At 71.7% G+C, this 57,023-nt stretch carries 55 protein-coding genes (1 of these 55 running past the window's edge); 18 read left to right on the forward strand and 37 right to left on the reverse strand.

Annotated features, from left to right (window positions below; all coding sequences use genetic code 11):
- Positions 1-1,020: hypothetical protein (locus EFE23_RS13725; RefSeq protein WP_204335132.1), on the forward strand; the 1,020-nt coding region annotated here is incomplete at its 5' end.
- An 11-nt stretch (positions 1,021-1,031) separates the two neighbouring features.
- Positions 1,032-1,505 (forward strand): flavoprotein, encoded by a 474-nt coding sequence (locus tag EFE23_RS13730; protein ID WP_233600974.1) that lies wholly within the window; start codon positions 1,032-1,034, stop codon positions 1,503-1,505.
- A 193-nt stretch (positions 1,506-1,698) separates the two neighbouring features.
- Here the strand turns inward: EFE23_RS13730 and EFE23_RS13735 are convergent, their stop codons facing one another.
- Positions 1,699-4,173: a protein kinase domain-containing protein gene (locus EFE23_RS13735; RefSeq protein WP_158675859.1), complete on the reverse strand. Its 2,475-nt coding sequence runs from the start codon at positions 4,171-4,173 to the stop codon at positions 1,699-1,701.
- 520 nt (positions 4,174-4,693) lie between these two features.
- Between EFE23_RS13735 and EFE23_RS13740 the strand changes: the two genes are divergently transcribed.
- Both EFE23_RS13740 and EFE23_RS13745 read left to right on the forward strand, forming a co-directional pair.
- Entirely contained in the window at positions 4,694-7,771 is a 3,078-nt protein-coding gene (locus EFE23_RS13740; protein ID WP_123241310.1) for a DEAD/DEAH box helicase, read from the forward strand.
- Positions 7,772-7,779: 8 nt separating this feature from the next.
- Positions 7,780-8,256, forward strand: coding sequence for a GIY-YIG nuclease family protein (locus EFE23_RS13745; RefSeq protein WP_148058451.1), 477 nt, complete (start codon positions 7,780-7,782; stop codon positions 8,254-8,256).
- A gap of 75 nt (positions 8,257-8,331) precedes the next feature.
- Here the strand turns inward: EFE23_RS13745 and EFE23_RS29290 are convergent, their stop codons facing one another.
- The 3 genes from EFE23_RS29290 to EFE23_RS13760 form a co-directional block, all read right to left on the reverse strand.
- Positions 8,332-10,773 carry a M14 family zinc carboxypeptidase gene (locus tag EFE23_RS29290; protein WP_123241312.1) on the reverse strand — a complete coding sequence of 814 codons (2,442 nt, stop codon included), beginning with the start codon at positions 10,771-10,773 and terminating at the stop codon, positions 8,332-8,334.
- A gap of 137 nt (positions 10,774-10,910) precedes the next feature.
- Entirely contained in the window at positions 10,911-13,064 is a 2,154-nt protein-coding gene (locus tag EFE23_RS13755; RefSeq protein ID WP_123241313.1) for an MMPL family transporter, read from the reverse strand.
- A 102-nt stretch (positions 13,065-13,166) separates the two neighbouring features.
- A complete protein-coding gene (locus EFE23_RS13760) occupies positions 13,167-14,129 on the reverse strand; it encodes a hypothetical protein (protein ID WP_123241314.1) in 963 nt (320 codons plus the stop codon).
- A 205-nt stretch (positions 14,130-14,334) separates the two neighbouring features.
- Between EFE23_RS13760 and EFE23_RS13765 the strand changes: the two genes are divergently transcribed.
- Positions 14,335-14,688 carry a nitroreductase/quinone reductase family protein gene (locus EFE23_RS13765; protein ID WP_123241315.1) on the forward strand — a complete coding sequence of 118 codons (354 nt, stop codon included), beginning with the start codon at positions 14,335-14,337 and terminating at the stop codon, positions 14,686-14,688.
- Positions 14,689-14,724: 36 nt separating this feature from the next.
- On the opposite strand, the gene EFE23_RS13770 is transcribed toward EFE23_RS13765, so the two are convergent.
- The 8 genes from EFE23_RS13770 to EFE23_RS13805 form a co-directional block, all read right to left on the reverse strand.
- On the reverse strand, positions 14,725-16,977 hold the full coding sequence (locus EFE23_RS13770; RefSeq protein ID WP_123241316.1) for an FtsX-like permease family protein: 2,253 nt from the start codon (positions 16,975-16,977) through the stop codon (positions 14,725-14,727).
- On the reverse strand, positions 16,974-17,645 hold the full coding sequence (locus EFE23_RS13775) for an ABC transporter ATP-binding protein (RefSeq protein ID WP_123241317.1): 672 nt from the start codon (positions 17,643-17,645) through the stop codon (positions 16,974-16,976). The genes EFE23_RS13770 and EFE23_RS13775 overlap by 4 nt, the downstream gene beginning before the upstream one ends.
- Positions 17,642-18,166, reverse strand: coding sequence for a PadR family transcriptional regulator (locus EFE23_RS13780; protein WP_123241318.1), 525 nt, complete (start codon positions 18,164-18,166; stop codon positions 17,642-17,644). Before EFE23_RS13780 ends, EFE23_RS13775 begins: the two co-directional genes overlap by 4 nt.
- 51 nt (positions 18,167-18,217) lie before the next feature.
- A complete protein-coding gene (locus EFE23_RS13785) occupies positions 18,218-19,045 on the reverse strand; it encodes a PPOX class F420-dependent oxidoreductase (protein ID WP_199737067.1) in 828 nt (275 codons plus the stop codon).
- A gap of 43 nt (positions 19,046-19,088) precedes the next feature.
- The gene (locus tag EFE23_RS13790; protein ID WP_123241320.1) at positions 19,089-19,832 is read right to left on the reverse strand and encodes an MBL fold metallo-hydrolase; all 744 of its coding nucleotides are present in this window, start codon (positions 19,830-19,832) and stop codon (positions 19,089-19,091) included.
- An 88-nt stretch (positions 19,833-19,920) separates the two neighbouring features.
- Complete coding sequence (locus tag EFE23_RS13795) at positions 19,921-20,292, reverse strand: YciI family protein (protein ID WP_123241321.1); 372 nt, start codon at positions 20,290-20,292, stop codon at positions 19,921-19,923.
- A gap of 1 nt (position 20,293) precedes the next feature.
- Positions 20,294-20,956 carry a DUF998 domain-containing protein gene (locus EFE23_RS13800; RefSeq protein WP_123241322.1) on the reverse strand — a complete coding sequence of 221 codons (663 nt, stop codon included), beginning with the start codon at positions 20,954-20,956 and terminating at the stop codon, positions 20,294-20,296.
- Between the two features lie 79 nt (positions 20,957-21,035).
- Complete coding sequence (locus tag EFE23_RS13805; protein ID WP_123241323.1) at positions 21,036-22,283, reverse strand: RNA polymerase sigma factor; 1,248 nt, start codon at positions 22,281-22,283, stop codon at positions 21,036-21,038.
- Positions 22,284-22,382: 99 nt separating this feature from the next.
- Between EFE23_RS13805 and EFE23_RS13810 the strand changes: the two genes are divergently transcribed.
- Positions 22,383-23,150, forward strand: a complete 768-nt coding sequence (locus tag EFE23_RS13810; protein ID WP_123241324.1) for an alpha/beta fold hydrolase — start codon at positions 22,383-22,385, stop codon at positions 23,148-23,150.
- Positions 23,151-23,267: 117 nt separating this feature from the next.
- Positions 23,268-24,002 carry a YqjF family protein gene (locus tag EFE23_RS13815; protein WP_123241325.1) on the forward strand — a complete coding sequence of 245 codons (735 nt, stop codon included), beginning with the start codon at positions 23,268-23,270 and terminating at the stop codon, positions 24,000-24,002.
- Positions 24,003-24,008: 6 nt separating this feature from the next.
- Here the strand turns inward: EFE23_RS13815 and EFE23_RS28170 are convergent, their stop codons facing one another.
- The 3 genes from EFE23_RS28170 to EFE23_RS13825 form a co-directional block, all read right to left on the reverse strand.
- Positions 24,009-24,176: a hypothetical protein gene (locus tag EFE23_RS28170; RefSeq protein ID WP_158675860.1), complete on the reverse strand. Its 168-nt coding sequence runs from the start codon at positions 24,174-24,176 to the stop codon at positions 24,009-24,011.
- 116 nt (positions 24,177-24,292) lie between these two features.
- The gene (yidD, locus tag EFE23_RS13820; protein ID WP_233600975.1) at positions 24,293-24,667 is read right to left on the reverse strand and encodes a membrane protein insertion efficiency factor YidD; all 375 of its coding nucleotides are present in this window, start codon (positions 24,665-24,667) and stop codon (positions 24,293-24,295) included.
- Between the two features lie 189 nt (positions 24,668-24,856).
- Positions 24,857-25,873 (reverse strand): winged helix-turn-helix domain-containing protein, encoded by a 1,017-nt coding sequence (locus EFE23_RS13825; protein WP_123241327.1) that lies wholly within the window; start codon positions 25,871-25,873, stop codon positions 24,857-24,859.
- Between the two features lie 172 nt (positions 25,874-26,045).
- Between EFE23_RS13825 and EFE23_RS13830 the strand changes: the two genes are divergently transcribed.
- The gene (locus EFE23_RS13830; RefSeq protein WP_123241328.1) at positions 26,046-26,906 is read left to right on the forward strand and encodes an AraC family transcriptional regulator; all 861 of its coding nucleotides are present in this window, start codon (positions 26,046-26,048) and stop codon (positions 26,904-26,906) included.
- A gap of 3 nt (positions 26,907-26,909) precedes the next feature.
- On the opposite strand, the gene EFE23_RS13835 is transcribed toward EFE23_RS13830, so the two are convergent.
- From EFE23_RS13835 to EFE23_RS13855, 5 genes are all read right to left on the reverse strand, one after another.
- Positions 26,910-28,079, reverse strand: a complete 1,170-nt coding sequence (locus tag EFE23_RS13835; RefSeq protein WP_123241329.1) for a phosphotransferase family protein — start codon at positions 28,077-28,079, stop codon at positions 26,910-26,912.
- A gap of 97 nt (positions 28,080-28,176) precedes the next feature.
- On the reverse strand, positions 28,177-28,368 hold the full coding sequence (locus EFE23_RS13840) for a hypothetical protein (protein WP_123241330.1): 192 nt from the start codon (positions 28,366-28,368) through the stop codon (positions 28,177-28,179).
- A gap of 189 nt (positions 28,369-28,557) precedes the next feature.
- Complete coding sequence (locus EFE23_RS13845; RefSeq protein WP_123241331.1) at positions 28,558-28,830, reverse strand: hypothetical protein; 273 nt, start codon at positions 28,828-28,830, stop codon at positions 28,558-28,560.
- Complete coding sequence (locus EFE23_RS13850) at positions 28,821-29,990, reverse strand: hypothetical protein (protein WP_123241332.1); 1,170 nt, start codon at positions 29,988-29,990, stop codon at positions 28,821-28,823. Before EFE23_RS13850 ends, EFE23_RS13845 begins: the two co-directional genes overlap by 10 nt.
- A gap of 179 nt (positions 29,991-30,169) precedes the next feature.
- Positions 30,170-30,808 carry a flavin reductase family protein gene (locus EFE23_RS13855; RefSeq protein ID WP_123241333.1) on the reverse strand — a complete coding sequence of 213 codons (639 nt, stop codon included), beginning with the start codon at positions 30,806-30,808 and terminating at the stop codon, positions 30,170-30,172.
- A 103-nt stretch (positions 30,809-30,911) separates the two neighbouring features.
- On the opposite strand from EFE23_RS13855, the gene EFE23_RS13860 reads away from it, so the two are divergent.
- From EFE23_RS13860 to EFE23_RS13875, 4 genes are all read left to right on the forward strand, one after another.
- Positions 30,912-31,730, forward strand: a complete 819-nt coding sequence (locus EFE23_RS13860; RefSeq protein WP_199737068.1) for a class I SAM-dependent methyltransferase — start codon at positions 30,912-30,914, stop codon at positions 31,728-31,730.
- Entirely contained in the window at positions 31,727-32,902 is a 1,176-nt protein-coding gene (locus EFE23_RS13865) for a hypothetical protein (protein ID WP_123241335.1), read from the forward strand. The genes EFE23_RS13860 and EFE23_RS13865 overlap by 4 nt, the downstream gene beginning before the upstream one ends.
- A gap of 125 nt (positions 32,903-33,027) precedes the next feature.
- Positions 33,028-34,569, forward strand: a complete 1,542-nt coding sequence (locus tag EFE23_RS13870; protein WP_123241336.1) for a gluconokinase — start codon at positions 33,028-33,030, stop codon at positions 34,567-34,569.
- A 25-nt stretch (positions 34,570-34,594) separates the two neighbouring features.
- Positions 34,595-36,106: a GntT/GntP/DsdX family permease gene (locus tag EFE23_RS13875; protein ID WP_123241337.1), complete on the forward strand. Its 1,512-nt coding sequence runs from the start codon at positions 34,595-34,597 to the stop codon at positions 36,104-36,106.
- Positions 36,107-36,317: 211 nt separating this feature from the next.
- On the opposite strand, the gene EFE23_RS13880 is transcribed toward EFE23_RS13875, so the two are convergent.
- From EFE23_RS13880 to EFE23_RS13905, 6 genes are all read right to left on the reverse strand, one after another.
- A complete protein-coding gene (locus EFE23_RS13880; RefSeq protein ID WP_123241338.1) occupies positions 36,318-36,614 on the reverse strand; it encodes a hypothetical protein in 297 nt (98 codons plus the stop codon).
- Between the two features lie 19 nt (positions 36,615-36,633).
- The gene (locus tag EFE23_RS13885) at positions 36,634-36,918 is read right to left on the reverse strand and encodes a putative quinol monooxygenase (protein WP_123241339.1); all 285 of its coding nucleotides are present in this window, start codon (positions 36,916-36,918) and stop codon (positions 36,634-36,636) included.
- A 50-nt stretch (positions 36,919-36,968) separates the two neighbouring features.
- Positions 36,969-37,727, reverse strand: a complete 759-nt coding sequence (locus EFE23_RS13890; protein WP_123241340.1) for a MerR family transcriptional regulator — start codon at positions 37,725-37,727, stop codon at positions 36,969-36,971.
- A 156-nt stretch (positions 37,728-37,883) separates the two neighbouring features.
- Positions 37,884-38,522: a hypothetical protein gene (locus tag EFE23_RS13895; RefSeq protein ID WP_123241341.1), complete on the reverse strand. Its 639-nt coding sequence runs from the start codon at positions 38,520-38,522 to the stop codon at positions 37,884-37,886.
- A 128-nt stretch (positions 38,523-38,650) separates the two neighbouring features.
- On the reverse strand, positions 38,651-40,939 hold the full coding sequence (locus EFE23_RS13900; RefSeq protein WP_199737069.1) for a putative bifunctional diguanylate cyclase/phosphodiesterase: 2,289 nt from the start codon (positions 40,937-40,939) through the stop codon (positions 38,651-38,653).
- Between the two features lie 117 nt (positions 40,940-41,056).
- On the reverse strand, positions 41,057-41,572 hold the full coding sequence (locus EFE23_RS13905; RefSeq protein WP_123241342.1) for a helix-turn-helix domain-containing protein: 516 nt from the start codon (positions 41,570-41,572) through the stop codon (positions 41,057-41,059).
- Positions 41,573-41,656: 84 nt separating this feature from the next.
- Here EFE23_RS13905 and EFE23_RS13910 point away from each other — a divergent pair, with 84 nt between their 5' ends.
- Positions 41,657-42,610 (forward strand): S41 family peptidase, encoded by a 954-nt coding sequence (locus tag EFE23_RS13910; protein ID WP_123241343.1) that lies wholly within the window; start codon positions 41,657-41,659, stop codon positions 42,608-42,610.
- 45 nt (positions 42,611-42,655) lie between these two features.
- On the opposite strand, the gene EFE23_RS29545 is transcribed toward EFE23_RS13910, so the two are convergent.
- Genes EFE23_RS29545 through EFE23_RS13925 form a run of 4 tightly spaced genes read right to left on the reverse strand, consistent with a single transcriptional unit; the run spans position 42,656 to position 47,013 of the window.
- Positions 42,656-42,997, reverse strand: a complete 342-nt coding sequence (locus EFE23_RS29545; protein WP_369410325.1) for a hypothetical protein — start codon at positions 42,995-42,997, stop codon at positions 42,656-42,658.
- A 28-nt stretch (positions 42,998-43,025) separates the two neighbouring features.
- Positions 43,026-44,495 (reverse strand): hypothetical protein, encoded by a 1,470-nt coding sequence (locus EFE23_RS13915; protein WP_123241344.1) that lies wholly within the window; start codon positions 44,493-44,495, stop codon positions 43,026-43,028.
- Positions 44,492-45,571, reverse strand: a complete 1,080-nt coding sequence (locus EFE23_RS13920) for a hypothetical protein (protein ID WP_123241345.1) — start codon at positions 45,569-45,571, stop codon at positions 44,492-44,494. Before EFE23_RS13920 ends, EFE23_RS13915 begins: the two co-directional genes overlap by 4 nt.
- A gap of 47 nt (positions 45,572-45,618) precedes the next feature.
- Positions 45,619-47,013 carry an MFS transporter gene (locus EFE23_RS13925; RefSeq protein WP_123241346.1) on the reverse strand — a complete coding sequence of 465 codons (1,395 nt, stop codon included), beginning with the start codon at positions 47,011-47,013 and terminating at the stop codon, positions 45,619-45,621.
- A gap of 411 nt (positions 47,014-47,424) precedes the next feature.
- On the opposite strand from EFE23_RS13925, the gene EFE23_RS13930 reads away from it, so the two are divergent.
- Both EFE23_RS13930 and EFE23_RS13935 read left to right on the forward strand, forming a co-directional pair.
- Complete coding sequence (locus tag EFE23_RS13930) at positions 47,425-47,751, forward strand: YciI family protein (RefSeq protein WP_123241347.1); 327 nt, start codon at positions 47,425-47,427, stop codon at positions 47,749-47,751.
- 4 nt (positions 47,752-47,755) lie between these two features.
- A complete protein-coding gene (locus EFE23_RS13935) occupies positions 47,756-48,964 on the forward strand; it encodes an RNA polymerase sigma factor (RefSeq protein ID WP_123241348.1) in 1,209 nt (402 codons plus the stop codon).
- A 123-nt stretch (positions 48,965-49,087) separates the two neighbouring features.
- Here the strand turns inward: EFE23_RS13935 and EFE23_RS13940 are convergent, their stop codons facing one another.
- From EFE23_RS13940 to EFE23_RS13965, 6 genes are all read right to left on the reverse strand, one after another.
- Entirely contained in the window at positions 49,088-49,939 is an 852-nt protein-coding gene (locus tag EFE23_RS13940; protein ID WP_123241349.1) for an SRPBCC family protein, read from the reverse strand.
- On the reverse strand, positions 49,932-50,492 hold the full coding sequence (locus tag EFE23_RS13945) for a winged helix-turn-helix domain-containing protein (RefSeq protein ID WP_123241350.1): 561 nt from the start codon (positions 50,490-50,492) through the stop codon (positions 49,932-49,934). Before EFE23_RS13945 ends, EFE23_RS13940 begins: the two co-directional genes overlap by 8 nt.
- Positions 50,493-50,574: 82 nt before the next feature.
- Complete coding sequence (locus tag EFE23_RS13950) at positions 50,575-51,516, reverse strand: hypothetical protein (RefSeq protein ID WP_123241351.1); 942 nt, start codon at positions 51,514-51,516, stop codon at positions 50,575-50,577.
- Positions 51,513-52,034 (reverse strand): SigE family RNA polymerase sigma factor, encoded by a 522-nt coding sequence (locus EFE23_RS13955; protein WP_233600976.1) that lies wholly within the window; start codon positions 52,032-52,034, stop codon positions 51,513-51,515. The genes EFE23_RS13950 and EFE23_RS13955 overlap by 4 nt, the downstream gene beginning before the upstream one ends.
- 125 nt (positions 52,035-52,159) lie before the next feature.
- Complete coding sequence (locus EFE23_RS13960; protein WP_123241352.1) at positions 52,160-53,503, reverse strand: class I SAM-dependent methyltransferase; 1,344 nt, start codon at positions 53,501-53,503, stop codon at positions 52,160-52,162.
- Positions 53,500-54,885, reverse strand: coding sequence for an FAD-binding oxidoreductase (locus EFE23_RS13965; RefSeq protein ID WP_123241353.1), 1,386 nt, complete (start codon positions 54,883-54,885; stop codon positions 53,500-53,502). The genes EFE23_RS13960 and EFE23_RS13965 overlap by 4 nt, the downstream gene beginning before the upstream one ends.
- A 93-nt stretch (positions 54,886-54,978) precedes the next feature.
- Here EFE23_RS13965 and EFE23_RS13970 point away from each other — a divergent pair, with 93 nt between their 5' ends.
- The 3 genes from EFE23_RS13970 to EFE23_RS13980 are packed head-to-tail and all read left to right on the forward strand — an operon-like array spanning position 54,979 to position 56,548.
- The gene (locus EFE23_RS13970; protein WP_199737070.1) at positions 54,979-55,449 is read left to right on the forward strand and encodes an aminoacyl-tRNA deacylase; all 471 of its coding nucleotides are present in this window, start codon (positions 54,979-54,981) and stop codon (positions 55,447-55,449) included.
- A gap of 40 nt (positions 55,450-55,489) precedes the next feature.
- A complete protein-coding gene (locus EFE23_RS13975) occupies positions 55,490-55,774 on the forward strand; it encodes a DUF427 domain-containing protein (RefSeq protein WP_123241354.1) in 285 nt (94 codons plus the stop codon).
- 57 nt (positions 55,775-55,831) lie between these two features.
- A complete protein-coding gene (locus EFE23_RS13980; RefSeq protein ID WP_123241355.1) occupies positions 55,832-56,548 on the forward strand; it encodes an RICIN domain-containing protein in 717 nt (238 codons plus the stop codon).
- 4 nt (positions 56,549-56,552) lie between these two features.
- Here EFE23_RS13980 and EFE23_RS13985 read toward each other — a convergent pair whose 3' ends face one another.
- Positions 56,553-57,023, reverse strand: partial view of an MFS transporter gene (locus tag EFE23_RS13985; RefSeq protein WP_123241360.1) — the end only. 825 nt of this gene lie beyond the right edge of the window; 471 of the gene's 1,296 nt are visible here — the last part of the coding sequence; its start codon lies beyond the right edge, outside the window — the gene reads right to left on this strand; its stop codon occupies positions 56,553-56,555.

Here is a 57,023-nt window from a genome sequence, read left to right on the forward strand (position 1 = left end):
CATCGAGGGCAGGCCATGGGAGATGACGCGCACAGTCCCGCTTCCGGTGCCGCTCGGCCGGAACTACTGAGCGGCCTCCGCGCCTTTCTTAACAGCTACCTGACGACGCCCGACGGGCCGACTCCATCGTTTGTCGAAGTACGGCGAGCCGTTGGCCGGGTGCATAACCTTTACCAGCGGGCGAGCTACACATCGGTCGCTCGCCTGCTGCCGGAGGTGCTCAGCCAAGCAACAGCCCTGACGGGCGATGCCGGCGGGCTGCATCGCGGCAGGGCCTTCCGGCTGCTCGCCGCCGCTTACATCGCCGCGTCGAAGCTGGCCACCAAGGTGGGTGATGGTGACACCGCCCTGTTGACCGCCGATCGGGCTTCCACCGCCGCCCGGTTGGCGGACGACCAGGCCTTGGCAGCCGTGGCTGCCTATCAGGCGGCATGCGGGCTTATGCGGCTGCCCGGGAGAGCGGGCGACGCCGAACAGATCGTGCTCACCAGCGTTGACCGCCTCGGTACCGTTGATGACCCCGACCTGCTGTCTGCGCAGGGAGCCTTGGTATTGCTGGCTGCCGTGATGGCCGCTGGACAGGGCAGGTCCAGGGAAGCGGGCCAGTTCCTTGCGACGGCCGCAGACCTGGCGGCGGTGCTCGGCTCAGATCGCAACCGGCTGTGGACCGGGTTTGGTCCGACGAATGTCGTCATCCATGCGGTCTCCGCTGCGGTTCGAGCCGGCAACGCGGATCAGGCGCTGGAGATCGGGGCGCGGCTCGACACGTCGCGGCTGCCGGCGGTGCTGGTCGGTCGACGGGCCCAGGTGCACGTCGACCTGGCGGCAGCGGCGCTGACGTCGTCCAGCGACAGGTCGGTTGCGGTGCTTCACCTTCTTGAAGCCGAGCGGGTCGGTGCCGAAATGGTCTACGCCAACGTGCAGGCGAGGGCGCTGCTGCTTGACCTGCTGGCCAAGGAGCGCCGAGCGGCGACGCCGGGGCTGCGGCCGTTGGCGGAGCGTGCTGGGCTGCTGGCGTGACGAGGCGTGGAGTGCTGGCACTAGTCGTCTGTGCCGCTCCTCCGGCGCTGCGGATCGGTGAGCTAATCGAGCTGCTGCAGGAGGACGCGTGGACCGTCTGTGTGACCGCTACGCCGACTGCGGCGACATGGATCGATCGTGAGGCGTTGGCGCGGCTGACGGGGTATCCGGTGCGCGTGGAGTGGCGGATGCCGGGCGAGCCCGAGCCGCATCCACCGGCGGATGTCGTTGCTGTGGTGCCGGCGACCTTCAACATGATCAACAAGTGGGCTCTGGGCATAAACGACACGCTCGCGCTCGGCGTCCTAAACGAGGCTCTTGGCAATGGCGTCCCGGTATACGCATTTCCTAATGTCAAGACTCAACTTGCCGCTCATCCCAGATACCGACTACACCTGCAGCAGCTTCGGGACGCAGGCGTCATCGCGACTTCGCTGACCGGCGAGCGAGTCAACCAGACCGTACTGTCTCGCCTGAACGCCTAGAAGAGCACGTGCGTTCGAAACGTGGGAGACATCCCCCTCCAGTCAATTGACTTTGGCTAGTCCAGCCGAAATCCGCGATCACCCTCACCGATGGCTAGCCGGCCGCAACATCCCGATCTAGCCCCAACAACCAAAGATATGCCGGCGTTGTTGACACTTTTTGAAGCCTGGATCATGGATAGCACGGGCGGCCTCAGTTGCCAGTCCTCGGCAATCCGACCTTAGCGTCGGATGCAGTCGGCCGATCCGAGTCTGCTACCAGCGTCCTAAGCCAAGAACCAACCACATCTCCGTGCCGGCCGCCGGCCAGCGTCAATAGATCCTTAAGGTTTTCGCCATCGAAGCGGGCGCCCGCCGCAAGCTGCGCCAGAGTGACCCCCAGCTGAAAGATGTCGACATCCGGCGTCCAAGAGATGCCATTGAAGTCAGGCGGAAGGTAGCCTGGGGTTGAGGATATTGTCTGAACTGGGTCCGCCGCTCTCACCGATATGTTAAAATCGATCAAAACCGGGCCCCGATCAGCGATGATTATATTCTCTGGTTTAATATCGCGGTGGACCACGCCGTAACGCAGTCGCTCCCAGTCCTCGAAACCTCCCGGCGTAAGCTCAGAATTCTCCATCAGCGCCGCCGCTCCGGACGCCGAAGGATGCATGTACGAGAGAGCATCCAACAGGCGGCTAGCGATGGACAAGAAGGACGCCGTGTCCGGTGACAGCGTCGCATTGCACATATCAGCGAGCGTGCTGCCCTCGAGATACTCCATTACGATGCAAGGAACACCCCCCGGCGCCTGCGTGGCCTCAATGAAGCGCACAATGCCGGGATGACTAAGTGATTGAAGATATTCAACCTCGCGCTCCAGGGCACTCAGGCGAGCGGCACGGAAAGCCTTGACCGCAACCTTTTCTCCCTTTTCATCCTGAGCGACCAGAACATCAGCGAAACCACCGGACCTAATCCGAGCGACGATTACGCGCCCACCGACATGGTCACCCACCCTGAGAACGGGAGTTCCTGGCCCTTCCTGTGGTCTGTCCTGTCGAGCCTGGAGGTACGACTGCAGCAATCCGATGGACAACGCCTCACTTCGGTCGCCGTCCGGCAGCAGGCCATAACCGATGAGATGCGACATCTCATCGACGTATTCCGAGGCTAGCATTCGGAAGTTGTACACTTGCCCTTCGGCCAGCATTTTGAGCATCACGAATTCGTCTGGATACTGATCCTCAAGGGAAGCCGTTACTTGTGCAAGTACGGCGCTATGAGCTGAAACCATAGACCTCGCCGCGAGTACGGCATGGTTACGAACAACGTCCACAGCTTCATGACGCGGGAGCAGACTCGAGTGAACGAGGCTTCCGAGCGTTCTTAGTAAGGCCGGATGCCCACCCGTTTGCTCTAGCGCGTATGAAAGTCCCTCGTTTGTCCACCGAAGACCGATCGGAGAACCGAGATTGACTAATAGGTCTTGAGCGTCTCGCGGATCAAGAGGCCCCAAATAGCGAATTGAAAGATAGCGATACAAAGGATTATCCAGTCCAGAAATGGTTGCCGACTCGGCGCACTCCGGACTCGTTCCAGAAATGAGATATTTTAGTCTTCCTGGAAACTGCTGATCTAACCCCCTTAAAACCCGCCAAAGTCGAACGAACGAGCTCTTGTCAGGTAGTTCAAAAAGCCTCTCAATTTCATCTACTGCGATTACGACTCTTCGGCTACTGGCATGGATTATGGCGGTCAGATCGTGCGCGAAAGCCTCCCAGACCGACAGTCCTGCCGATATCGCGTCAGTGGCTGTTGCGTACTGACCAAAGAGCTTCAACCCCTTGGTGCTTCGCGCTACGCGGCCGGACGCATAGAGTGCTTCACCCAGCGCCCACAAAGTATATTCGGGACGGGGATCTATCGAAGTCGTCCATTGCAGATCAATCTTTGCGACTATACATCTCCCACTCTGCGCAACAGATTCGGTGACTCGATTTGTCAGACTAGTCTTTCCGATCTTCCTAAGCCCGAATACCCCAACCTGAGATTGTCCCGTAATGAGCTCATCAGCTATGTCATCGATTGTGTCACGCCGACCGAAGAAGTCGGCGGCCTTTATGGCAGCCGAAGGCAGATCGTACAGGTCTCGCACATACAAGCGATCGAGTAGGATCCGTTGTAGAGCCGGCTCGTCACCAGGCCGCTTCGCGCTCAGCTCATCAAACGAGCAATGAACGATCGTAGTATCGAGAGAGGATTCTGCTTCGACTCGACTTCGTGTATGTGGATCATAGCGTGACACGAGGATCGCAAAGCTTCGACTTAGCCGCACTCCCATGCGACTTAAGACGACCTTCATGTCATCAATATCACGCGCCTGGAACCGTGGGTACGTGGAGCACCAAAGAAGAACTTCTCGATCCAGCCTAAACAGCTCGGAAAGCCGCCGGTTTGGTTTGAGAATTAGGCCCCACTTCTGGGGATGCCTCATGTCTTCCTGAATGTTCTCGATTGAGAATCCAGCGGCCCTAACTGCATCGATGACAGGGCCGCGATCGGTAGGATCGTTCAGGCGAAAACTTCTCAAAATGTAGTCAGAAATTGGCATTACCACTCCAGTAGCAGCCAACCGAGGTGCACTCTTCTGCGGCTGATGGCCGAGGACAGGACGCGAAGCCACCGGCACGACGCCTCTCCCGAACTTCGGCGGCAGGCAAGTAGCCCGCATCCACAGCTACCGATGGCACACTTGCGATGGCTCCTCGATCGTGCTTCTGAACCTGATCGGGCCGCGCTACCCAGGCCCTGTCTCCCCGATCGGCACCCGGCCGTCCCTCTAGTTCAGGAAGCATCGCGCCTCACCTCCCCACAAGGTGTGCTGGTGACATTACCGGTAGGAGTCCGACGTGCGGCACCCCCGGAACTCAACCGTTCAGCCTGCTTCCGCCTGGCACCTCTACGCTGCCAAGGAGCTACACGGGTCGATGTTGCTTGGCGCAGATCCTCGCCCGACTGGAGAAGTTCGCAGCTCAGGGCACCTTTTCCGAGATCAATCGAGAGCAGATGTGCTGGCTCCTAGTGCGGTGCGGCAGGCTCCATCAAGAGAAGAGCCCGGAAGACGACCTGTCATGGAGCCGACAGTAGCCAACGGGGGCAGTCGCGGAACCAGGAGGTCGGCCCTTGCCCGATAGGGTGTGAGAGTGACGGGGCTTGAGCCGGGAATCTACGAGCATCTCATTACTCGACAGCTCAACGACCGAATCCGGCATTCCGACCCTGCCCTAGTTCAACAGGCTAGGTTGGATCCGGCCGAGGCTCCTGCGGTGCTTGCCCGGCACATCGCCGCGGTCACTCGCCGTGCATTACTTGCTGTGAGTGGTGGCGACGACAAGCTAGCTCGCCAGATCGCGCTAGCAAACCGCATCATCGGCAACATCACTGAGCACATGCAACATGTGGTTAACGCCGACGACCAGATCGCTGACGCAGAACGCTTGCTCTACGCCATCGCAGCCCCAACCGTTCCGCCTACCTCACCAGCCTTCCCGGGACGCCCAACCACGTCCCTGAGTTCTGGGACCCTGCTTGTCAACGGCCGGCACCAGCCGCGTATCGGCCACGAGGTCGCCTACGAGATGGAGTCGGCCGACTCCGTCGACCTTCTCTGCGCCTTCATTAAGTGGCACGGCCTACGCCTCATCGAGCCCGCCGTTAGCGAGCTGGCCGCCCGTGGCGGCCGCCTCCGCGTCATAACCACCACCTACCTGGGCGCCACCGACCAGCGAGCCCTGGACCGCCTCGCCGAGCTGGGTGCCGACATCAAGGTCTCGTACGAGACCAGGACCACCCGCCTGCACGCCAAGGCGTGGCTGTTCCGCCGCAACAACGGCATGACCACTGCCTACGTCGGCTCCTCCAACCTCTCGAAGTCCGCTCTGGTAGACGGCCTGGAATGGAACGTGCGGATCTCAAACGTCGAGCAACCGCACGTCATCGACACCTTCACCGCGACGTTCGAGGACTACTGGAACGACCCGGCGTTCGAGGCGTACGACCCGGCGAGAGATAGCGAGCGACTCGGACACGCGCTGCGGGGCGAGCGGACCCACGACGACAGCATCACGGAAATCGCGAACGTTGAGGTCCGGCCGTACGGGTATCAGCGGGAGATCCTGGACGACCTCACGGCGGAGCGCGAGGTACACGGCCGCTGGCGGAATCTGGTGGTCATGGCGACCGGCACGGGCAAGACGGTGGTCGCGGCGCTGGATTATCGACGGCTAAACAAGGCGGGGAAGGTCGACTCGCTGCTGTTCGTCGCGCATCAGGAGCAGATCCTGCGACAGAGCCGGTCGACGTTCCGCCAGGTGATGGGCGACGGGAGCTTCGGCGAGCGGCTGGTAGCCGGGGATAGGCCCAAGCAGTGGCAGCACGTGTTTGCATCGATTCAGTCACTGCATCGACAGGAGATCGACCCCGAAGCCTTCGACATGGTGATCGTGGACGAGTTCCACCACGCCGAGGCAAGGACGTATGCCCAACTCCTGGCGCGGCTGCGGCCACGCGTACTGCTCGGGCTGACCGCCACGCCCGACCGCGCCGACGGCCGGGACGTGCGACGGTGGTTCGACGGGCATGCGGCCGTGGAGCTGCACCTCCGGGAGGCGCTCGACCGGCAACTGCTCGCGCCGTTTCACTACTTCGGGCTGCACGATGACGTGGACCTGTCGCACGTCACGTGGAAGCGAGGGCAGGGCTACGACCGGGGCGAGTTGGAGAACGTCTACACCGGTAACGAGGCACGGGCGCGGCTGGTGCTGCGTGCCGCCCAGGACCTCGTTGACGTGAGGCGGATGCGGGCGCTGGGGTTCTGCGTGAGCATCGGGCACGCCGTGTTTATGGCGGATTGGTTCACCCGTCACGGTGTGCCGTCGGCGGCGGTGACCTCGGAGGTCGACCGGCCAGCGCAGCACGAACTGCTTCGCGACTTCAAGGCCGGCAAGCTGCGCGTGCTGTTCACCGTCGACCTCTTCAACGAGGGCATCGACCTGCCGATGGTCGACACGATCTTTCTGCTGCGACCCACCGAAAGCGCCACGATCTTCCTTCAGCAGCTCGGTCGTGGTCTGCGCCTGGACGACGACAAGCCGTGCCTAACGGTGCTCGACTTCATCGGCGCGCAGCACGCCAACTTCCGGTTCGACCTGCGATGGCGGGCGCTGACCGGGGTCAGCCGCCGAGAAGTGCACGACGCGGTTGAGCAGGATTTTCCGATGCTGCCCAGCGGTTGCCACATCGAACTGGACCGCGTGGCCAAGGAGGTTGTGCTCCGCAACCTGGAGCGGGCGGTTCCGTCGTCGAGAAACAGCATGGTCACCGAGTTGCGGCAGCTCGGTGACCTCTCCTTGGCGGAGTTCCTGCGGGACACCGGCCTGGAGATTGAGGACGTGTACCGGTCGGCGACGCTCGGCGGATGGACCGGCCTGCGACGGCTCGCCGGGGTGGAGACCACGTCCCCGGGTCCGGCTGATCGAGAGTTGGCGCGAGCGATCGGGCGGATGCTGCACACCGACGACCTGGACCGACTGGCCCTGTGGGAGCATGTGGCGGCCGGTGGACCAGTGCACCAGGGGCGGCTGCTGGACATGCTGCACTTCAGCCTGTGGGGACCGAATGTGCCGCCATCGCAGCGGGAGGAGCGGCTAGCGCAGCTCTGGGCAGAGCCGGCGCGTTGTGCCGAGCTGCGCCAGGTCGCGGACGTGCTGCGGGAGCGGATCCATAGAGTCACCAAGCCGGTCGGGCTAGGTCAAATTCCGCTGCGAGTACACGCCCGGTACAGCCGCAACGAGGCGTGTGCGGCGTTCGGAATGCCGAACCCCGGGTCGCTCCGAGAAGGCGTCAAGTGGCTGCCGGACGAGCAAGCCGACATCTTCTTCGTGACACTGGTGAAGTCCGAGCAGCACTACTCCCCCACGACCATGTACGCCGATCGGGCTATCACCGAGACCCTGTTCCAATGGGAGTCGCAAAGCACCACGACCTCGGCATCGGCCACCGGACAGCGGTATATCCACCACGAGAAGCAGGGGTCAACGGTGCACCTGTTCGTGCGCGAGACCAAGGTTGCCGAGGGGAACATGGGCGTGCCGGCCTACCTGTACGCCGGCCCGATGAGGTATCGGGAGCACAGCGGGGAGCGGCCCATGCGGATCATCTGGGAGTTGGCCCACCCGCTGCCCGCCGACATGTACTCGGCCGCCCGAGCGATCGCCGCGTAGGAGCACCAATGAGCCCAGAGGAAGCGTTGCTCAACCCCGCCCGGCTGTATCGCGCAGAGCAGATACGCGGGCGGGAGTGCCCAATACCGGCGGCTCCCGGGGTTTACGCCTGGTACTTCACCTCGCCGCCGCCCCTGGTGCCGGTCGGTGGATGCCACGAGCAGCACGGGGCAGTGCTGCTGTACGTCGGCATTTCCCCGAAGGCACCGCCCAGCAACGGACGGCCACCGAGCCGGCAGACGATCCGCAGCCGAATCCGCTATCACTACCGAGGCAACGCGGCCGGGTCGACCCTCCGCCTCACGCTCGGCTCACTGCTCGCCAAGGATCTCGGGATTGATCTGCGGCGGGTCGGTAGCGGTAAGCGACTGACATTCGGCCGGGAGGGCGAGAAGCAGCTCACGGAGTGGATGGCGGAACACGCGCAGGTCACCTGGGCCGGCGTCTCCGCCAGGCTCGCCGGTTTGGAGTTCCCCACTCGCTGATCCTCGGGCTGGCTCCCACAGGCCAGTGGCCGCCGACCATGGCCGGCGGCCCCAACGTTCAAGCAACGGGCTGGCCTATTGAACCGTCACCCTCTGCTTGTTGTAGTTCGAGCCATCGCCGTCCGGCTTGTAGTTGCTCTCCACGTTGCCGGCGATGTCCACCGAGAACCAGTTCACGGTCGTGTCGCTGTTCACCGTGATGCTCTGCACTCCCTCCCGCATCCCCGCCAGCGCCAACTTCGGCGAGTCATACGTCGGCCGGCTCCCATCAACCGTGTAGTACACGTTCGCCGGCTCACTCGTGCTGAACGTGAACGACGTCGCCCCCGCCTCCTGCTTGACGACCTTCAGGCTGCTCCGAGGCTGGCTCTTGTCCGTCGCGTACGCCCGGGCCACCTCGAGGATGCCGATGTTGCCGTTGGCGAACTCCATCGCCTCCTCGTGCCCTTCGGCGAACGGCGGCTGGAACCCGACGGCGCTGAACCGCCCGGTCGTCGGGTTGTAGATGTCGGCGCCGACTTCGAAGTCCCAGCCGATGATGCCCCGGTTGTACCAGTGCTCGTCGGCGCTGTTGCCGGCCGCCGAGTAGAGCACGTCGGTCACCGGCCCGGTACGGCCCGGCCAGATCGCCGTGCCCCGGTATTCCTGGACGCGGGAGAGGATGTAGTCCGACGAGGTCCAGAAGTACGCCTCGGTGCCCTGGTCCACCCGCGGCAGCACCTCCCGCCCGTCGGCCTTGTACGCCCCGGGCGGCCACATGAAGTATCCGCCGTAGGAGTGGGTGTTCATCGACAGCTTGATGTTCGGGTAGTGGTCGACCAGCCAAACCTCGTTGCGTGCCTCCGGCTCGGACAGCTCCGCCGGGCCGGCGTACACGTCGCTGGTGCAGCTCGTCGCCGTCGCGCCGACGTAGCCGTCGAAGACGGATCCGACGGAGAAGTTCCGGTTGACGTCCACGCCCCAGGAGTTGCGGCGGCCCGGGTCGGCGTTGGACGCCGGGCAGTGGTTGGTCATGTTCCGCCGCTGCATGTTGTAGTCGTACATGCTGTAGTGCGCGCCGTCCGGGTTGACGACGGGCAGGATGAAGATGTCCAGGTCGTTGACGAGTTTGCGGGTGTTGGGGTCCTGCGCGTAGTTGCGCAGCAGCCGCTCGGCGGACTCCACGCAGACCAGCGGGGTGACCCATTCCCGGGCGTGTTCCTGGCAGTAGAGGAAGACGCCGACCTTCGAGCCGTCGCGGTGCTTGCCGATCCGCAGCACCTTCATCTGGAAGGGTTCGCGGGACACGCTGGCCGGTGCCTTCAGGTTGTCGGTCAGCGGGGTCACCGGGGCCGCGGCCACCGTGCCGGTGCCGGCGTTGCCCCGGTACGTGCTGGCGGTGAGCAGCCGGGCCGCGTCGGTGTTGCCGTTGATCGCGGCGACGACCTGCGCGGCGGTGCTGGTGATGGCGCCGGAGCCGTCGGTGGCCAGGCTGACCGTGACGGCCGTGCCGGAGACGCTGACCGTCAGCGGGGCGTTGGCCGTGCCCGGGTTGACCAGCGACATGGTGAGGTCGTTGCCGCCGTCGGAGCCGTACGCCGTGGAGGTGACGTAGAGGGTGCTGGGCACGGCGGTGCCGAACTGGGCCTGCGCCTTGCGCCGGTAGCCGTTGGTCTTGTACGGCAGGTCGATCAGCTCGGTCAGGGTGGGGAACTCGGCGGCCAGGCTGGTGAACCGGGCGGTGACCTCGGTCGGGTCCATGTAGTGGTCGACGAAGTCGGACACGTACGGGTGTTTGCCGGGGGCCTTGCGCGGGCTGCCCAGCCACTTGGCGACGTCGACGGTGACCGTGCCGCCCTGGTTGCTGGTGATGGTGACCTTGGCGGGGGCGGCGGTGATGGGGACGGGGTTGCTGAACCGGTGGTACATGTACTGGCCGGCGTCGGTGAACCGGGACAGGGTGGCGGTGCCGCCGGAGCCCATCGCGGTGCCGGGCCCGCTGTCCCAGCTGGCCGTGAGCACCGTCGTGGCGTCGGTGCCGGCGCTGGATTTCACCTCGATGTTGAGGAAGAGCTGGTTGTCGAGGCTGGTGAACCATTCGGCCCGCAGCACGGTCAGGGTGTCGGTGCTGGCCGTGGCGGCGGTCGCGGCGCGGATGGCGGCGGCCCGCTCGGCCATGTTCTGTGCGTAGTCGCTCTGGTCGGAGACGGCGTCCTGCACGTCGAAGCCCTGGTCGCGTAGCGCCTGGCTCTCCTGCGGGCTGAGGATGGCGTGCACCTCGATGCCGTTGTCGACGGGTTTGACGTACTCGGCGAGGTCGACGCCGAGGTGGTGGAGGCGGTCGATGCCGGACTTGTCGGCGACGACGATGCGCATCAGGCCGACGCCGTTCTGTGCGCCGGTCGACGACCGGTCGGGGGTTGTCGCGCTGTCGGTGGTCGGGTTGGCGAGGCCGGGGGCGCTGACGGCGAGCGCCAGGGGTAGGGCGAGCAGGGCGAGGAATCGGCGCGGTCGGTTGGATCTTGGCGTACTCCTCATGAGAGTCCTTCCGGCGAGGCGATCCAGAAGGCCGCGCGGTCGAGGTTGCCTGGTGGGCCACCTCGACCAGCGCAGCTATCCAAAGCGTGATCGCCGTCTCACCATCCGTCAAGATCGATGGTGGGAAGTTCCCCGCTTTACTCCCCCGGTACGCCCACCGGCTCCGGCGGCACCTCCCGCCCGTTGACTCGCCGCTCATCCCCGTGCCCCGGCCACCAGGCCGTGTGCCCGATCAGCGCGGTCAACGCCGGCACGAAGAACATCGACATCACGAACGCCGACAGCACGATGCCGATCGCCACCGCGAAGCCCATCTGCTGCAGGAACGAGATCGGCGCGAGCATCAGCACCCCGAACGTCCCGGCCAGGATCAGCCCGGCCGCCGCGACCGTCGGCCCGGCGTGCTCCACGCCGATGGCGGCGGCCTGGTGCGGCTCGTTGCCCTCCCGTGCCTCCTCGCGGAGTCGGGCGATCATCAGGATGTTGTAGTCGGTGCCGATCGCCACCACGAACAAATAGAGGATGATCGGCAGCTGGAAGGTGACGCCGGGTTTGCCCTGCAAGCCTTGGAACAGGTAGACGGTGGCGCCCAGGGTGGCGGCGAAGTTGAGCAGCACCGCGATGACCAGGTAGATCGGCGCGACGAGGCTGCGCAGCAGCAGCGCGAGGATGAGCGCGATCAGGCCGGCCGCCACCGGCAGGATGACCGACAGGTCGCGGTTGTTGGCCGAGTTGATGTCGGCGAAGATCGCGGTGGGTCCGCCGACCAGGGCGCGGGTGCCCGGTGGGGCGGCCCGGTGCAGGTTGTCGCGCAGGTCCTCGCGGACCAGGGTGATGGCCTCGTTGGAGACCGGGTTCTCGTTCAGCAGCAGGTTGACCCGGGCCACGCTGGGGTCGGTGCCGCGCTCCGGCGGCTGGGTCCGGCCGACGCCCGGGGCCTTGGCCGCGGCGGCGGCGAAGTCGGTGATCTGCTGCTCGGTGAGCGGCGTCCCGTTGCCGGTGGTCAGGTAGACCTCGGTGGGGGCGAGCGCCCCGGCGGCGAAGCCGCGTTGCAGGTCCTTGGCGGCCTTGGCCGACTCGGTGTCCTGCGGGAAGCCGGCGCTGAAGTCGTAGTCGGCCTGGTACCCGAGCACGCCGGCGGCGAGCGCGACGAGCAGGGCGCCGGATGCGGCGGCGACGAGCGCGGGGCGGCGGCCGATGGCGGTGCCGAGGCGGTGGGACATGGTCGCCTTGGGGGCGCGCTGCCAGGCCTTGGACGGCCAGAAGACGTACCGGCCGAGCAGTGAGACCACCGCCGGGATGAGGGTGAGCGACGTGACCAGCATGACCCCGACGGCGATGGCGAGCGCCGGGCCCAGCGAGCCGAAGAAGCCGAGGGACGCCAGCAGCAGCACCAGGAACGCGACGATGACGGCGCCGGCGGCGGAGGTGATGACCTCGCCGACCCGCTGCACGGAGACGATCATGGCGGTGCGCTTGTCGTCGCCGGCGCGCAGCCGTTCCCGGTAGCGGAAGAGCAGGAACAGGATGTAGTCGGTGCCGATGCCGAACAGCACGATCAGCAGGATCGTCTGCAGGTCCTGGCTGACATTCAGGTCGAAGGCCTTGCCGGCGGCGGCGACGAGGCCGGTGGTGACGGTCATGACCAGGCTGATCGTCACGACGGGCAGCAGCGCGGCGATCGGGCTGCGGAAGATGATCAGGATCAGTCCGATGATCAGGATGATGGTGGCGACGCCGACCACGGAGAAGGCCTTGTTGAAGGTGTCCTCGTTGTCGACGAAGCTGGCCACGTCGCCGGCCACCCCGGCGGTCAGGCCGCTGCCAGCGAGCTGCGGGCCGATGCCCGACCGCAGATCACGTACGGCATCCAGCAGCGCCGGGTCGTCCGGGGTCGGCGCGTCGAGGCCGACGGTGACCACCTGCACCGACTTATCCGGCGCGACGGCCGGCGGGCCGGTCAGGTAGCCGGAGGTGTGCGGGATGTTTTTCGCCTTGAGCGCCTGGGCGAGCTGGCCGACCTTCGCCTCGTCGGCCGGGGTGAGCGGCTGCCCGTCGGCGCGTTTGACCACGATGGTGGCCGTCGCGGTGGCCTGCTGCGGGAACGCCTTCTTGCCCAGCTCGGTGGCCTGCACCGATTCGTAGGAGCGGGGCAGGAAGCTCTCCTGGTCGGCGGAGGTGATGTCGCTCAGCGACGGTGTGGTGAGGACGATGGCGGCGGCGGCGAGCAGCCAGCCGGCGATCACCCACCACGCTCTGCGTACGACGAATCTGCCCAGCCGCTCGAACATCGTTTCCCCCGTCTGTCCGGCTCGCCCGACGTCCGGGGCGCGGAGCGCCCGATGAAGTCCACCCCGTCACCGTGGCGGCAGACGTCGCTACCGGCGGTAATGCTACCGGGGGTGGGCAATCCTTTTCGGACGCCCCTCGGTGTCGAGGCGGGCGGGCGTCCCATTCCGGTGGAACAGCGGGCGGTACAGGGCGGCGGTCAGCGTGACGAACACCAGCGCGAAGAGCCCGAACCCGGCCGCCAGGCCGGCCGACGCGTCGGGGTCGCCGTTGACGAGCATGACTGCGGCCATCGCCGCCACCGAGAGGGCGAGGCAGCTGTAGCCGGTGAGCAGCACGTACGTCGCCCGCCGTGCCCAGCCGGCGTGCCGCAGCAGGCCGAGGCCGGTGGCGACCGCGGCCGGCACGACGACGCCGAGGTCCATCAGCTTGACCAGCCAGAACGGGGTGGGGCTGGAAACGTATTCGGTGAGCTGCGCCGGATCCTGCCAGGCGGTCAGCATCGACCGCAGGTGCAGCCCGAACAGCAGGAAGACCGCCACCGCCAGCAGCGCCACGGCGGCGGCCCGTTCCAGCCGGGGTGACGGCGCCGGCAGCTGGGCGGGTAGGGCACGCCAGCCGAGGACGAGCAGCGCCTCGGCGAGCAGGAAGACGCCGAGCAGCAGGGGAAAGAACCGTTCCACGTTGCCGGGCAGGCGCAGGTACTCCTGGCCGACGATGACCTGGGCGTACGTGTAGAGGGCGTACCCGCCGATGCCGGTGGCCAGCAGCGGCGCCGCCGGGTGGCGGCGCAGGGCGAGCACGGCGGCGGCCAGCGCCAGCGGCGCGACGGCCAGGAGGGCCGCGGTGTCGCTGCCGAGCAACTGGTTGAGGGTGGTGTCGGAGGTGCGGTAGCGCATCAGGTCCAGGGCGAGCGGCCCGAGCAGCGAGGTCGCCGCGATGGCGGCGGCGGTCGCGGCCAGGACGGTGGCCAGCAGTCGCGGATGATCGTGCGCCGGCGGCCGGCCGGCCTCGGGATCGCCGGCGGCCAGGGAGCGGCGGGACCGGGTCGCGGTCTGCGTGGTCATGGCGCCTCCCCAGGTCGGCTGGGCGGACCGGTTCGCTCGGTTCCAGCGTGCGCCGGCGGCTGCCGCCCTGGTCAGGGGAGGACCGCACCCGCCGCCGGGACCTTGGTCCCGTGCCGGTGACAGGTCGCCGAACCGGCGACGTGGGGCTGCGCCGGTTCCTACGCTGGCCGGTGCAGGCACGTCGGGGCATCTGTCGGGAGGCATCGTGGCGAACGCGGTCTGGGACGCGCTGGATGGCGTCAGCGAGGTCGAGATCACCGTGACCGGGCGCAAGACCGGGCGGCAGATCTCGCACCCGGTGTGGTTCGTGCTGGACGAGGACAGCGTGTTCCTGATGCCGGTGACCGGCTCGGACAGCCAGTGGTACAAGAACGTCCGGCAGACCCCGATGATCGAGGTGTCGGCGAACGGCACGGCGTTGAGTTCGAGCGCCACGCCGATCACCGACGCGGATCGGGTCGACCACGTGGTGGGGCTGTTCAAGGCCAAGTACGGCACCGACAAGGTGGAGAACTTGTACCCGAAGCACGACGTCGCGGTCCAGGTCCCGCTGGGGTAGGGAGGGCCGGGCCACCGCCGGCCCTCCCCCGCCGGCTCACTCGTTGCGGGCCGTCTCCGGGCCGGTGATCCGGCGCAGCAGCGGCAGCGTCGAGGCGACGATGCCCAGCGACACCGCCAGTCCGCCGGCGACCATCAGGTAGAACGACGCGGCCGGCGGCAGCAGCGTGTAGTGCAGCTGCGACCGCAGGAACAGGTGCGCGCCCAGGAACCCCATCCCGGTGGCAACCACGGCGACGAGCAGCAGCGGTACGACGGTCTCCAGCGCGACGACCCGGCGCAGGGTGCGCAGTTGCACGCCGGTGAGCCGCAGCATGCTGAACGGGCGTTTGCGGTCGCTGAGCCCGCCGGCCACGCTCACCGCCAGGCTGCAGCCGGCGATCGGCAGGCTGGCCAGCATAACCACGTTGGCCAGTTGCTGGAACTGCCGCAGCAGCCGCGCGGAGTCCGCCTCCCACTCGGCGGTGCTGCTGGGGAACCGTTGCGCCGGGAACGCGTTGATCAGCATGGTGCGGGCCTGTTCGAAGGCGGCGCGGCTGGTGGTGTTGACCACCACCGAGCGGATCGGCTGCCGGTCGACCTGGGCCGGGGGGAGGTCGGCGGCGGGCCAGACGTAGTTGTCGTTGGTCAGGTCCCAGGCGCGCTCGCCGATGAGGTCGTCGGCCACGGACACGACCTGCGCCCCGGCCGGGCAGCTGCCGTACGCGGCCAGGCGGTCCAGCTCGGCGCAGGTGATGACGCCGGGCCACCACGCCCGGTAGGCGGCGTCGCCGGCCGGGGTTCCCCGAATCTCGATCGGGGGTGGGGTGTCGACCGGGTTGGCGTGGACCAGGGTCACGCTGCGTACCCCGGGGATCGTGGCGAGCCCGGCCGGGATCTGGTCGGCGGCCGGCGCGGGGCCGTCCTCGGGCGGGAACCACATCGACAGGGAGGTGGCGGCCACCGAGTCGGTGCGCGGCTCGCCGCGGTTGGCGACGTAGGTGGTGATGACGCCGGTGGCGACGCTGGTGATGAAGAGCGCCACGATCAGGCCGCTCACCGACCGGAACGCCGCCTTGGGGTTGTCGGCGAGGCGCCGCCCGGCGATGAGGGTGGCGGGCCGGCTGGCCCGCCCGGCCAGCAGGCGGGCGCCGAGCATGGTCAGCCACGGCCCGGCCAGCAGCAGCCCGGTCAGGATCAGGACAAACCCCGAGAGGTACGCGGTGAGCTGCCCGTTGGTGGTGGGGGGACGCCGCCCGACGAAGTACGCCAGCTCGGCGACCCCGGCGACCAGGGGGATGAGCCGCCAGGCGCGCGGCGGTTTCGGGGTGACCCGACGGGCCACGCCCAGCGGGGAGATCTGCACCCGGCGCAGCGCCAGCCAGGATGCCACGACGGCGCCGAGCGGGATGCCGGCCGCGACGGCCAGGACGTCGACGGCGGTGAGCGACAGGTCGGTGGTGAAGAACGGGTCGCCGGTGAACGGGATGCCGGCGACGGCGGGGCGGAACGCGAGGAACAGCCCGAACCCGACGAGGGTGCCGGCCGCGGCCGCGAGGGTCGACTCGACCGCGGAGATGCGGGAGATCTGCCGTGGGGTGGCGCCGACCAGCCGCATCGCGGCGAACCGCTGTTCCCGGCGGGTGGCGGCGAGCCGGGTGGCGGTGCCGATGAAGATGAGCACCGGGAAGAGCAGCGCGACCGCGACGATGGACAGCACGAGGGTCATGCCGTCGTGCCGGATTCCGACGTAGCAGCCCCGGCTGCACTGGTCCGGTGCGGTGGTCATGATCTGGGTGACCTTCGTGGCCCCCAGCTGTTCCAGGTCGGCCGGGGTGCGGCCGATGACGATCAGCAGGGAGTCCGGCGACGGCAGCGCCACCCGCCCGATGGTGCCGACCTGATGTCCGGGGAAGCGGTCGGCGAGTTGCGCGGCCGGGGTGGTGCGCAGCAGCTCGCCGAGGGCGGGCGAGACGTAGTACTCGCCGGGGCCGGGCAGGCGCGGGATGCCGGGCGGGACGGGCGCGTCCGGGCCGGACGCCGCGACCTCGACCCGGCCGATCGACTCGCCGTGGTAGTAGTCCTCGCGGATCAGCCACCACATCGGATCGACCGACGGGTCCTTGGTCGCCGGGGCGACGGCGGTGTTGAGCCAGGCGTAGCGCTGGTTCTGCGCGTTGACCGCGTTCATGCCGGCGAGGGTGGTCAGGAGCATGCCGACGCCGAGGGCCACCGCGGCGGCGATGATGACGAGTCGGGTGGCGGCTTCCCGGCCGCCGGCCAGGGCCAGCCGCAGCGCGAACCGGATCACGAGTGCACCAGCGCGTTCACCTTGCCGTCGCGCACGATGACCTGCCGGTCGGCGTACGCGGCGACCCGGGCCTCGTGGGTGACCAGCACGACGGTGGTGCCCTGCTCGCGGGCCGAGGCGACCAGCAGGTCCATGACCTGCTCGCCGGTCAGCGAGTCGAGCGCCCCGGTGGGTTCGTCGGCGAACAGCGCCCCGGGGCGGGCGACCAGGCCGCGGGCCAGCGCGACGCGCTGCGCCTGGCCGCCGGAGAGCTCGCCGGAGCGGCGGCCCTCCAACCCGCCCAGGCCGAGCCGCTCGAACCAGGGTCGGGCCTGGTTGAGCGCGGCGGCCCGCTTGACGCCGCCGAGCAGCAGCGGCAGGGCGACGTTCTCCTCGGCGGTCAACTCCGGCACCAGCTGCCCGAACTGGAACACGAACCCGAACTGGTCGCGGCGCAGGATGCTGCGCTGCTGCTCGCTGAGGGTGTCGATCCGGTGGCCGTCGAAGTGGATCTCGCCGGCGTCGGGCACCAGGATGCCGGCCAGGCAGTGCAGCAGGGTGGACTTGCCGGAGCCGCTGGGGCCCATGATGGCGACGATCTCGCCGGGGGCCACCGAGATGCTGGCGCCGCGCAGCGCGGGGGTCTCGCCGAAGGACAACGCGACGTCGCGCGCCTCGATCGCCTTCATCCCTTCACCACCGTGCGGAGGGCGTCGAGCCGGGCGGCGGTGGTGTCGATCCAGTGCAGGTCGGCCTCGAGGTGGAACAGGCCGTGGTCGGCCAGCATGACGTCGACCAGGTTGCCGCCGCGCTTGATGTCGGTGAGTTCCTTCATCCGGCGCAGGTGGGTGGCGCGCTGCGTGTCGAGGTATTCCTCGGCGGGGCGGTCGAGCATGAGCGCCAGCACGACCTTGGTGAACAGCACGGTCTGCAGGTTGGGCTCGGCCTGCACCGGCTCGGTCAGCCACGACTCGAACTCGGTCGCGCCCCGGTCGGTGATGACGTAGCGCTTGCGCTCGGGGCCGACGCCGGGCTCGATCTCGCCGACGACGATCTTGCCGTCCCGGACGAGCCGGCCGAGGGTCGCGTAGACCTGGCCGAACGGCAGGGACTTGCCGCGGCTGAAGAAGGTGTCGTAGTCGCGCTTCAGGTCGTAGCCGTGGCTGGGCTCGCGTTCGAGCAGGCCGAGCAGGGTCATGGGAACACTCATGGGCACACCATACCCTGAGCGTATACCTCGCGTATATATCCCCGGCGTAGGTCAGTTCGCGGTGCCGCTCGCAGTGGAGGCCCCGGCGACCGGACGGCCGGTCGCGGCCGCCGGGATCAGCTCGAAGTGGACGGTCCGACCGGTCCTGGCCCGCCCGAGCCGGTGCGTCAACGGCACCAGCACCCCGTGCAGCACCGGATGCTTGCGGGCCAGCGCCCGGCCGGCCGCCCGGCACTCGGCGCCGGTCAACCGCCGGGCCACCGCCTCGACCGCCGCCCCGGTCGGCCTCCCCAGACCCGTCGAGGGAGCCAGCGTGACCCGCGGGTTGTTGGCGATCCGCCGGGTCTTCCACGCCTTCTCGAAGCTGCGCACGTACGCCCGCTCCCCCGCCACCGCGACGCTCACCGCCGTCGGCACCGCGGTCCCGTCCCGCTTGAAGGTCGTCAGCACCACGGTCTTCTGCCGCACCAGCGGCGCCCACGCTGGCGCCGGGGCGGGGTCGACGTGGCCGACCACCCAGCCGAGCTGCCGCAGCCGGGCCACCAGCCCGACCAGCGCCAGCACGGCCGACAACCCGACCAGCCACGTCTGGGCCGGGCTGCCGCCCAGCTCCGCGTCGACCACGTGCGACACCGTGTGCGCCACCGCGCCGACGAGGTAGCCGGCCAGCGCCACCGCGGGGCCGTCGGCCCAGATCAGCGCCAGCAGCAGGGTCGCCCCGATGCCGAACTGGAACGCCCCCACGTCGTGCACGAAGTGCACCTGCGGCGGGAAGGCCACCGCCGAGGCGAACGAATCCGGCCCGGTCAACGCCCACACCCCGACCACCAGCGACGCCACGCCGAGCAGCGCGACCACCACCCGCACCATGCTTCTCATGCCCGGATGACGGGCCACCGTCCCGGCGTGTGACCGTTGGTTGCTAGTGCAGGTCGATCACCAGGCCGGCGGTGGCGACCTCCACCTCGCCGCCGTACCCGTCGACGGCGGCGGCGCGGGCCGCCGCGTGGTCCGTGCCGGGCCGCAGGTGGGTCAGCAGCAGGCGTCCGGCGCCGGCCCCGGCGGCCTGCCGGCCCGCCTGGCGGGCGCTCGACTGGTGGCCCTGCGAGTCCTCCGGCACCCGCGTCACGTAGGTGGCCTCCGCCACCAGCAGGTCGGCGTCGCGGGCCAACTCCACCACATCGGGACTCGGTCCGGTGTCCCCGGTGTACGCGAGGACCCGGCCGCCGGCGGCCAGCCGGATCCCGGCGTTCGGCAGGTAGTGCGGCAGCAGGCGGGTCTGCGCCCGGAACGGGCCGATGTCGAGCGGATCGCCGGCGGTGAACTCGTGCGGCACGTAGGCGGCCTCCAGCATCCCGGGGCGGTCCAGCGCCAGCACCGCGTCCAGCGCGCCGGGCAGCGCGTACACCGGCAGCGACGGCGGCGGGTCGTCGCGCAGGGTCCGCGCCCGCAGCAGCGGATTCAGGTCGGCGCAGTGGTCGGGATGCCCGTGACTGATGAACACGGCGTCGACCTGGTCCGCGGTGATGTGCCCCAGCAGCCGCGGCAGCGTCGCGTAGCCGAGGTCGAGCACCAGCCGGAACCCGTCGTGCTCCACCAGGAAGCCGCTGCACGCCTGGCCCGCCTCCGGCCACACCCCGCACCCGCCGAGCACCGTGAGCCGCACCCGACCGACGCTACCGGCGCGCACGTCATGCCCGGGTGGTTTCCGCAGGTCGGGGAGCCGGCCGTGGCCGCCTCCCCGACCGAACGGGTCAGCCCTCGTGCGGGCCCTCGCTGACCCGCCGCACGTCGACCTCCACGTCGATGCCACTCTGGGTGAAGACGTCGACGAACCGCTTGGCCCACTCGACGGCCTCCTCCTTCGACCGCACCTCGATCAGCCCGAACCCGGCGATCAGCTCCTTGGTCTCGGTGAACGGCCCGTCGGTGACGGTGGTCCTGCCCTTGGTGGCGGTGATCCGCGCCGACTCGTCGCTGCTCTTGCAGAGCCCCTCGGCGGCGAGCAGGATCCCGGCCCGGGACACCTCCTCCATGTAGGCGCCCATCCGCTTCAGGAACTCCGGGCTCGGCTCGAAGTTGCCGGGCACGGCCTCGTCCAGCTTGTGCATCAGCATGTAGCGCATCTCAGTTGTTCCTCTCGGTGATGGTGTGCAGGGAGACAGCGGTGAGCCAGGCGAAGACGAAGAACGAGCCGACGGCCAGCCGGACGCTGATGCTGCCCTGGTCGGGCCAGGCCATCACGACGACCGTCGCCAGCGCGCTGAGCACCGAGAACACCGCCCAGCCGCGGGCGCCGCGGCGCAGGAAACGGCGGGCGAGGACCAGGCAGGCGACGGTGAGCGACCCGAAGGACAGCATCGCCCCGACCCCGTGGCCGTAGGAGTGCCAGCTCATCGTCTCGGGGTTGCCCTCCGGCGCGCCGGCCGGCCACCCCATGCTCGGGTCGGGGCGCAGCACCCCGGCGATGATCAGGCCGACGCCGAGGACGGCCACCAGCGCCGGCCCCCACGTGCCGGCCGGCCCGCCCCGCAGCGCCCGCCGCAGGCCGGCGGCACCGGCCAGGGCCAGCAGCCCGGATAGTACGAAGTTGCCGATCTGGATCCAGCCGTACCCGCCGAGGGTGAGCAGGCTGAGCGGCTGCCGGCTCAGGTCGAAGCCGTCCCGGAGGAACGCCTGGGCGAGGCCCAGCCCCAGGAACAGCGGCCCGGCGGCGGCCCCGGCGGTGAGCAGGGTGGCGGTCGGGACGACCTCGGTCGTCCCGGCCCGGGTGATCGTCGTACTGGTCATCTCGATCTCCTCGTCAACGGTGTCTCGCTGACGCGTCGATCGGGCCGACCCGGATCCGACATGGGTCCTCAAGATTTTTTCAGGAGCCGCACTCGGCGGCCCGGGCGAGCAGCAGCGCCCGTTCCCGGGCGTTGCCGGTCAGCTCGGCCGCCCGCTCGAACTCGGCCCGCGCCTCATCGTGCCGGCCGAGCTTGAACAGCAGATCACCGAGCACGCTGGGCAGCAGGTGATAGTGCTCGAGGGCCGGTTCGGACGCCAGCTCGCGGGCGAGTTCCAGGCCGGCGGCGGGGCCGTGGGCCTGGGCGACGGCCACCGCCCGGTTCAGCTCGATCACCGGCGAGGGCACCAGCCGCGCGAGGTCCGCGTAGAGGTCGGCGATCCGCGCCCAGTCGGTCTCCTCCGGGGTACGCGCCCGCGCGTGGCAGGCGGCGATCTCGGCCTGCAGGGCGTACGGGCCGGGATGGTCGGTGCGGGCCCGGTCGAGGGCGGCCAGCCCGCGGCGGATGAGCAGCTGGTCCCACCGGCTGCGGTCCTGGTCGTTGAGGAGGATCGGCGCCCCGTCGGGGCCGGTGCGGGCGCGGGTGCGCGACGCCTGGATCTCCAGCAGGGCGGCCAGGCCGTGCACCTCGGGTTCGCCGGGCATCAGGCCCTGCAGCAGCCGGGCCAGGCGCAGCGCCTCCTGGCAGAGGGCGGGGCGCATCCAGTCGTCGCCCGCGGTGGCCGCGTAGCCCTCGTTGAAGATCAGGTAGACGACCTCGAGGACCGAGTCGAGGCGTTCGGCGCGTTCGGCCGGGCCGGGCACCTCGAACGGGACCCTGGCCGTGGCCAGGGTCTGCTTGGCGCGGGTGATCCGCTGCCCGACGGTGGACTCGGAGGTGAGGAAGGCGCGGGCGATCTCGCCGGTGGTGAGGCCGCCCAGCAGCCGCAGGGTGAGCGCGGCCCGGGCGATCGGCGACAGGACCGGGTGGCAGGCCGTGAAGATCAGCCGCAGCAGGTCGTCCTCGATGTGGTCCTCGACGGCGGCGTCGAAGTCGGGGGTGACCTGCTCGTCGAGGTCCCGGCCGAGTTCGGCGAGCGTACGCTGCTGGGTCTGCCGGCGGCGCAGCGCGTCGACGGCGCGGCGCTTGCCGACGGTGACCAGCCACGCCCCCGGGTTGGCCGGCACCCCGTCGCGCGGCCACTGTTCGAGCGCGGCGACGAGGGCGTCCTGGGCGAGTTCCTCGGCCAGGCCGACATCGCGGACGATCCCCGCGATGCCGGCGACGACCCGCCCGGCCTCCATCCGCCACACCGCCTCGACGGTGCGCCGCGCCTCCGCCTCCTGCATGGGGCCATCAGAGCAGCCGGGTCGGACGTTCTCAAGGACCTCTGGACGGCGGTCCGGCGTCCCGGGTCGTTGAACCGGTGGAGCGAGGAGGCGGGATCCGTGTTCGACGGCTTCGAGGTGTTCGACATCCCCACCACGGACAGCACGGTCCACGGGCGTCGTGGTGGGAACGGGCCGCCGGTGCTGCTGCTGCACGGCATGCCGGAGACCCACCTCATGTGGCACCGGGTCGCCCCGCGCCTGGCGGAACGGTTCACCGTGGTCGCCACCGACCTGCGCGGCTTCGGCGACAGCGGCACCCCACCCAGCACGCCGGACCACGCCCCGTACAGCATGCGGCGGGTGGCCGAGGAGCAGGTGGAGGTCATGCGGCTGCTGGGGTACGACTCGTTCGCGGTGGTCGGGCACGACCGGGGCGGGCGGTGCGCGTACCGGATGGCGCTGGACCGTCCCGAGACGGTGACCCGCCTGGCGGTGCTGGACATCGTGCCCACCGGCGACGCGTTCGGCCGCGCCGACATGGCCTTCTGCCTGGGGTTCTGGCTGTGGTCGTTCCTCGCCGCGCCGGAGCCCGTGCCGGAGCGGCTGCTCGGGCCGGCGCCGGAGGTCATCGTCGACCACATGCTCGACGGGTTGTCGGAGGTGCCGGACAGCTTCCCGGCACCGATCCGCGCGGAGTACGTGGCGAAGCTCAGCCCGCCGGAGACGATTCACGCGATCTGTGAGCAGTACCGGGCGGCGGCGACGCTGGACTACCAGCAGGACGAGGCCGACCAGGTCGACGGGGGGCCGATCGCCGGCGGGCACTTCCTGCCGGAGGAGGCGCCCGACGAGACGCTCCGCCATCTGCTGCCGTTCCTCGCGTGACAGCCGTGCATCGCCCGGCTCCCCGGCGAGCCGCTCTGTCGTGGCCGACAGGTGGGACCGCCGCCACGGCTGCCGGTGAGCTGTCACAGGGACCTCGCTTCCGGGCAGGATGGACCGGTGGACATCGAGCCGGTCGACGCCGCACCCACGCGCACCTTCCCGTGGGCGACGCTGCGGCAACGCTGGCAGGACCTGACCTTCCTGCACTGGGCGGTCGCGCCGGAGGTCGTCGCGCCGCTGCTGCCCACCGGCACCCGCCCGGACGTCCTCGACGGGGTCAGCTACGTCGGCCTGATCGGCTTCCGGATGGTCGGGCTCGGCCTCGGCCGGGGGCCGGGCGTGCCGTACCTCGGCACCTTCTGGGAAACCAACGTCCGGCTCTACTCCGTCGACGGCACCGGCCGGCGGGCGGTGGTGTTCCGCTCGCTCGACGCGTCCCGGCTGGTGCCGGTGCTGGTGGCGCAGCTGAGCCTGCGGCTGCCGTACAAATGGTCGGCGATGCGGCTGGACCGCGACGGCGACCGGCTCACCTACCGCTGCCGGCGCCGCTGGCCCGGCCCGGCCGGCGCCACCAGCCGGATGGCGGTCCGGGTCGGCGAACCGATCGCCGACCCGACGCCGCTGGAGCACTTCCTCACCGCCCGCTGGGGCCTGCACACCCGGGCGTACGGTCGCACGCTGCACCTGCCGAACTGGCATCCACAGTGGCCGTTGCACCGGGCCGAGCTGCTGCACCTGGACGATGAACTCGTTGCCGCCGCCGGGCTGCCGCCGATGCCGGGACCGCCGGTGAGCGTGCTGCACTCCCCCGGCGTCCCGGTCGTGTTCGGCGGGCCGGTCGCCCTGAGCTGACGCCCGTCAGCGGCGGCCGGGCCGGCGCGACGCGACCGGGCCGGAGCGGCGCCGCAGCTCCCGGATCGCCTGCCTCAGCTCGAACTCGATGCGGGCGGCCTCGTACGCCGCCTCGGCGTCCGGCCCGACCATGCGGTGCTCACGCAGCTGCCCCCCGGCGGCCTGCTCGGCCATGCCCTCGCCTCCCCCGTCGCGGCGACCTCTCCGCCGCCAGATCGTTGTCTGCCCAACGACGCACCCGGCACCCAGTCACTGTGATCGCCGTCACAGGACCGTCGAGGCGGCCCAGGTCAGCGCAACGGGTCGTGGGTGCCGCGCGGCACGTGCGGCTTGCAGCGGCGTACCCGCTCGGCGGCCAGCCGCCCGCCCACCGCGAGGCCGTACCTCTCCACCGCGGCCAGCCCGTAGGCGCTGCAGGTCGGGGTGTAGCGGCACCGACCCGGCCAGCGGTGCGACAGCCACCGCCGGTAGCCGAGGATGGCGGCCCGGCCGGCCCGGTCCACGCCCGGCGCCCGTACCGCGCCCGCCGCGACCGAGCCGAGAGTGAGCAGGAACGAGAAGAGGCCGAAGTCGCAGCAGTCCGGGCCGTCGCAGTCGCAGCCGTCGCAGTCGCACCAGTCCATGTGCTTCTTCTTGTGGTGCCGCTTCCGCTTCAGGTTGATCACAACGCCATGGTGCGACGCGCCAGCCGCCCGCTGCTTCCAGGATCCGATCCGTGCCGTACGAGATGGAGACGTACCTGTCGTATGCGCTGGCCCGGGTCGTCTCGCTCGACGAACTGCCCGGCCTGTACGTTTCGGAGCGGGAACCCGTCTTCGCCTACGGCACGGACGGCGAGCCCACTGTCGGCTCGGTCATGCTGCCTGCTCCCGTGCGGATCGTGGGCGCCGGTCGCGCAACACCCGCCGCAGCTGACGCATTGCCTCGTCGGTGTCCGGTCCGGGCGCGCGGGCGACGTCCCAGAGGATCTGCAGAGCGTCTGCCAACGGAAGACCGCCCGGTGGCTCTTCGGCGGCAGGGCTCGGCCAGACACCAGGATCTTTGGGCACGATCAGCTCCACCGTTGCGTCCTCTTCGTGAGCGGGTGTGAGGCCGACCGGAGCCAGGTCGGCACCGGTCCGGGCGTAGACGATGGCACGGCGCGGGCTTCGCCACGGCGCGATGATGTCGGCTGCCACATCTCCGGAGATCACGGTTTGTTGCTGACCGTCGCGGGTCAGCAGACCGACGATCGACTGTGCCTGCCGCACGGGTGGGTCCAAGCCGTACCAGAGGGTCCTCAGGCCATGTGGCCCCGGGTACGAGCGCAGCCACCAATCGAAGGCGGCATCGATGTCAGTGACGTCCCAACCGGTCGATGCGCGAGAGACGATTCCCTCGTCGGACAGCGCGGCGAGCGCCTGCGACACGCGGGGCTGGGACAGGCCGGTGGCCTCGGCCAACTGCTGCTGCCCGGCCCATGGTCGCTCCACCAGCCGTCGCAGCAGGGTGAAGGTGCCCCACGGCACGCGACCCGGCCGGGCAGGCGGGGACGGGAGGCCGGCGTTCTGCGGGCCGACGGCCACCCGGTGACCTGCCAGTCGAAGGCTGCCGGTGACCCGTTTCCCGTCGTCGATCAGCCAGGACCAGCCGGCCGCCTCGACTGCCGCTCGGACGGCGGAAGTCGCCGATGGCACGATGAGCAGAATCGGCTCCCGGTACCGATCCCTCAGCTTGGCGACGTGGCTCGGGTTCAGCGTGGTCGCGGGGTGGACCACTCGTAGTACGTCACGATGAGGCCCGGTGCGCAGCTCGGCGTGATCGGCGTCGAGCGGGCTCACCATGACCCCGGCGTCGATCAGCGCGCCCCACGTCGCAGCCGGCATAAGCATTATCGAACCTCCTCGCGTAATACTTATAACACGAGTTCGCGGCAAAGATCCTCAAGATTGGCCGGACACCTGCGGATCCTGGCGGGACCCGACCGGATCGGAGCCGTCGAGGTCGGGCCGCCCAGCCTGCGGATGCCTAGCGTCGATGGCGGAAACCAGGAAGGAGCATCGGGTGTTGGAACGGCTCAACCAGGCCATGGACCACCTCGAACGCCACCTCGACCAGCCGCTCGACGTCGCCGGGCTGGCGCGGATCGCCTGCGTGTCGGAGCACCACTTCCGGCGGCTCTTCTCGGCGTTGGCCGGGATGCCGCTGTCGGAGTACGTGCGCCGCCGCCGGCTGACCGTCGCCGGGGCCGAGGTGCTGTCCGGGGAGGCGTCGCTGCTGGAGGTGGCGGTCCGCTGGGGGTACGGCTCGAACGAGGCGTTCGCCCGGGCGTTCCGCGCGGTGCACGGCGTCGGCCCGCAGGAGGCCCGGCGTACGGGGGCGGCCCTGCGCGCCCAGCCCCGGATGTCCTTCCGGCTCGTCGTCGAAGGGAGCGCCAGCATGGAGTACCGGATCGTGGCGAAGGAGGCGTTCCGCCTGGCCGGGCGGAAGGCGCGGGTGCCGCTGGTCCACGAGGGGATGAACCCGCACATCGTGGCGTTCATCAAGGGCCTGGAGCCGGAGACCGTACGCCGGATCGAGGCGCTGTCGGACCAGGAGCCGCGCGGGCTCGTCAACGTCAGTGACGACCTGGCCGGCTCCCGGGCGGAGGGCACCGAGCTGGACTACTGGCACGGGGTGGTGACCGGCGCGGACGTGCCGGCGGACCTGGACAGCCTGCCGGTGGCGGCGGGCGAGTGGGCGGTGTTCCACAGCTCGGGGCCGTTCCCGCAGGCGTTGCAGCACCTGTGGCGGGACGTGTTCACCCAGTGGTTCCCGTCCAACCCGTACGAGAGCCGGCCGGGGCCGGAGATCTCGCAGGTGCGGGTGGCCGCCGACGGGCGGACCGCCGACGCGCAGCTGTGGATCCCGGTGCGCAAGGTGTGACGGTCAGGCCAGGGCGGCGGCCCGCTTGAGGCAGGCGGGCACGTCGCCCAGGTGGTACGGGCGCTCGCTCGGCTCGATGCCGGCGAGGAACATCGCGTACACGGCGGCCAGCCGCAGCGGCGCGACCGGGCGGAGCAGCTCGACGGCCCGGTGCGGGTCGCTGCCGGGCACGTCGGCCCGCCAGCGGGCGGCCCAGGCGTCCAGCAGCGGCCCGGCGGTCGGCGCGTCGAGGGTCTCGGTGAGGCGCAGGATGTCGAAGGCGGGGTGCCCGACGAACGCGTCGCCCCAGTCGATGATCGTCGCCCGCCGGCCGTCGCCGCGCACGTTGCCGGGGTGCAGGTCGCCGTGGACCAGGGTGTCGGGCAGCCCGCAGTCGCGTACCCGGTCGAGCCGGTCGTCGAGGCCGGCGAGCAGGTCGGCCGCCACGGCCGTGTCGTGCGGGGCCAGCCGGTCGCGGATCCACCGGGACAGGGCCGGTCCACGCAGATCGGGTACGCCGGCGGCAACCAGCCGTTCGGTGTCCGCGACGGCCCGGCGCTGCACGGTGTGGTGGGCGGCGGTGATGGCGGCCCGTTCGGCCGGGTCGGCGGCGTAGCGGTCCTCGCCGGGCACATGGTCGAGCAGGATCCGGCCGGTGTCGTCGGCGGCGAGCAGCGCCGGCACGAGGTCCGGCACGACGGTGGCGAGCCGGCGCAGCACGGCGGCCTCGTGCCGGAAGAACGCGGGCACCTGCTTGAGCCAGGCGCTGCCGTCCGGGCCGTCGAGCCGCCAGATCGCCGACAGGTTCCAGGTGCGGTGCTGGGCGACGGCGGTCACCGGGCGCCCGTGCCGGGCCAGCTCGGCGGTGGCCCAGGCGACGCTGGCGGCCGGGCCGCCGGGCTCGGCCCAGGCGGCGCGCAGCGGGTGCGGCGCGAGGTCCACCGTGACCGGTGCCAGGGGTACGGCCGGGGCGGCGGCCACCTCGGCCAGGTAGGTGAGGCTGCCGCCGGGCGGTTCGGGGCGGTCGGCGGCGAGCAGCCGCAGCACGGCCACGTCGACGCCGTACCGGTGGCGGGCCTCGTCGACGATCGCGCCGACCTGCTGCCACCAGGGCTCCGGCACGTCGTACGGGGGCAGCGCGCCGAGCGGGCGGCCGGTGGGGTCGACCAGGACGAGGGTCACGGTGCGGGACACGGGCGGACCATAGTGCGGGGCGCCCGTGCGGTGCACCGGGTTTACGGGGACGGGGCGTGGCCGGGCGCGGTCAGGCAGCCGCGCCCGGCCACCTCACTCACCTCAGGGCGGCGGCGAACCGCCGGCCGTCGAACTCGCGCACGTAAACGCGCACAACCGCGCCGACCTCGGCCCGCGCGCCGCGCACGAGCCCGGGCACGCCTGCCGGAGTCTCGACGAGCACGCCGAACGGCAGAACCTTGGTCACGGTTGCGGCGACGACGTCGCCCGCTCGCATCGGGGTGGTCATGACTCACCCCCTTTCCACTTCCGGGGTGATCCCAGGGCGGGGGCGGTGCGGGTCGCGGTCCTCCTCAGGTGTCGTGCGACCGGCGCAACGCCGGGATCCACCCGGACATCACGCCGGAGACCGTAGCACCGAATCGGACCCGACCTCCGTCGGCGCCGGGCTGTTTTCGCTCCGGACGGCCGCCGTCGGTCAGGCGACGTAGAGCGAGCGGCGGGTGCCCCCGTGGTCGGCGCACGGGCCGCCCGGCAGGCCGGTGCGGCTGAGCAGGTCGTCCGCGCACTGCACCACGTACCCCTTGCCGTCCCAGAAGTTCGTGGCGCAGGCGAACCAGTCGCAGACGTCCGGGGCGGGGTCGTAGACGAGGTCGCCCCCGCAGTAGTTGTAGCCGTACGGGTTGGCCGGCGCGCCGCAGCGAGGACGGCACGCTGACCGTCCCCGACTTCGGCTGAGCGTCAGGTCCACACCGTCCGGCGGAAGCCCCGGTGGCCGGCGCAGGAGTCGCGCTGCCCGCCGGTCAGGCTGACCGTGCCGTCGCGGCACTGCACCAGCCAGCCGCGGCCGGACCAGAACCCGGGTACGCAGTCGAACCAGTCGCACACCCCGTCGGCCGGCCGGCGGATGCGGGAGCCGCCGCAGAAGTCGTACCCGTAGGGGTTGACCGGGGCGCCGCACCGCCGCTCGCCGGCCGGCTGCGGCGGGGCCTGGCGGGACGGCGGATCCGCCGGGCCGGTGCGGCTGCGGTGCGCCTTCGGGGCGGTGGTCTGGTCGATCCGCACCACCGGGGCGAGCGGCGGGGCCGCGGGCGGGGTGGTCGCCGCCGGGGTGGCGGCGGAGGCGATCTCCGAACCGGGACGCACCGGCGGGTCGGACTCGAAGAGCATCGCCGGCACGATCAGCGCGAGGGCCGCGCCGGCCGCGATCGTCCGCCGGCCCCCGGGCACCCGCGCGGACAGCCGGGCTTGGGCGGGCGTGCGGATCGCGGGCCGGACCGGCCGGGCGGCGGTGTGCTCCTCGATCAGCTCGTCGAGCTGGGCGATCACCGCCGCCCGCTGCTCGATCGCGTCGGCGAAGGCCAGGGTGAGCTTGAACCGGAAGTCGCCGACCGCGCCGGTGGGCAGCAGCAGCCCGGAGGTGCGCCGCCGGTCCAGGACCTGGATCAGCGTCACCGGCGCGCCCGGGTCGTGGGAAAGCCCGGTCATCCGGCCGTACGCCCAGTCGCGGCGGCCCCGCCCGCCGAGCAGGACCAACCGGCGGTTGGTGAGCACGGCCAGCCCGGCGTCGGTGACCTTGACCCCGTCGGGGCGGCGCGGGCGTACCGCCGGCGGGTCGGGGTCGACGATCAGGTCGGGGGCGGGCAGCACGGCGGTGTGCCGTACCTCGACCAACTGCGCGGCGGGCAGGGTCCAGAAGACCACCTCGCCGGGGGACAGCTCCATCGGCAGTCCCGCGCCCGCGTCGGCCGTGCCGTGGAAGGACCCCGCGAGTGTACGCAGCCGGCGCAGTTCCTCGTCGCGTCGTCGCCACGCCTCGTCGGCCGCGCGGAAGGACCGCTGCCGCCGCTCGTTCTGCCGGCGCGCCCACCGGTAGCGCCATGTGGAACCCGTCGAATCAGTCTTCGTCACGCCGACTCCTTCGCCGCGCGAGCCCACCAATCGGGGTGTCATTCACATCAACTAGGAAGCAAGCTCCTCAAGATACGCGAATGTCACCAATCTGACCGATCGGCTGATTGACCCGCACGATAGGCGGAGTCCGGCGCGTCGATTTCGGAGGTCCCCGGGTGGTGGCCACGGCCGGGGTCCTACCACCCGGCGCCCGCCATCCCGGGCACCGGCGTCTCCGATCGGAACGTGTGCCCGAGCTCGGGGCCGAGGCCGAAGTAGTGCCGGAAGTTGTAGATCAGCGGGCGCCACGCGGTGGGGGCGACGTGGTCCGTACCGGGCACGACGACGGCGGGATCGGCGTGTACGCGGAGCACGTGCGCCTCGACGATCAGGAAGTCGCCGCCCAGGTCGGGGTTGATCCGCGCGGCCCGCGCCTCCAGTTGAAGTGGGCACTCCGCGACCCGCTGCGGTCGTACCAGCTCGGCCGACTCCGGACGCAGCCCGGCGGCGGCGAACTTCGCCGGCTCGTACCGGAACGCGCCCCGCTTGTGCTCCGGAACGGGGTCGCGGCCGGTGAGCGGGGCGAGCCGCTCCACCGCCGGCCACTGCTCCGCGCTCGGCAGGTTGATCACGAGGTCCGGCCGCGCGCGCAGGTTACGGGCGGTCTGCCCCTCCGAGCCGAGGCCGAGCACCACGACCTGGCCGAGCGCCCACGCCGACGACATGGGCGCGAGGTTGCTCGTCCCATCCTCATTCTCGGTGCTCAACAGCACCACCGGCGTACCGAAGTAGAGGATCTTGGGCTGGATGGTCAGGTGATCGTTCGTCGGGATCATGCCGGGACGGTACGGGCGGGACCGTTCGGCGCCCGGCGAACCGTCTCCGGGCCGAGCCGCCGCGGGCCTCCGTCCCATTGCCGGATCATGGTTCTATGTGGACGTGCGCAACGACGTCGGACTGACCGCCTACCTGGTGAACGAATCACGAGCGCGACGGGAGGATCTCGCGGCCGATCCGCTGGCCCGGGAGTGGATCTCCGACGAGGACCGCGGCGCGGTCCGGGACCTGTGGGACGAGTTCGCCGGATCGGTGTACCCCCACGACGACCTCGTCGTGTCACTGCGTGGCCGGGTCATCCTGGACACCCTGACCCGGGCCTTGCAGCAGCGCGGCGACACGGTGCTGGTGGTGTGCGGCGCCGGCTTCTCCTCGTACCCGTGGCTGCTGCCGTTCGCCGCGGCGATGGAGGTCGACCTGCCCGACATCGTGGCGGCCAAGCGGCGACGGGCAGCCGAGCTGCGGGCGGCCGGGATACTCGATCAACGGGAGGTCGAGCACGTCGCGGCGGATCTCAACGACGCGGCGGAACGTCACCGGCTCCTGGACCGGATCCGGCGGTTCGCCGTCGGACGGCCCATCGCGTACGTGGCCGAGGGGCTGGTCTTCTACCTTCCCGACGAGCACGCCCGGGCGGTCGTCGGCCTGGGGGCCGCGGCGCAGCCGCAGACCGTGACGATGGTCAGCTACTGGCCGCTCGCCGCGGCGGACCATCCGGTGCTGGCCGCGCAACGACGGTGGTTCCGGAAGCGGTCGGTGCCCGAGGACGCCAGCTACCTGACCACGGACGATCTCGCGGCGGCCGTCGGCGCCCCGGTGCGGAACCACAGCACCGAGGACCTTCAGCGCCGGTACCTCGGTGAGGTTGTCGTACCGGAGACCGGGCTGATCCCGGAGCACATGGCGGTGGCCGGGATATGAGCGACGTACTGCACGTCCAGACCAGGGCCTATCCCCTGCACTACGCCTCGGTCGACCGCACCGTGGGCACGGTGGTGGTGCCGGGACATGGCGAGATCCACCCCGTCCCGGGAATGCTCGGTTCGGTGGCGTACAACGCCGAGGAGACCGTCGACGTCGATTTCACGGACCTCGCCCGGGCCGCGGTCAGCCTGCCCGACGTCACGATCGTCGGCTGCCGGATCCGGATCCTCGCCGCCGGCGCCATCCTCGTGACGTACGCCCTGCGACACCCGACGGACCTTCGCAAGCTCGACGTGCACGCCCTGGTCGCGCTGGACGCGACGATCAACCGCAAGCTCCGGGAGGCCGACCGGGCCCTGCTGCGGGACGTACTGGCCGCCGCGCAGCGGTCCGGACTCCTCCGGCAGGTGATGGTGCCGCCGGGCGGCGCCGCCGCCGCCGATTGGACGGAGGTCGACCCCCGCGCCGTCCGGTACAACTGCCACTTCATCGCCCGGGATCCCGCCTGGGAGCCGGACGGGCGGGTGCCGGGCCTGGTGCTGGGCCCCCACTGCCAGATCCTGTTGCCCTACACCTACGCCTGGGACGGTGATCCGTCGCCGGACACCATCGACGACATCCTGACCATGCTGGAACCGGCCGACATCGCCGTCGCTCAGCAGTCGGTGCTGGTCGGCGCGAGCGTCGGCGGGCTCCGGATCCTGACCGAACTGGCCCGGGCGGCCCCGGGCCGGCTCGAAGGGCCGGAGTTCCGCCGGTTCCTCGACGGCGTCTGGGCCGACTACCACCATCTCGACGCCTACCGGGTGGAGTCGGGCCAGGCGCACCGGGCCACCTACCTCGCGGCCCGCGAGACGATCGGCCTGGACGGTACCCACGAGCGCGCGGAGAAGCTGCTCAGCCACGTGAACGCCTCACTGCTCGCCGAGGCCTCGCTGCGCAGCGAACGGTTGGACCGGCGGCTCAACCGGGTCGCCGCCGCGCTGACCGTGGTCGCGTCCGCGTCGTTCCTGCTCGACATCGCGGCCTTCCTGTTGCCGCAGGTGAGCGGGCAGATGAAGGTGACGATCGTCTCCGGGGTGACCCTCCTGGCCGCCGGTCTGCTGAGCGCGACCATCTCCTGGTCCGGGGACCGGAACGCTGAGCGGGGCCCGGCTCTGCCACGCTGAGCAGCACCCACTGTCGCTTCACCGTGCAGGGGTGACCCACCGTCGGTAACGTCGGCCGCAAGGGCGATCACGTCCGGTCCGCACGCCGTCGCGGGGCGCCGCGGTCCGCACGAGGAGGTGAGCCGGTGGGTGGGACGGCCGTCGTGGTGGGCGTGGACATCGGCACCACCAGCACCAAGGCGGTCGCGTACGACACCGGCGGGCGGCAGCTCGCCGTCCACTCGATCGGCTACCCCCTGGACGAGCCGCACCCCGGCTACGCCGAGCAGGATCCCCAGCTGATCCTCGACGCGGTGGTCGGCTGTATCCGGGCGGTCGTCGCGGAACTCCACGAACCGGTCGCCGGCCTGTCCTTCAGCACCGCCATGCACAGCCTGATCGGGCTGGACGCCGACGGCAAACCGCTCACCCCGTCGGTGACCTGGGCCGACTCCCGGGCCAGCGCCCAGGCCGAGCGGCTGCGCGCCGCACCGTCCGGGCTGGCCCTGCACCGGCGCACCGGCACGCCGGTGCACCCGATGGCCCCGCTGCCCAAGCTGGTCTGGTACGCCGAGCAGGAGCCCAAGCTGCACGAACGCGTCGCGCACTGGGTGAGCATCAAGGACTTCGTGCTGCTGCGGCTGGCCGAGGCGCTGGTCACCGACCATTCGGTCGCCTCGGCCACCGGGCTGATGGACATCCACCGGCTCGCCTGGGACGCCGAGGCGCTGGGCATCGCCGGCATCACCGAGGAGCAGCTGCCGCAGCTCGTGCCGACCACGCACGTGCTGCCCGGGCTGACCGCCGAGGCGGCCCGCGCCACCGGCCTGCCCGCCGACACCCCGCTCGTCGTCGGCGCGGGCGACGGCCCGCTGGCGAACCTGGGGCTCGGCGCGGTGCACCCGGGCGAGGTGGCCTGCTCCGTCGGCACCAGCGGGGCGATGCGGGTGATGGTGGAACGCCCCGGCGTCGACCCCCTCGGCGGCGTCTTCTGCTACGCCCTCACCGAGCACCGCTGGGTGGTCGGCGGGGCGATCAACAACGGCGGCATCGTGCTCCAGTGGGCCGGCGAGGCGCTCACCCCGGAACTCGGCGAGCACGCCGAGGAGGAGCTGCTCGACATGGCCGCCCGCGCGCCCGTCGGCTCCGGCGGGCTGATCATGCTGCCGTACCTGCTCAGCGAGCGCGCCCCACACTGGAGCGCGCTGCCGCGCGGCGCGTACGTGGGGTTGACCCACGGCCACCGGCGGGAGCACCTGGTCCGGGCCGCGCTGGAGGGCGTCTGCCAGCAGCTCGCCCTGGTCCTCGCCTCGGTCAAGGCCGCCGGCAACGAGGTACGCGAGATCCGGGCCAGCGGCGGTTTCGCCCGCAGCCCGCTGTGGCGGCAGATCCTCGCCGACGCGCTCGGCATGCCGGTGCGCTTCCCCGCCGGCCACGAGGGTTCCAGCTTCGGGGCGGCGCTGCTGGGCATGCAGGCGCTCGGCCTGATCGAGTCGATCGACGTCGCCGCCGACCTGGTGAAGATCGACGAGACGGTACGCCCCGACCCGGCCGCCGCCGCCACCTACGCGGCCCTGCTGCCGCTCTTCTCCGAGCTGTACGACGCCCTCGTGCCGACGTTCGCGTCGCTGCGGCGGCTGGCGCCCAGCCTGCCGCCGGAGCCACCACCCACCGCTCCTCCTCAGTGACACTGACCGAAAGGCCGTGATTGCCGTGGTCACCCTGCTCGCCGCACCGGCGGAACCACTCACCGACGCCGGCCACACCCAACTCGTCGTCGCCGCGCTGCTCGGCATCGCCGCGGTGGTGCTGCTCATCGCCTGGGCGAAGGTGCACCCGTTCCTGGCGCTGATCCTCGGCGCGGCGGTGCTCGGCGTGGTCGCCGGCATCACCCCCGACAAGATCGTCACCTCGTTCAGCTCCGGGGTCGGCTCCACCGTCGGCGGCGTGGGCCTGCTCATCGCCCTCGGCGCGATGATCGGCGGCCTGCTCGCCGAGTCCGGCGGCGCGGACAGCATCGTGGAACGCGTGGTCGCCCGGGTCACCGGTGGCGCGCTGCCCTGGGCGATGGCCGGGGTCGCCGCGCTGATCGGCCTCCCGCTCTTCTTCGAGGTCGGCGTGGTGCTGCTGGTGCCGATCGTGCTGCTGGTGTCCCGTCGGGTCGACGTACCGCTGATGAAGATCGGCATCCCGGCGCTGGCCGGTCTCTCCGTGCTGCACGGCCTGGTGCCCCCGCACCCCGGCCCGCTGGTCGCCATCGACGCCCTCGGCGCGAACCTCGGCCAGACCCTCGCCCTGGGTCTGCTGGTGGCCATCCCCACGGTGATCATCTCCGGGCCGGTCTTCGGCAACTTCATCGCCCGGTACGTGCCGGCCACCGCGCCGGAGGCGCTGCTGCCCACCCGCCGGCCCCTGGCCGTCGCCGACGCCAAGCGGCCGACCACGCCGGGCGGCGGCCGGCTCGACGCCGACGGCGACCTGGTCACCGAGGACGACCTGGTCAACCCCGGTGCCGAACGCCCGGGGGCGCCGATCGACGAGGGACAGCGCCCCCGCCGCGCGCCCGCGCTCTGGGCCGCCGTGGTCACCGTCCTGCTGCCGGTGGTGCTGATGCTGCTGCGCGCCATCGGCGAGCTGACCCTCGACGAGGGCACCGCGGGCCGCAAGACGCTGGACATCATCGGCACCCCGATCGTCGCCCTGCTGGCCGGCGTCATCTTCGCGATGGTCTTCCTCGGCTACCGGACCGGGTTCAGCCGTACCCAGGTGTCCGGTTTCCTCGGCGGGTCGCTGCCGGCCATCGCCGGCATCCTGCTCATCGTCGCCGCCGGCGGCGGCTTCAAGCAGGTCCTGGTCGACGCCGGGGTGGGCAACCTGGTCGCGGACGCCGCCAAGGGCGCGAACATCTCGCCGCTGCTGCTGGGCTGGCTGGTCGCGGTCGGCATCCGGATCGCCACCGGCTCGGCCACCGTCGCCACGATCACCGCCGCGGGCATCGTCGCGCCGCTCGCGGCCACCCTGAGCCAGCCGGAGGTGGCGCTGCTGGCGCTGGCGGTCGGCTGCGGGTCGCTGTTCTTCTCACACGTCAACGACGCCGGCTTCTGGCTGGTCAAGGAGTACTTCGGGCTGACCGTCGGGCAGACCATCAAGAGCTGGTCGGTGATGGAGACGATCATCTCCGTGGTCGGCTTCGCCGGGGTGCTCCTGCTCGACCTGATCCTGTGACGACGGCGGACGCCGCGCCCGCCGGTGTGGCTCTCCGCCGAGACCATCCGGTTGTACGAGATGCACGAGTTGCACAATCGGGGTATGAGCGAGCCCGCGGGTTCCCGGCGGGCCGCCCCACGCCCCCACGAGACTACGAACTTGATGACGTGTACGACTCAGGCCGAAATGGCCCGCGACGCGGGTCTCCGCCGGCGAATCGTCTGCGTCATCAAGTTTGTAGGGCCTCACGACCCGTCTGCCGGGTCGGGCTCGTGCGGCACGAAACCGCCGCCGGCCGGGTCTCCGGCGTCGGGACCACGTACCCCCGGCCACCGTCGTCCTCGCAGCAACTGCGGGTCTCGCAGACCGCCCAGAGGTGGGCGATCAGGCCGGCGATTCCCCGGTCGACGCACGCCTCCCGGCCGTGCGCCCGGAGGTGCACCTGGCGGTGTCGGACCGCGACGAGTCCCCCGTTGACCTGCCGGCACGCCGGACAGAGCGGGTACGGCCCGAGCACCACGGTCACGATCGACCCCCGATCCGGGTCAGGGCGCCTCGACGCCGGAGATCCGGAACCGGTGCACCTCGGCGCCGCGGATCGCCGTCGCCTGCTCCTCGCTCGGGCCGGACCCGCGGAAGGCCAGCAACTGCTCGTCGGACTCCCACCGCTCGTACACGTTGATCCGGCCCGGCTCGACCAGGTCGGCGCTGACCGCGAAGTCGACGCAGCCCGGCGCCGAGCGGGCCGCCCGCACGGCCTCGACACACGAGGCCAGGTAGGCGTCCCGCTCGGCGGGGTCGACGTACAGGGTGCCGGCGACGATGATCACGTGACCTCCGGTGGCTGAGCCGTCCGGCCCATCCTGCCAGGCCGCCCCGGTCACGCCCGGCTGATCGCGTTGGCGTGGATCGCCTCGTTCAGGTACGCGGCCAGCCCCGGCCGGATCTTCTCGAAGTACGCCGTGAATCGGGGGTCGGCCACGTACATGTCCGCCAGGCAGGTGTGCATCTCGTACGGGCAGTCGTAGAACCAGCGGGTGATGAGCTGCCGGTGCTCCTCCGCGAGGGCCATCGCCTCCGCGCCGTCGGCCGGCGCGCCCGAGTCGAACAGTGCGCCGATCCGCCGGGCCCAGTCCTCGTTCTCGGCCTTGTTGCGCTGCCAGTCCTCCTTCGAGTAGCGCGCCGTCCGCTCGGCCGACTGCCGGTACGCCTCGGTGCCGCCCCAGCGCCGCTCCGCCTCCTCGGCGTGCTCGTCCGGGTCGAAGTCCCCGAACACCTCGAACCGCTCCTCCGGCGTGAGCTGAATGTCCAATTTTCTCGCCTCCATCGCGAACTCGATCGCCGCGACCATCTCCTGCAGCTTCCCGATCCGCCCGGTGAGCAGTTCGTGCTGCCGCCGCAGGTGCGGCAGCCGGTCCCCGCCCGGGTCGTCGAGGATCTCGGCGATCTCCTCCAACGGGAACCCCAGCTCCCGGTAGGCGCGGATGACCTGCAACCGTTCCAGGTCGGCGTCGTCGTAGCGGCGGTAGCCGGCCGGACTGCGCCCGCTCGGCGACAGCAGCCCGATCTCGTCGTAGTGGTGCAGCGTCCGAACGGTCACCCGGGCCGCCCGGGCCACCTGACCCACCGTGTACGCCATGGTTCCCTCCCTTCCGCGACCAAGGCTCCCGCCTCCCGTTGCGTGAGGGTCAAGCCCGATTGTGCCGCCGGCCCGCCGGGGCGGTACCGGAACGGCGATCGCCCCCGGCCTCCTGAGGGGGTGGGAGGAGACCGGGGGCGATCTGGCGGGAGCGGGTCAGCTGTTCACCGGCTCCTTGGCCTTCTCCGGGGCGGCGAAGGTCTCGCTGGCCGGGGTGCGGAAGGCGTGCCACAGGCCCGCCAGCGACAGCAGCAGGAGCAGCGCCGCACCGAGGTACATGGCCAGGGCACCCTGCTCGGCCTTGCGGCCGAACTCGCTGAAGCCGTACGAGGTGAGCAGCATGCCGCGCAGCGACTCGCCCTTGAACACGGTGTCCCGCTGGGCGCTGACCTGGGCGAGCTGCTTCTGCAGGTCGGGCAGGTTCGCGGCCTTGGCCTGCTCGGCCTGCGCCACCTGCTGCTTCAGCGCCGACTCCGGCCCGCCCAGGTCCGCGTACGTCTTGCCGCCGCTGATCGCCTTGAGGTGCAGGCCGATGAACTCGTTGGCGTAGCACTCGGCCTGCTTGCCGGTGGTGAGCTGCTGGCCGGCGTACTCACGCAGGCACTCCGACTTCTTCTCCTCGTCGGTCAGCGCGTTCGCCGGCTTGAAGCTGATGTGCTGCGCGGCGAGCTGGTCGTGCACGTAGTTGTTGGCGAAGTTCGCGTTCGTGGTGAGGACGATGCCCACGACGAGCAGCAGAACCGCCAGGCCGATGCCGCCGATGCTGAACAGCAGATCCAGCGTCCGTCGCTTCATGTCGAGCTCCTGTGTGGATGGGGGTCTTTGTTTTCGACCGTCTCATGATGGCCGTCGGCTCGCCGTCGAAGGCAGGGCCGAACCCCCTGTCCCGCTCGGGACCTTAGGCCCCCCTCACCCCGGGCCGGTCAGCGGGCGACGTCGATCGGGGTGAGCGTGGCGAGCAGGTCGGGCAGGGCGGTGGGGCGGCCGTACCGCCAGCCCTGGCCCTGCACGCACCCGATCGCGGCGACCGCCGCGTGCTGGGCGCCGGTCTCGACGCCCTCGGCCACCACCATCAGGTCGAACGCGCCGGCCAGCCGGTTGACCATTTCCACCGTGGCGTACGCCCGGCTGTCCTCGGCGTCCAGACGGGCCACGAAGGATCGGTCGATCTTCAGCTCGGTGGCCGGGATCCGGTGCAGGTAGCTCAGCGAGGAGTAGCCGGTGCCGAAGTCGTCGATGGCGATCCGGACGCCGAGTTCGCGCAGCTGGGCCAGCCGCTCCAGGACCGTCTCGCTCCCGTCGATCAGCGCGGACTCGGTGAGCTCGAGGGTGAGCGCGTCGGGTGGCAGGCCGGCCGCCTCGAGCGCCTCGGTGACCGTGGCGACCAGGTCGGGACGGCGCAGGTGGGCGGCGGCGATGTTCACCGCGACGGTCACCTCGGGGGCTCGCTGCCGCCAGGTCGCCGCGGCCCGGCACGCCTGCCCGAGCACCCACCGGTCGATCGCCAGGATCAGCCCGGTCTCCTCGGCCAGTGGCAGGAACCGCGCCGGGGGCAGCACTCCGAGCCGGGGATGCCGCCAGCGGACCAGGGCCTCGGCGCTCTTCACCGTGCCGGTTGCCAGGTCGACGATCGGCTGGAACTCGATGAGCAGCTGTCCCTCGTCGACCGCGCGGCGCAGGTCGGCGATCAGCTCCGCGCGGCTCACCGCCGACTCGCGCAACCTCGGCGTGCAGACCCGGTACGCGGACTTGCCGGCCGCCTTGGCCGCGTACATGGCGATGTCGGCGTCGCGGAGCAGGTCGGTGTGGGAGGTGTGCTGCGGGCCGTACTCGGCGATGCCGATGCTGGCCGACGGGTGGACGCCGAGGTCCTCCTCACCGGGCAGCGGTTCGAGGGCGGCGAGCAGCCGCTCGGCGAGCCGTTCGGGCGGCACCGGCGGGCCGACCAGCACGGCGAACTCGTCGCCGCCGAGCCGGGCGATCATCCCGTCGCCGCCGACCGTGTCGTGCATCCGTTCCGCGATGGTGGTCAGCAGTCGGTCCCCGGCGGCGTGCCCGAAGCGGTCGTTGACCTGTTTGAAGCCGTCCAGGTCGAGCAGCAGCACGGCGACCGGGCGGCCGTCGCGCAGGGCCCGACGCAGCCGCCGGGTGAAGGTCAGCCGGTTGGGCAGCCCGGTGAGCTGGTCGGAGTACGCGAGCCGGCGCAGCCGGGCGACCAGCCGCAGGTTCTCGTTGGCGGCCAGCCCCTGCCGCAGCGCGAGGACCCCGAGCAGGACCATCATGGCGACGAAGATCAGGTGCGGGGTCTGCCCGGTGGGCCGCCGGGCGAGCACCACCGCGACGATGGCGCCGCCGACCGGCAGGTACGGCAGGGCCACCCGCCACCACGGCGGCAGCGGCGGCTCGATCGTCTCCTCCTCACCGTCGCAGTCGGCCGGCGGCGGGTGCCCGGTGGCGGCGCCGATCAGCAGGTAGCTCAGCGGCCAGCAGACGTCGATCGGGTGGCCGGCGGCGTAGCTGTCGTGCGCGACGAGCGAGACGTAGACCGCGTCGGCGGCGGCCCGGATGGCGAGGCTGGCCCCGATGAGGGTGAGTGCCCGCCACATCGGCCGCGTCGGCCCGGAGACCGCGACCAGGATGGTGAGCTGCATCAGGTCGAACATCGGGTAGAGCAGCCCGAAGGTGCGCAGCGGGTCGGCGAGGTCGGCGGCGGCGATGTCGCGGAACACCACCACCCAGCCGATCGGGATCAGCGCCAGCGCGACGATCACCCCGTCGAGCACCGTACGGGCCTGCCCGACCACGCTGCGCGGGGCGGCCAGGGAGCAGAGCAGCGCGGCGGTGCCGGTGACGATGCCGGCGGTGAAGAGCCCGCCGACCAGCGGGGTGTGCGGCAGCGCGTCGCCGCCGAGCCGTTCGACCGTCCACACCGTGCGGCCGAGGGCGGCGAGCGTCATGGTGACGGCCAGCAGCACCCAGAACCGGCGCAGCGGCGCCGGGTGCCGGCGGGCCACCCCGGTGCAGGCCAGTGCCGCCCAACTGGCCACGGCCACCGCGCCGAGGTCGCTGACCAGGGCGGCCCTGGGCAGGCCGGCGAGCAGCCAGCCCGCTTCCCCGAGTACGACGAAGGCGGCCGCGACGAGCCCGACGCGGCCGGCGAGCGGGGAACGGACCCGCGCCGTCACGGCCGGGTCCACGTCCTGCTGGGGCACAACGAAATCGCTCCGGCTCTCTGGGCGCGCACCTCGACGATGAGGACCGGTTGCGGACGGCGAACGGCGCCAGCCTAGCCAGCCCGGGTTACCACCGCCAGGTCCGATCGGCGTACGTCACTCGGGCGGCGTCGCCGGGGCGCCCCGGCGGTAGAGGGCGACCAGGACGCCGTGGCGCGGCTGGCCGGGGCCGGCCTCGTCGGCGTCGGCGACCAGTTCCTCCAAGGTGGACCGGAGCCGGTGCGCCTGTTCGGGGGTGAGCCGCAGGTGGCGCAGGTGCAGCAGCGGGTCGGGGTCGGTGACCAGTTCCTCGGCGACCGCCCCCAGCAGCGCGGCGGTGGCCTCGGCGTCGCCCTCGCCGCCGGCCAGGCGGCGGAACGAGCGTTCGTGGTACTGCTCGGTGCCGCCGCGGACCTGGCGGGTGTGGGCGGGGCGGACCAGGCCGGCCTCGGTGAGCACCTTGAGGTGGTGGGCGACGGTGCCCTTGGCCGCGCCCAGCCCGGCGGCGAGCTGGCTGATGGTGGCGGGTCCCGCGCCGAGGGCGAAGAGCAGCCGGTGGCGGAACGGGTGGGCCAGCGCCTTGAAGTGGGCGGGGGTGCGGACGTGGAGGTCGCCGGGGAGCGGATCGGGCACGACGTAAAGCGTCTACTTCTCTTGACGCTTTGTCAATCGGCTGCTCTACTGGCCCGCACACCACTGTGGAAACGGGGCAGGAACATGCGACAGGACGAAATCACCGAGATCGTCGAGCGGTCCGCGAAGCTGGTCGCCGAGCACTACGTCTTTCCCGACGTGGCCGAGCGGATCGCCGCCCACCTGGGCGACCGCCTCCGCGCCGGGCGGTACGCCGACGTCGCCGACCCGGCGGCCCTGGGCGCGCTGGTCACCGAGGACCTTCAGTCGGCCAACCGGGACCTGCACCTGCGGCTCAAGCACCACGTCACCGCACTGCCCGAGCGCGACGAGGACCCGGACGAGGGCGCCTGGGCCGACCTGGCCGCCCGGCACATGGGCGGGGTGGCCCGGGTGGAACGGCTCGCCGGCAACGTCGGCCTGCTGGACCTGCGGCCGTTCCTCCTCCCGCCGCAGCTCGGCGGCGCGGCGGTGACGGCGGCGCTCGGGCTGCTCGCCGGCACCGACGCGCTCCTGCTCGACCTGCGCGGCAACCTGGGCGGCAGCCCCGACATGACGGCCCTGGTCTGCGGCTGGTTCTTCGCCGAGCCGGTGCACCTGCACACCATGTACAACCGGGCCGGCGCGGGCCGGCAGTACTGGAGCGCGGCGCACCTGCCCGTGCCCGGGTACCAGCCGGACAAGCCGGTGTACGTGCTGACCGGCCCGGACACCTTCTCCGGCGGCGAGGAGCTGGCGTACGACCTGCAGCAGCTGGGCCGGGCGACGGTGGTCGGTGAGCGGACCCGGGGCGGGGCGCACCCCCGGACCGGGTTCCGGGCCCACCCGCACCTGGAGCTGACCGTGCCGGTGGCCCGGCCGGTGCACGCGGCCACCGGCACCAACTGGGAGGGCACCGGGGTCGCCCCGGACGTCGAAACCCCGGCGGCGGGGGCGCGGGACACCGCGTACCGGATGGCCCTGGAGAGCCTGCTCGCGGCGGACCCGCAGCGCCCGACGGCGGACGAGGCCCGGGCGGCCCTGGCCGGCCTGGCGTGAGGCGGGAGCCCGGCCCGGCGGGAGCGCCGGGCCGGGCCGCCCGGCCTACTGGATGGTGACGTTGTCGACGTAGACGGCGGAGGTGCCGCTCGCGCCGCTGCCGGGGACGAACTGCACGCCGATCTCGCGCACGTCCCCGAGGTTGGCCACCCCGCTCAGATTGAGCGAGAGGTTCAGTCCGGAGGAGGTGACCGCGACGGTGCCGCCGTCGTACCACTGCCAGGACGAGCCGGTCTTGACGTAGAGCTTGGCCTGGCTGCTGGTGCCGAAGCTGCCCCACGGGGCGACCCGCGCGGTGGCCCGCAGGGTGGTCCGCCCGCTCAGGCTGGTGGTGGCGGTCTTCTTCAGGTACGCCGCGCCGCCACCGAGGTTGACGTCGGACTTCAGGGAGTAGCTGCCCTGCGCCGCCCACTCGTTACACCGCCTCGGCCGGCGGGCCGCCGTGCGTCCACGGGGTCTCCTCCGGCGCGGGGAAGTTCCCGGCCGGCAGGTACGCGTCCGACAGGGTGGTCAGGCAGAGCCGCTCCCCCACCTCCGGGACGCTGCCCGGCGGCGCGGTCAGCCCTCGCCCCATCCCGCCGGAAAGCTCCAGCACCACCTCGGTCTTGCCATCCGCCGCCGGGGTCACGAAGACCACCTTCGCCTTCTGCGCCGGCCGGGCGGGCGAGTAGAGCGTCGCCCCGACCGGCACCAGCACCGGCTCGGTGGTCACCACCTGAATACGAGGGCGCAGCACCGGCCGCTTGCCGCTGTCGTCCACCCGCTTCGGATCGGCCAGCGTCACGTCCCCGACGAACGCCTCCCCGGTCAGCCGGTGCTCGGCCATGACGAGCGGGTCGTCGTAGGCGCGCTGCACCGCGTAGGAGGCGAGGGCCCGTTCCAGCCGGTGCAGGCGCACCGCCGCCGCCACCGCCCCGTCCCGGCGCGGCTGCGGCCCGCCACCGGCATCCACGTGCTCGGCGTAGCCGGTGAACGCGTCCCGGTCACCGGCCCAGCGGCCGGCCACCCGCGCCCCGGGCGGCAGCGCGCGCAGCAACCCCAGGCCGCGCCACATCAGCTCCCAGGTGGGCTCCAGCTGGCCGCGCAGCAGCCGCTCCAGCTCCGCGTACGCCTCGGCGCGGGCCACCGGGTCGTCCTCGGCCTCGGCGTACGCGGCCATCGCCGGGGCGAGCCGGTGGTTGTCGAAGTCCGGGTCGGTGGCCGGGCCGGCCGGCGGGCAGGTCTGCGGGTCCTCGGCCCGGGCGGCCGCCTCCGCCCCGGTCGTCCCGGGTGGCGGGTCGAGCCAGCCGAGCAGGGCCGGCAGGTGCAGGTCCTCCACGGCGCTCTGCCCGGTCGCCCAGTGCAGGGTCAGCGCCTCGGTCAGCGCGACCAGGGCCGCCGAGCCGGGATGCTCGGCGCGCTCCGCGAAGAAGGTCAGCCACCGGCCGAGCAGCGGCACCGACGGGTGCACCGGATACTCCCCGTCGGGGCGCCGGAACCGGGTGGAGCGGCCGAGCAGCCGCAGGAAGGTGATCCCGGCCGGGTTGGGCACGATCAGCTGCGGGGCGTCCACGTACCGGTAGCGCACGTCCCTGCCCCGGTCGACCGGCACCGCCTCGCTGACCCCCCGGAACGACTCGAGGTGCGGCAGCACCGCCTCGGCCAGCTCGGCGGCGAACGCGAGCCGCTGCTCACGGTTGCGCGGCTGGGGCACGACCAGCAGCCGCGCCTCGTCGGGCGCCGCCCCGACCAGGGCCGCGAGGGGGGCGTTCGCCTCACCGGCCATGGCCAGGGGCACCAGCACCAGCGGGCGGTCGGACAGGTGCAGGTGCCGGACGGTGGCCACCGGCTGGGCCACCCCGGCGGCGACCGCCTGCGCCTTGGCCAGGGCGCGCAGCGTACTCACGACGGGTTTCCGGCGAGGGCGTCGGCGCGCAGGCGGGCGGCGGCGCGCAGCAGCGCCGCGGCCTCCCCCTGCTCCGGTTCCGGGGCGCGCTCCCCCGCGGCGAGAGCGAGCACCTCGTCGACGCCGTCGACGCCGCCGAGCGCCTCGCGCACCGGTCGGCCCAGGGCGGCGGTCTGGCCGCGCGCCTCGTGCCGGCAGAAGTACGCCAGCTCGCAGGCGGCCAGGCAGTCGGGCGCGTAGCGGGCCGCCACGGTGGACAGCGCCTCCCGCAGCGCGGCCGGGTCGGCGGCCGGATCGGCGGTGAAACCGGCCGGCACGGCGGCCAGCAGGTCGTCGATCCGGGCCATCCGGTCGAGCTGGCGGCGCAGCACCAGCAGCTGCCGACGCACGTCGAGCAGGCTGGCGACCGGCTGGTTGGTGAAGTCGCGCGGGCAGACCAGCACCACCTCGGGCGAGACCAGTTCCGGGTCACCGCCCGCCGTGCTCAGCAGCTCCCGCAGGGCCAGGACGTAGACGGCGGACTGGATCGCGGCGGCGGAGACCTTCGCCGGGTCGGCCTGGCCGTCGATCACCGGGAAGGACTTGATCTCCACGACGTGGAACCGGCCACCGAGCCGGGCGGCCACCAGGTCGGGTTCCAGGTGCACCCGCCGGCCCGCCACGTCCAGCCCGAGCAGCGGATGGTCGAACAGCGCCGCCCCCTGCCCGGGTGCGGTCAGCGCCGCCCGGGACCGCTCCGGCCGGTCCTCGTCGCCACCCAGATCCGTCCAGCTCGCCCCGGCCGGCACCGGTACGCCCAGCCGCTCCGCGACCAGCCGCAGCAGCTCCACCCCGCCGTCGGCCTTGACCTGCGCCTCGAACGCGTTGCCCCGGGTGATGGCGAAGCGGGACTGGCCGAACCGGGCCGGAAAGCCGATCCGCTCGGCCAGCTTCGGCTTGTCCACCCCGGCGCTGTCCAGCACGGCCCGGCGGGTGCAGCCGGGGTTGCCGGTCAGCGCGGCGATGGTCCGGGCGTTGTGCCGCCGGGGCGGCACGCCACCCCGGATCTCGGCCAGGCGCTGCGCGGTGTCCGTCATGATCCGCCAGGATAGGCGGTACCCGGCGATCCGGCCCGTGTCGGCGCTCAGCCGACGGCAACCGGTTCGGGTTCGGGGCGCACCGCGGCGCGGCGGACCAGCACGGCGACGGCCACCGCGGCGACCAGCGCCAGCCCGGCCATCGACCACAGCACCGTACGCAGGCCGCCGGTGAACCCGGGATCGGCGAGCCGGCCGGCGGTGGTGCTGGCCAGCACGGCCCCGACCACCGCGATGGCGACCGTCTCGCTGGTCAGCCGGGCCGTGTTGATCATCCCGGCCCCGGTGGCCGCGCGGGACGGCGCGACGCTGCCGATCGCGATGGCGTCCAGGAGGCCGATGGACAGTCCCACCCCGCACCCGATGGTGAGCAGTGGACCGGCCAGGGTGGCCGTGTTCGCGTGCGGCCCGAGCCCGGTCGCCCAGGCCGCGCCGGCCGCGACCAGCAGCACCGAGACGACGGTGACCGCGGTGGCCGGGACCAGCCGGGTCAGCGCGCCGCTGAGCAGCGGCAGCACCAGGGTCGGGGCGGTGAGCAGGATCAGCGTGGCGCCGGCCGCGCCGGGGCTGAGCCCGACCACGGTGGTCAGGTACGCCGGGAGATAGACCAGCAGCGGCACCAGCACCGCGACGATGGTCGCCGCCGCCAGGCAGATGCCGAGGAACCGGGGGCTCGCCAGCAGGTTCAGGTCGAACATCGGGTCGGCGCGGCGACGCTCCACCCGGACGAAGGCGGCCAGCAGCGCGGCGGCGGCGACGAACGCGGCGAGGATGACCGGGGCGCTCCACCCGTACGCGGGGCCCTGCACGAAACCGAAGATGAGCAGCAGCAGCGCGGCGGTGAAGGAGACGGTGCCGGGCCAGTCGACGCGCCCGGGATGCGGCTGGCGGGACTCCGGCAGCAGCGGCACGAGGGCGAGCACCGCGCAGGTGGCCAGCGCCGGGGCGGCGAAGACGGCCCGCCAGCCGAAGCCCTCGATGAGCAGGCCGGCGACCGAGGGGCCGAAGGCCAGGCCGACGCCGATCGCCGTACCGAAGAGACTGAAGGCGCGGGCCCGCGCGCGGCCCTGGAAGGCCCCGGCGAGCAGGGCGGAGGCGCTGGTCGCCGCGGCCGCCGCGCCGATCCCGGCGAGCGCCCGGGCCAGGTCGAGCAGCAGCACGTTGTCGGCGAGCGCGGCGAGCAGGCCGCCGACGGCGAAGACGGCGACGCCGACGGCGTAGACCCGACGCCTGCCGAGCAGGTCGGCGAGGGCGCCGGTGGCGAGCATGAAGCTGGCGAAGGTGGCGTTGTAGGCGTTCACCACCCACTGCACGCCGGCCAGGTCGGCGTGCAGATCCCGGCCGATGTCCGGCAGCGCGACGGACGCGCCGGTCAGCGAGACCGGTAACGCGATGGTGGAGAGCAGGACGGCCGCCAGCACGACGGCCGGGTGATTGCGCAACGATTCTCCCCGTTAGGACGGCGTCCCGAGCCTAGTTGGCGCAGGTCGGGACGGATCCGGTGGCGGGTCGAAGATCACATGCCGGTCAGCGGCCGGCGGAGCGGTTCCAGGGTGAGCGGGGGGATTGGGCGCCCGCCGCCGGCCGGGTGCGGCGGCGGTGCCGGCGGCCGGGCGTGCAGGGCGGACGGGAGACGGTGTGCACCGGTGCGGACGGCGGCGGGACCGGCTGGCGGCCGATCAGCCAGCAGAGGAACCGGGCCATGCTCAGCCGACCGGGAAGATGAGGAACATCGCCCGGCAGTACCCCGGCCGGGCCCGCCGCACACCCACGAATTTTTCCGCCGGCTGCTGTCCGGATGCGCCAGCCCCGTTCGTCACGCTGGATGGAAGCACGACCGAGGGAGAGAACCGATGAAGTACATGATGTTCGTCTGCACCGACACCGAGCCGGACCGCAACCCCGATGCCGCGCCCGACATCGAGCAGTGGGTGGCCGAGCGGGACGCCAACGGCCAGCGGGTGACGGGCAGCGTCTTCGCGCCGCCGTCGGCGGCCACCACGGTCCGGATCCGCGACGGCGAGCTGCTGCTCAGCGACGGCCCGTTCGCCGAGACCAAGGAGGTGATCGTGGGCTTCGACCTGCTCGAGTGCGCCGACCTGGACGAGGCGATCGAGGTGGCCCGCGCCCACCCGATGGCGTACGGGGGGCGGATCGAGCTGCGCCCCCTGGTGGACTGACCCGGTGACCGATGCGGCCGGGGCGGTCGCCGACGCGGGTGCCGAGGCGTACCCGCGGATCGTGGCCGCCCTGATCCGCGTGACCGGGGACTGGACGCTCGCCGAGGACTGCGCCCAGGAGGCCCTCGCGGCGGCGTTGGAGCGCTGGCCCCGGGACGGCGTGCCGGGGAATCCGGGCGGCTGGTTGATGACCGTCGCGCGCAACCGGGCGCTGGACGTGCTGCGCCGGGCCGCCGTGGAGCGCCGCAAGCTGCGCGAACTGGCCCTGCTGACCGACCCGGAACAGCCCCGGCCGACGGGAGGGGACGTGGTGGACGACCGGTTGCGGCTCATCTTCACCTGCTGCCATCCGGCGCTGGCCCTGGAGGCCCGGGTCGCGCTGACCCTGCGCACCGTGGCCGGCGTGCCCGCCGCCGACATCGCCCGCGCCTTCCTGGTCACCGAGTCGACGATGACCCGCCGGCTCACCCGGGCCAAGACGAGGATCGCCGCCGCCGGCGTCCCCTACCGGGTGCCGACCGGGCCCGCGCTGGTCGAGCGGCTGCCGGGCGTCCTGGCCGTGCTCTACCTGCTCTTCACCCGGGGGTACGAGGCCGACGGCGAACCCGCCTTCGCCACCGAGGCGGTCCGGCTGGCCCGGCTGCTGCACACGCTCATGCCCGAGCAGCCGGAGGTGGCCGGGCTGCTCGCCCTGTTCCTGCTGCACCACTCCCGCCGGGCCGCCCGCCGGGACGCTGACGGCAACCTGCTCACCCTGGAGCAGCAGGACCGCTCCCGGTGGGACCGGCGGGCCGTCGCCGAGGGCGTCGCCCTGCTTGAGGGCGCGGGCGACGGCCCGTACGCCCTCCAGGCCCGGATCGCCGCCTGCCACGCCACCGCCCCGACCGCCGCGGACACCGACTGGCCGACCATCGCCCGCTGCTACGACCAGCTGGCCCGGCTGCGTCCCACCCCGGTGGTCCGGCTCAACCGGGCGGTGGCCCACGGCTACGCGTACGGCCCGCGCAGCGGGCTGGACCTGCTCGCCGAGGCCCGCGCCGGCGGCGCCCTGGACGGCTACCCGCCGGCGCTGGCCGCGGAGGCCGAGCTGACCGTCCGCCTCGGCGACCCGGTACGCGGCGCCGCCCTGTTCCGGGCGGCCGCCGAGGCGGTCCGCTCCGAGCCGGAGCGCCGCGCCCTCCTGCGCCGGGCCGCCGAGCTGTCCGGTGCGTAGGTCGGAGGTCCGCCCGGTTCGGGCGGCCGACTGCCGGAGAGCGACATGTCTAAGCGACGTAATCATGTCTCTGAGACATGTCGCTCGAACCCACAGGGCCGGCTCGGCCACGGCGAGGCCGGCTCAGGCGCCGGTCGGCAGCTCCTCGGCGAGCCAGATCGGCTGCCAGTCGGCCATCTCGTGGAAGCGGCGCAGCTCGAACAGCCCGGCGACGTTGCCGCACCACGCCGCGTACGGAGGGTTGCCCTCGTCGAAGCCGCTCTGCACCATGGTCAACCTCGTCTTCCCGGCGGACTCGGCCAGCTCCCAGGTGCTGACTCCGACGGGTCCCCAGTCGACGGAGAGCTTCCGGCCGGGCTCCAGGTCGACCACCTTGGCCGCGTACCCGCTCTCGAAGCCACCCATGGCGTACCGGCCGCCGACCCAGGGCTCGATCCCGATCGGGTAGCCGAACCAGGCGCTGGCCTGCTCCGAGTCGGTCAGCGAGGCCCAGACCCGGTCCATTGGGGCGTCGATGGTCAGCTCGGCGCGCAGGTCGGCCGAGGTGAAGTCGGTGCGGGGCAGCAGCGGCCTGCCCTCCAGGCGGTTGGCGAGGTTGGCGGTCGACAGGGCCCAGAAGGTCTGCAGCACGCCGCGGATGGTGCTGCCGCTCATCGCCTCGGCGAAGTCGAAGTGGCTCTGCCGGAGGGTGAGCAGGGTGTTCTCCCCGTCGGGCGCCAGTTCGAACTCGGTGGTGGTCTCCACGCCGTCGAGCGTCCAGGCGAAGCGCAGCGAGCGCTCGTCGGCGTGCAGCAGCCGCTGGTGCGGCGCGTCCCCCTCGGGGGTGTAGCGACCCCAGAACTCGTACCGGTGCGGCAGCTCGACCTCGGCGTGCTCGGCGAGCCAGACGCGCAGCTCGGCGGGGTCGGTCAGGGCGTGACGCACGGCGTCGACGGGGGCGGCGAGACGGACGCGGACGGTCAGCGGTTCACTCACGGTCGTCACCTTTCGGATAGCACGCCACAGCGAGCTTGAAGGCATCCCCCTCGGCGCCCCCGTAGCGCGTGAACAGGTCCTGCAGCGTCGTCTGCAGGTCGTGCAGGAACTCCTGCCGGCGCTCGGCCGGCACTCTGATCTCGCCGGACACCCCGATCGAGGGCAGCTCCGGCGCGGTGCGGTCCAGCGCGGCGATGTCGGCCTGGACCTCCTCCATGAGGTCGAGCAGGTAGCCCAGGCTCAGCTCGTCGCGGGCCCGGCGGGCACCTCCGATCCGTCCCACCAGCCTCGGCGAGAGCCAGTACGACCGGGCGACGGCCTGGTAGATGCCCTCGCTGATGCCGCGCACCTTGCGGGTCGAGACCTGCTCGACCAGGCGGGCCGCGACCAGCTGCTTGACGTGGTAGTAGACGCGCTGGGGCGTCTGGTCCAGCCGGGCGGCGACCTCGGTGCAGGTGCGGGGCTCGGCGAGCTGCCGCAGCACCTCGATGCGCTGCGGCTTGAGCAGGGCCTCGGCCTGCTCGCGCTCTTCCAGGTACACGACGTCTCTCATGGCAAAAATCATCTTGTACGTAAAAAACTTATTTGTCAACAGGGTCGAGGAAAGGCCGCGCGGTCGGCGCGGCCTTTCCCGCCTACTTGCCGATGACGATGGCGTTCGCCGGCGCCTCGACCTGCACCGGCAGGCCGTAGTCGGAGAGTTCCACCAGCACGTGCAGGTGATAGGTGAATTCCGGGCCCCTGGCGTTCCATCGCGCCGCACGGTCGTACGCCACCGTCTTGATCCGGCCGTCCGCATCGACCGTCACGTCACCGACCAGCCTGTCGGCAGCAACTCCTCGGGACGAATCCTGCACGGTGACCTCGAAGTGGTAGCCGCCGCCGGGGTTCTGGGTCACCTGGGCGCCGGCCTGCCGCAACATCCGGAACAGCTGCTGCGGATCCGTCGAGGTGCCCAGCCTGCCACCCAGCGCGTCATCGAAGTCCAAGCTCGTCTGCCTTCCCTCCGGATCCCGGGACCACACGACCCTTCCGCTGTCGGGGTCGGCGCCGTCCAGGCCGCCGTGGTACAGGACGCCCTCGACCAGGCGTTCCTTCAGCCAACCGATCGACATGGGCGGACGCAGCCCGGTGTTCGGCGAGTCCAGGTAGCCGGTGGCCGTCGCCGGATCGAACGCGCCCGTTGTCACCCAGGTCCTGGCCACCGGCTCGGGCAGCTCGCCCCGCGGCGGAAGCTTGTCCTTGTTCGTGGTGGTGACCTTCACCCGGTAACTGATGTTCTCGCTGGCCGCCGCAGCGGCGGCCAGCCGCATCTGCGGCGACTCCGGGCTCGCCGCGGTCGCGGGCCGCTCGGCGACCGGCCCCGGCGAGCCGGCGGTGCCCCCCGCACCGACGGTCAGGGCCGCCGCCAGCGCCCCGGCCACCCCGGCCACCCCGGCCGCATACGCGGAGCGGTGCACCATCGTGCGTCGCTGGTGCCGGCGGGTGGCGTCGCCCAGCACGTCCCGGCGGAACGTCAGGCCGGCAGCCTCGTCCCGCATCCCGGCGATGAGTTGATCCTCCAGGTCCGTGGTCATCGTGCCGCTCCCTTCATGCCGGCGCCCTCCAGCGCCCAGTCCGCGGTGAGTTCACGTAGCCGGGTCAGCCCCCGGGAGGCGGTCGACTTGACGGTGCCGACCGAGCAGCCCAGCGTCTCGGCGGCTTCCGCCTCGCTGAGCTGCTCCCAGTAGCGCAGCACCAGCACGGCCCGCTGCCGGGGCGGCAGCAGGCCCAGCGCCTGAATCAACGCCTGCCGCAGGTGCAGTGCCTCCGTACCGTCCACCTGGCCCGGCGGCTCGATCGCGGTCAGCACCTCCGGCCGACGCCGGCGCACCCGCCACCGGTCAACCGCCAGGTGGTAGAGGGTGCGGCGCAGGTAGCCCTCCTTGTCGCCATGCACCCGGCCCCAGTTCCGCATCAGCCGCTCCAGCGCCGCCTGCACCAGGTCCTCCCCGGCCGACCGGCTACCGGTCAGCAGCACCGCCGTCGCGAGCAGCGCATCGCCGCGTTCCGCGACGAGGACGTCCAGCCCCTCGAAGCGCTTCCTCCGCCACACCGGCTCTCCTTTCGTCGCCACCAAGGACGACGGGCACCACCCGAAGGTTGACTGGACGATCGGAAAAATCCGAGCACGACGAAAGGCCGCGCGGATCGCGCGGCCTTTCGTCGTGGGTCAGCCGGTCAGGGCGTCCAGTCGGGGCGCAGCGGGTAACCGTTGACCCCCTGCGGCCCGTTGTGCGTGGCGACCACCTGGTGCAACTGGATGCCGTTGCGCTCGAAGGCCAGCCGCGAGCCGGCCATGTAGAGGCCCCACACCCGGGCGGTGCCCTGGCCGACCTCGTTGACGCAGAAGTCCCAGTGCTCGACCAGGTTGCGGCACCAACCCGCGAGGGTCAGCGCGTAGTGCTGGCGCAGGTTCTCCTCGTGGTGCACCTCCAGCCCGGCGTCGTGGATCTCGCTGATCAGCCGGCCCGGCCCGGCCAGCTCACCGTCCGGGAAGACGTACCGGTCGATGAACGCGCCGGAGCGGTGCGGGGCGCGGTTGTCGGCCCGGGTGATGCAGTGGTTCATCAGCCGGCCGCCCGGCTTGAGCCGGCTGCGCAGCGCGCCGAAGTATGCCGGGTAGTTACGCACCCCGATGTGCTCGGTCAGGCCGATCGAGGAGATCGCGTCGAACTGCTCGCGCGGGGCGTCCCGGTAGTCCAGGTGCCGCACCTCGGCCAGCTCACCGAGGCCCTCCCGCTCGATGGCCGCCTGCGCCCACTCCGCCTGCGCCTTCGACAGGGTCACGCCGAGCGCCTTGACGCCGTACTCGCGCGCCGCGTGCCGGACCATGCCGCCCCAGCCGCAGCCGACGTCGAGCAGGCGCATTCCCGGCTTGAGCGCGAGCTTGCCGGCGACCAGGTCGTACTTGGCCCGCTGCGCCTCCTCCAGGGTGTCCTCCGGGCTGCGGAAGACCGCGCAGGTGTACGTCATGGACGGGCCGAGCACCTTCTCGTAGAAGGCGTTCGAGACGTCGTAGTGGTGGGAGATCGCGTTGCTGTCCCGGGCGCGCGAGTGGCGCAGCCCGTTCATCACCCGCTTCCAGCGCGGCGCGGACTCCTGCGGCGGAGGCGGTGGCGGCATCAGCCGCTCCCAGCCCAGCCCCCGCACCAGGGCAAGCGCCTCGGCCACCGGCGGCATCCGCAGCGGCATCTCGTCCTTGAGCACCCGCAACGCCTCGTACGGGTCACCCGGGTGCACGCCGTCCAGGCCCAGGTCGCCGCTGACGTACGCCCGGGCCATGCCGAGGTCGCCCGGAGCGGTGAGCAGGTACGACAGGCCCCGTTCGGAGCGGACGGACAGGGTGATGCCCGCGTCGGTGGGACCGACGGCGCTGCCGTCGTAGCCGGTGACGCGGACCGGCAGCGGGCCGGTGGTCACCGCGCGGACCACGTCCGCGACGGTCGGGCCCGTGCGCCGGCCTCCCGCCGGCGGGCTGGACGGGGCGTCAGCCGCCCCCTGTTCACGGTCGATCAGGCTCATTGCCGTGCTACCGCCTTTTCATAGAGTCCGGTGAGCCGGTGGTCCGGGTCGTAACGGTCCTTCACCGCCTGCCACGCCGGACCGCCGTAGAGCCGGTCGAACGAGGCGCGGTCGTAGTACGCGTCGGAGTAGAGGGACTTGTGCCCGCCCGCCTCCGACACCGCGCGCTCGATCTCCCGGTTGACGTCGCCGTCGGCGGCGCCCTCGGCGATCGGCACGCTTCCCCAGAAACCGATGTTCACATAGGTTTCGCCCGGTTGGAGGGGATACAGCGGCCAGGTCCTGGCCGATCCGGGGCCGGCCGGCTCGCGCAGCCGCAGCGGGCAGAGCCAGACCGGGGTCATCCCCACGTTCTTCGCGAACCAGCGCAGGAAGTCGGCGGTGCCGTCGAGCGGGATCTCCACGTCCTGCACCACCCGCTCCCGGGCCGGCCGGCCACGCCAGCGGTCGATCCGCGCGGCCACCTGGTGCCGGTGCTCCAGCCGGACCAGTCGGTGGTAGAAGTCGCTGCGCCGGTAGCGCTGCGGCCAGAGCCGGCGGACCACCGGGTGCTGCACGCCGAACGCCGCCGAGCACCAGAACCAGTCGGTGTCCCAGCGCCACAGGTAGTCGTACCCGGTGAGCACGTCCCGGGTGCGCCGGCGCAGCGACCGGTAGTAGATGTCCTGGCCGGTGTAGTCGCTGGGGTGGCCGGCGGCGTCGTCGGTGAACGTGCCCAGCACCAGGTACGCCTCGCCGGGGCTGAACATCACCCCGTCCATCGCGTCGACCGGGTCGCCCTCCCAGGAGCCCTTGGTGATCACCTCACCGATCGCGTCGGTCAACTCCTCCAGCCGGGTGAACCGGATGTTGCGCAGCGCCACGTACCGGCGGATCGGCTGCAGCTCGATGCGCAGCCGGGTGGCGTAGCCGAGGCTGCCGAGCGAGTTGGGGAAGGCCCGGAACAGCTCGGCGTGCTCCCCCTCCGGCCGGGCGGTGATGAGGTCGCCGGCCCCGGTGAGCAGGTCCATCTCCAGCACCGACTCGTGCGGCAGGCCGTTGCGGAACGAGGTGGACTCGATGCCCAGCCCGGTCACCGCGCCGCCCAGGGTGATGGTGCGCAGTTGCGGCACCACCAGCGGCATCAGCCCGTGCGGCAGGGTCGCGTCGACCAGGTCCTCGTACGTGCACATGCCCTGCACGTCGGCGGTGCGGGCGTCGGCATCGACGGCGAGCACCCCGGTGAGGCCGCTGACGTCCAGCCCCGGCGTGCGGGGCGCGGATCGGGGGCGGAACAGGTTGGAGGTCTGCTTGGCCAGCCGTACGGGCTCCCCGGCGGGCACCGCGGCGTAGGAACGTCGCAGCGTGTCCACCGCCCGTTCATGATCACGGACAGCGTGCATGAGATCACCTTACGCCTGGGTACGACAATTGGCGGGTCGACCACAGTGGCGGTTTCGCGTCCGGCTTCCGACGGCCGCGTTACGGTGGCCGTCATGTCCTCCCCCGCGCTCGCCGCCCTCGACGCCGCCGGACTGCCGTACCGGGTCATCCGGCACGGTCCGGTCCGCAGCCTCGCCGAGGCGGCGCAGGCGCGCGGCGTCGAGGTGCCGGACGTGGTCAAGACCATCGTGGTCCGGCGCGGCGAGGACGACCACCTGTTCGTGCTCACCCCCGGCGATCGGGTGATCTCCTGGCCCAAGCTGCGCGCGCTGCTCGGGGTGAGCCGGATGTCCATGCCGGACGCGGCGGCGGCGAAGGCGGCCACCGGCTACGAGCGGGGCACCATCACCCCGTTCGGCTCGACCACCGCCTGGCCGGTCGTCGCCGACGAGCGGCTGCGCGGCCGCGAGATCACCCTCGGCGCCGGCGAACACGGGGTGGCCGTGGCGGTCGACGCGGACACCGCCATCGCCACTCTGGACGCGACCGTGGCCGACGTCACCGATCCGGAGCCGAACCGCTGACCGGTGGCCGTCGGCGCCGGACCGGCATAGCGTGGCAGGCATGCCGAAAGCCGTCTGGAACGACCTGGTCATCGCGGAGAGTGACGACACCGTGGTGGTCGAGGGCAACCACTACTTCCCCCGTACGGCGCTGCGCGACGACGTGATCCGCGACTCCGCCACCCACACCGTCTGCCCATGGAAGGGCACCGCCTCCTACTACACCCTGGACCACGCGGGCCGGACCAGCGAGGACGCCGTCTGGTACTACCCGGACCCGAAGCCGGACGCGGAGATGGTGCGCGACCGGGTGGCCTTCTGGAAGGACGTCAAGGTCGTCGACTGAGTCACGCTCCGTCGAGGCGACTGGTCATCGACGGACGCGGTGGTTCAGGATGCCCCCATGGCCGACCCGCACACCGACCCGCCCGGCACCGTCTACGGCGCCCGCCGCCCGGGCCGCGCCCGCCTGCCGCAGGACCCGCTGATGCGCGTCGCCCTGGGCGTGGCGGCCGCCGGCGTACTCGTGGGGCTCTTCTTCGCCACCGGCGTGCTCGGCGCCGGTGGCGGGCGTCCGGTGGTGCCGGCGGCGGCCGCCAGCGGGTCGGGCGCGGCCCCGACCGGCACGACGGCGCCGACGACGCAGGCCGCGCCGACCACGACCGCGCCGTCACCCACCGCCGCGCCGACCACACCGGCGGCGCCGGCGGCCGGGCCGAAGGTGGTCCGCTCGGCGCCCTCCGGGCTCTGCCTCGGGCTGGAGAGCGACCAGCAGCAGGCCAAGGCGCAACTCGCCCCCTGCACTGGGGGGCCGGAGCAGCAGTGGACGGCCAGCCAACTCGCCCCGGACGCGGTGGCGCTCACCGTGGTCGCGTACGGGCAGTGCCTGGACGTCGAGGGCGGCAGCACCGACGACGGCGCCAAGCTCCAGCAGTTCCCCTGCCACGGGCAGGGCAACCAGCAGTGGCGGTTGCAGCCCGCCGGCCCGGGCGCGGTGCTGCTGGTCGCGGTGCACAGCGGCAAGTGCGCGCAGCCCGAGGGCGCCGGCACCCAGCCCGGCACCAAGATCGTGCAGGCCCCCTGCACCGGCGCGCCCGAGCAGCAGTGGACCGCCGGCTGACCGCCTAGCCCCGGTAGCTCCAGGCCCGGCGGCCGGCGGCGACGGGCAGCACGAACGACGGCTCGTCGGCCCGGCGGCGCAGCAGCAGCGAGAGTCCGGCCGCCCCGATCGACAGCGCGCCGGCCACGTACCAGGCCACAGCGTAGTCGCCGAGCCGGTCGCGGACCAGGCCGGCGCCGGTCGCGGCGAGGGCCGCGCCGACCTGGTGGGCGGCGAAGACCCAGCCGAAGACCACCGCGCCGGACGCGCCGAACCACTCCCGGCACAGCGCCACCGTCGGCGGCACGGTCGCCACCCAGTCCAGGCCGTAGAAGATGATGAAGACCAGCATGCTCGGCCGGGCGGAACCGGCGAAGAGGGCCGGCAGCACCAGCAGCGAGGCGCCGCGCAGCGCGTAGTAGGCGCCGAGCAGCAGCCGGCTGTCCACCCGGTCGGTGAGCCAGCCGGAGGCGACCGTACCGACGATGTCGAAGAG

Origin of the sequence: Micromonospora solifontis, from assembly GCF_003725545.1 — a bacterium.
Lineage (GTDB): Bacteria > Actinomycetota > Actinomycetes > Mycobacteriales > Micromonosporaceae > Micromonospora > Micromonospora solifontis.

Bases quoted from the DNA above. Each gene is read 5' to 3' on its own strand.
- EFE23_RS13745 (WP_148058451.1), top strand. From the start codon at position 7,780: ATGAGCCCAGAGGAAGCGTTGCTCAACCCCGCCCGGCTGTATCGCGCA.
- EFE23_RS29290 (WP_123241312.1), bottom strand. From the start codon at position 10,773: ATGAGGAGTACGCCAAGATCCAACCGACCGCGCCGATTCCTCGCCCTG.
- EFE23_RS13755 (WP_123241313.1), bottom strand. From the start codon at position 13,064: ATGTTCGAGCGGCTGGGCAGATTCGTCGTACGCAGAGCGTGGTGGGTG.
- EFE23_RS13760 (WP_123241314.1), bottom strand. From the start codon at position 14,129: ATGACCACGCAGACCGCGACCCGGTCCCGCCGCTCCCTGGCCGCCGGC.
- EFE23_RS13775 (WP_123241317.1), bottom strand. From the start codon at position 17,645: ATGAAGGCGATCGAGGCGCGCGACGTCGCGTTGTCCTTCGGCGAGACC.
- EFE23_RS13780 (WP_123241318.1), bottom strand. From the start codon at position 18,166: ATGAGTGTTCCCATGACCCTGCTCGGCCTGCTCGAACGCGAGCCCAGC.
- EFE23_RS13785 (WP_199737067.1), bottom strand. From the start codon at position 19,045: ATGAGAAGCATGGTGCGGGTGGTGGTCGCGCTGCTCGGCGTGGCGTCG.
- EFE23_RS13795 (WP_123241321.1), bottom strand. From the start codon at position 20,292: ATGCGCTACATGCTGATGCACAAGCTGGACGAGGCCGTGCCCGGCAAC.
- EFE23_RS13800 (WP_123241322.1), bottom strand. From the start codon at position 20,956: ATGACCAGTACGACGATCACCCGGGCCGGGACGACCGAGGTCGTCCCG.
- EFE23_RS13805 (WP_123241323.1), bottom strand. From the start codon at position 22,283: ATGCAGGAGGCGGAGGCGCGGCGCACCGTCGAGGCGGTGTGGCGGATG.
- EFE23_RS28170 (WP_158675860.1), bottom strand. From the start codon at position 24,176: ATGGCCGAGCAGGCCGCCGGGGGGCAGCTGCGTGAGCACCGCATGGTC.
- EFE23_RS13825 (WP_123241327.1), bottom strand. From the start codon at position 25,873: ATGCTTATGCCGGCTGCGACGTGGGGCGCGCTGATCGACGCCGGGGTC.
- EFE23_RS13840 (WP_123241330.1), bottom strand. From the start codon at position 28,368: ATGACCACCCCGATGCGAGCGGGCGACGTCGTCGCCGCAACCGTGACC.
- EFE23_RS13855 (WP_123241333.1), bottom strand. From the start codon at position 30,808: ATGATCCCGACGAACGATCACCTGACCATCCAGCCCAAGATCCTCTAC.
- EFE23_RS13865 (WP_123241335.1), top strand. From the start codon at position 31,727: ATGAGCGACGTACTGCACGTCCAGACCAGGGCCTATCCCCTGCACTAC.
- EFE23_RS13890 (WP_123241340.1), bottom strand. From the start codon at position 37,727: ATGGCGTACACGGTGGGTCAGGTGGCCCGGGCGGCCCGGGTGACCGTT.
- EFE23_RS13895 (WP_123241341.1), bottom strand. From the start codon at position 38,522: ATGAAGCGACGGACGCTGGATCTGCTGTTCAGCATCGGCGGCATCGGC.
- EFE23_RS13910 (WP_123241343.1), top strand. From the start codon at position 41,657: ATGCGACAGGACGAAATCACCGAGATCGTCGAGCGGTCCGCGAAGCTG.
- EFE23_RS13920 (WP_123241345.1), bottom strand. From the start codon at position 45,571: ATGACGGACACCGCGCAGCGCCTGGCCGAGATCCGGGGTGGCGTGCCG.
- EFE23_RS13930 (WP_123241347.1), top strand. From the start codon at position 47,425: ATGAAGTACATGATGTTCGTCTGCACCGACACCGAGCCGGACCGCAAC.
- EFE23_RS13945 (WP_123241350.1), bottom strand. From the start codon at position 50,492: ATGAGAGACGTCGTGTACCTGGAAGAGCGCGAGCAGGCCGAGGCCCTG.
- EFE23_RS13950 (WP_123241351.1), bottom strand. From the start codon at position 51,516: ATGACCACGGACCTGGAGGATCAACTCATCGCCGGGATGCGGGACGAG.
- EFE23_RS13960 (WP_123241352.1), bottom strand. From the start codon at position 53,503: ATGAGCCTGATCGACCGTGAACAGGGGGCGGCTGACGCCCCGTCCAGC.
- EFE23_RS13965 (WP_123241353.1), bottom strand. From the start codon at position 54,885: ATGCACGCTGTCCGTGATCATGAACGGGCGGTGGACACGCTGCGACGT.
- EFE23_RS13970 (WP_199737070.1), top strand. From the start codon at position 54,979: ATGTCCTCCCCCGCGCTCGCCGCCCTCGACGCCGCCGGACTGCCGTAC.
- EFE23_RS13975 (WP_123241354.1), top strand. From the start codon at position 55,490: ATGCCGAAAGCCGTCTGGAACGACCTGGTCATCGCGGAGAGTGACGAC.
- EFE23_RS13980 (WP_123241355.1), top strand. From the start codon at position 55,832: ATGGCCGACCCGCACACCGACCCGCCCGGCACCGTCTACGGCGCCCGC.